At 40.3% G+C, this 57,414-nt stretch carries 64 protein-coding genes, 1 riboswitch and 1 other annotated feature (2 of these 66 only partly in view); of the genes, 51 read left to right on the forward strand and 13 right to left on the reverse strand.

The window, feature by feature from the left end:
* The 34 genes from K8O68_RS21630 to K8O68_RS13955 all read left to right on the forward strand — a co-directional run.
* A protein-coding gene (locus K8O68_RS21630) for a sensor domain-containing diguanylate cyclase (protein ID WP_230897441.1) crosses the window boundary here: on the forward strand, positions 1-1,501 show its 3' portion. The gene continues 197 nt to the left of window position 1, outside the view; the window shows 1,501 of its 1,698 coding nt (coding positions 198-1,698); its start codon lies off the left edge, out of view; it ends in the stop codon at positions 1,499-1,501.
* Positions 1,502-1,641: 140 nt separating this feature from the next.
* Complete coding sequence (locus K8O68_RS13795) at positions 1,642-1,905, forward strand: hypothetical protein (protein WP_230897442.1); 264 nt, start codon at positions 1,642-1,644, stop codon at positions 1,903-1,905.
* 31 nt (positions 1,906-1,936) lie between these two features.
* Entirely contained in the window at positions 1,937-3,634 is a 1,698-nt protein-coding gene (locus K8O68_RS13800; RefSeq protein WP_230897443.1) for a VanW family protein, read from the forward strand.
* 305 nt (positions 3,635-3,939) lie between these two features.
* Positions 3,940-4,719, forward strand: a complete 780-nt coding sequence (locus K8O68_RS13805) for a prepilin peptidase (RefSeq protein ID WP_230897444.1) — start codon at positions 3,940-3,942, stop codon at positions 4,717-4,719.
* Positions 4,707-5,708 carry a type IV pilus biogenesis protein PilM gene (pilM, locus tag K8O68_RS13810; protein WP_230897445.1) on the forward strand — a complete coding sequence of 334 codons (1,002 nt, stop codon included), beginning with the start codon at positions 4,707-4,709 and terminating at the stop codon, positions 5,706-5,708. Before K8O68_RS13805 ends, pilM begins: the two co-directional genes overlap by 13 nt.
* Before the next feature lie 3 nt (positions 5,709-5,711).
* Positions 5,712-6,614: a PilN domain-containing protein gene (locus tag K8O68_RS13815; protein WP_230897446.1), complete on the forward strand. Its 903-nt coding sequence runs from the start codon at positions 5,712-5,714 to the stop codon at positions 6,612-6,614.
* Positions 6,614-7,498 carry a hypothetical protein gene (locus tag K8O68_RS13820; protein ID WP_230897447.1) on the forward strand — a complete coding sequence of 295 codons (885 nt, stop codon included), beginning with the start codon at positions 6,614-6,616 and terminating at the stop codon, positions 7,496-7,498. The genes K8O68_RS13815 and K8O68_RS13820 overlap by 1 nt, the downstream gene beginning before the upstream one ends.
* 435 nt (positions 7,499-7,933) lie before the next feature.
* Positions 7,934-9,037, forward strand: a complete 1,104-nt coding sequence (locus K8O68_RS13825; RefSeq protein WP_230897448.1) for a hypothetical protein — start codon at positions 7,934-7,936, stop codon at positions 9,035-9,037.
* A gap of 28 nt (positions 9,038-9,065) precedes the next feature.
* Complete coding sequence (gene aspA, locus K8O68_RS13830; protein ID WP_230897449.1) at positions 9,066-10,499, forward strand: aspartate ammonia-lyase; 1,434 nt, start codon at positions 9,066-9,068, stop codon at positions 10,497-10,499.
* 101 nt (positions 10,500-10,600) lie between these two features.
* Positions 10,601-11,158 (forward strand): Maf family protein, encoded by a 558-nt coding sequence (locus tag K8O68_RS13835; protein WP_230897450.1) that lies wholly within the window; start codon positions 10,601-10,603, stop codon positions 11,156-11,158.
* Between the two features lie 13 nt (positions 11,159-11,171).
* A complete protein-coding gene (gene radC, locus K8O68_RS13840; RefSeq protein WP_230897451.1) occupies positions 11,172-11,858 on the forward strand; it encodes a RadC family protein in 687 nt (228 codons plus the stop codon).
* 253 nt (positions 11,859-12,111) lie between these two features.
* Positions 12,112-13,152, forward strand: coding sequence for a rod shape-determining protein (locus K8O68_RS13845; protein ID WP_093049816.1), 1,041 nt, complete (start codon positions 12,112-12,114; stop codon positions 13,150-13,152).
* Positions 13,153-13,166: 14 nt separating this feature from the next.
* The gene (gene mreC / locus K8O68_RS13850; protein ID WP_230897452.1) at positions 13,167-14,054 is read left to right on the forward strand and encodes a rod shape-determining protein MreC; all 888 of its coding nucleotides are present in this window, start codon (positions 13,167-13,169) and stop codon (positions 14,052-14,054) included.
* Entirely contained in the window at positions 14,051-14,575 is a 525-nt protein-coding gene (gene mreD / locus K8O68_RS13855) for a rod shape-determining protein MreD (RefSeq protein WP_230897453.1), read from the forward strand. The genes mreC and mreD overlap by 4 nt, the downstream gene beginning before the upstream one ends.
* 36 nt (positions 14,576-14,611) lie before the next feature.
* Positions 14,612-15,301, forward strand: coding sequence for a septum site-determining protein MinC (gene minC / locus K8O68_RS13860; RefSeq protein ID WP_230897454.1), 690 nt, complete (start codon positions 14,612-14,614; stop codon positions 15,299-15,301).
* Positions 15,302-15,355: 54 nt separating this feature from the next.
* Positions 15,356-16,156, forward strand: a complete 801-nt coding sequence (gene minD, locus K8O68_RS13865) for a septum site-determining protein MinD (protein WP_093049824.1) — start codon at positions 15,356-15,358, stop codon at positions 16,154-16,156.
* A 339-nt stretch (positions 16,157-16,495) separates the two neighbouring features.
* Positions 16,496-17,863: an ABC transporter substrate-binding protein gene (locus K8O68_RS13870; protein ID WP_230897455.1), complete on the forward strand. Its 1,368-nt coding sequence runs from the start codon at positions 16,496-16,498 to the stop codon at positions 17,861-17,863.
* 145 nt (positions 17,864-18,008) lie between these two features.
* The gene (locus tag K8O68_RS13875; protein ID WP_230897456.1) at positions 18,009-18,998 is read left to right on the forward strand and encodes a LacI family DNA-binding transcriptional regulator; all 990 of its coding nucleotides are present in this window, start codon (positions 18,009-18,011) and stop codon (positions 18,996-18,998) included.
* 91 nt (positions 18,999-19,089) lie between these two features.
* Positions 19,090-20,418, forward strand: a complete 1,329-nt coding sequence (locus tag K8O68_RS13880; RefSeq protein ID WP_230897457.1) for a carbohydrate ABC transporter permease — start codon at positions 19,090-19,092, stop codon at positions 20,416-20,418.
* Positions 20,419-20,436: 18 nt separating this feature from the next.
* A complete protein-coding gene (locus tag K8O68_RS13885) occupies positions 20,437-21,258 on the forward strand; it encodes a carbohydrate ABC transporter permease (protein ID WP_230897458.1) in 822 nt (273 codons plus the stop codon).
* A 334-nt stretch (positions 21,259-21,592) separates the two neighbouring features.
* On the forward strand, positions 21,593-22,423 hold the full coding sequence (locus K8O68_RS13890) for a M23 family metallopeptidase (protein WP_230897459.1): 831 nt from the start codon (positions 21,593-21,595) through the stop codon (positions 22,421-22,423).
* Between the two features lie 58 nt (positions 22,424-22,481).
* The gene (locus K8O68_RS13895) at positions 22,482-23,258 is read left to right on the forward strand and encodes a M50 family metallopeptidase (RefSeq protein WP_230897460.1); all 777 of its coding nucleotides are present in this window, start codon (positions 22,482-22,484) and stop codon (positions 23,256-23,258) included.
* Between the two features lie 65 nt (positions 23,259-23,323).
* Entirely contained in the window at positions 23,324-24,787 is a 1,464-nt protein-coding gene (locus K8O68_RS13900; RefSeq protein ID WP_230897461.1) for an Rne/Rng family ribonuclease, read from the forward strand.
* 78 nt (positions 24,788-24,865) lie between these two features.
* Positions 24,866-24,938: a sequence feature (ribosomal protein L21 leader region), on the forward strand.
* Positions 24,939-24,951: 13 nt separating this feature from the next.
* Positions 24,952-25,260, forward strand: coding sequence for a 50S ribosomal protein L21 (gene rplU, locus K8O68_RS13905; RefSeq protein WP_093049841.1), 309 nt, complete (start codon positions 24,952-24,954; stop codon positions 25,258-25,260).
* A 14-nt stretch (positions 25,261-25,274) separates the two neighbouring features.
* Positions 25,275-25,604: a ribosomal-processing cysteine protease Prp gene (locus K8O68_RS13910; protein ID WP_230897462.1), complete on the forward strand. Its 330-nt coding sequence runs from the start codon at positions 25,275-25,277 to the stop codon at positions 25,602-25,604.
* A gap of 20 nt (positions 25,605-25,624) precedes the next feature.
* On the forward strand, positions 25,625-25,918 hold the full coding sequence (gene rpmA / locus K8O68_RS13915; RefSeq protein ID WP_093049847.1) for a 50S ribosomal protein L27: 294 nt from the start codon (positions 25,625-25,627) through the stop codon (positions 25,916-25,918).
* 171 nt (positions 25,919-26,089) lie between these two features.
* On the forward strand, positions 26,090-26,830 hold the full coding sequence (locus tag K8O68_RS13920; RefSeq protein WP_230897463.1) for an MBL fold metallo-hydrolase: 741 nt from the start codon (positions 26,090-26,092) through the stop codon (positions 26,828-26,830).
* A gap of 354 nt (positions 26,831-27,184) precedes the next feature.
* A complete protein-coding gene (locus K8O68_RS13925; protein WP_230897464.1) occupies positions 27,185-28,195 on the forward strand; it encodes a PstS family phosphate ABC transporter substrate-binding protein in 1,011 nt (336 codons plus the stop codon).
* 75 nt (positions 28,196-28,270) lie between these two features.
* A complete protein-coding gene (pstC, locus tag K8O68_RS13930) occupies positions 28,271-29,203 on the forward strand; it encodes a phosphate ABC transporter permease subunit PstC (RefSeq protein ID WP_230897465.1) in 933 nt (310 codons plus the stop codon).
* A gap of 9 nt (positions 29,204-29,212) precedes the next feature.
* Positions 29,213-30,088 carry a phosphate ABC transporter permease PstA gene (pstA, locus tag K8O68_RS13935; protein WP_370640531.1) on the forward strand — a complete coding sequence of 292 codons (876 nt, stop codon included), beginning with the start codon at positions 29,213-29,215 and terminating at the stop codon, positions 30,086-30,088.
* A gap of 68 nt (positions 30,089-30,156) precedes the next feature.
* Positions 30,157-30,936 (forward strand): phosphate ABC transporter ATP-binding protein PstB, encoded by a 780-nt coding sequence (gene pstB / locus K8O68_RS13940; protein ID WP_230897508.1) that lies wholly within the window; start codon positions 30,157-30,159, stop codon positions 30,934-30,936.
* Between the two features lie 12 nt (positions 30,937-30,948).
* Positions 30,949-31,602 carry a phosphate signaling complex protein PhoU gene (gene phoU / locus K8O68_RS13945; protein ID WP_230897467.1) on the forward strand — a complete coding sequence of 218 codons (654 nt, stop codon included), beginning with the start codon at positions 30,949-30,951 and terminating at the stop codon, positions 31,600-31,602.
* 22 nt (positions 31,603-31,624) lie between these two features.
* Positions 31,625-32,377, forward strand: coding sequence for a response regulator transcription factor (locus K8O68_RS13950; RefSeq protein WP_230897468.1), 753 nt, complete (start codon positions 31,625-31,627; stop codon positions 32,375-32,377).
* Positions 32,378-32,663: 286 nt separating this feature from the next.
* Entirely contained in the window at positions 32,664-33,023 is a 360-nt protein-coding gene (locus tag K8O68_RS13955) for a YisL family protein (protein WP_230897469.1), read from the forward strand.
* Positions 33,024-33,144: 121 nt separating this feature from the next.
* Here K8O68_RS13955 and ald read toward each other — a convergent pair whose 3' ends face one another.
* The 3 genes from ald to K8O68_RS13970 all read right to left on the reverse strand — a co-directional run bounded on the left by ald (position 33,145) and on the right by K8O68_RS13970 (position 34,899).
* Positions 33,145-34,263 (reverse strand): alanine dehydrogenase, encoded by a 1,119-nt coding sequence (gene ald, locus K8O68_RS13960; protein WP_230897470.1) that lies wholly within the window; start codon positions 34,261-34,263, stop codon positions 33,145-33,147.
* A gap of 128 nt (positions 34,264-34,391) precedes the next feature.
* Positions 34,392-34,607 (reverse strand): KTSC domain-containing protein, encoded by a 216-nt coding sequence (locus tag K8O68_RS13965; RefSeq protein WP_177174236.1) that lies wholly within the window; start codon positions 34,605-34,607, stop codon positions 34,392-34,394.
* A 64-nt stretch (positions 34,608-34,671) separates the two neighbouring features.
* Complete coding sequence (locus K8O68_RS13970) at positions 34,672-34,899, reverse strand: thioredoxin family protein (RefSeq protein ID WP_177174237.1); 228 nt, start codon at positions 34,897-34,899, stop codon at positions 34,672-34,674.
* 196 nt (positions 34,900-35,095) lie between these two features.
* Positions 35,096-35,180: riboswitch (cyclic di-GMP riboswitch) on the forward strand.
* Positions 35,181-35,243: 63 nt separating this feature from the next.
* Between K8O68_RS13970 and K8O68_RS13975 the strand changes: the two genes are divergently transcribed.
* The 11 genes from K8O68_RS13975 to K8O68_RS14025 all read left to right on the forward strand — a co-directional run bounded on the left by K8O68_RS13975 (position 35,244) and on the right by K8O68_RS14025 (position 46,579).
* Complete coding sequence (locus K8O68_RS13975) at positions 35,244-37,040, forward strand: putative bifunctional diguanylate cyclase/phosphodiesterase (protein WP_230897471.1); 1,797 nt, start codon at positions 35,244-35,246, stop codon at positions 37,038-37,040.
* Between the two features lie 132 nt (positions 37,041-37,172).
* Positions 37,173-37,601 carry a disulfide oxidoreductase gene (locus tag K8O68_RS13980; protein WP_255717226.1) on the forward strand — a complete coding sequence of 143 codons (429 nt, stop codon included), beginning with the start codon at positions 37,173-37,175 and terminating at the stop codon, positions 37,599-37,601.
* Positions 37,602-37,609: 8 nt separating this feature from the next.
* Positions 37,610-38,080, forward strand: coding sequence for a thioredoxin family protein (locus K8O68_RS13985; RefSeq protein ID WP_230897472.1), 471 nt, complete (start codon positions 37,610-37,612; stop codon positions 38,078-38,080).
* 35 nt (positions 38,081-38,115) lie between these two features.
* Positions 38,116-38,379 (forward strand): hypothetical protein, encoded by a 264-nt coding sequence (locus tag K8O68_RS13990; RefSeq protein WP_230897473.1) that lies wholly within the window; start codon positions 38,116-38,118, stop codon positions 38,377-38,379.
* 107 nt (positions 38,380-38,486) lie between these two features.
* A complete protein-coding gene (iadA, locus tag K8O68_RS13995) occupies positions 38,487-39,656 on the forward strand; it encodes a beta-aspartyl-peptidase (RefSeq protein ID WP_230897474.1) in 1,170 nt (389 codons plus the stop codon).
* Between the two features lie 302 nt (positions 39,657-39,958).
* The gene (locus tag K8O68_RS14000; protein WP_230897475.1) at positions 39,959-40,408 is read left to right on the forward strand and encodes a MarR family winged helix-turn-helix transcriptional regulator; all 450 of its coding nucleotides are present in this window, start codon (positions 39,959-39,961) and stop codon (positions 40,406-40,408) included.
* Positions 40,405-43,845: an efflux RND transporter permease subunit gene (locus K8O68_RS14005; protein WP_230897476.1), complete on the forward strand. Its 3,441-nt coding sequence runs from the start codon at positions 40,405-40,407 to the stop codon at positions 43,843-43,845. Before K8O68_RS14000 ends, K8O68_RS14005 begins: the two co-directional genes overlap by 4 nt.
* Before the next feature lie 104 nt (positions 43,846-43,949).
* Positions 43,950-44,210, forward strand: a complete 261-nt coding sequence (locus K8O68_RS14010; RefSeq protein ID WP_230897477.1) for an LSm family protein — start codon at positions 43,950-43,952, stop codon at positions 44,208-44,210.
* Positions 44,211-44,390: 180 nt separating this feature from the next.
* Positions 44,391-45,041, forward strand: a complete 651-nt coding sequence (locus tag K8O68_RS14015) for a hypothetical protein (protein ID WP_230897478.1) — start codon at positions 44,391-44,393, stop codon at positions 45,039-45,041.
* Positions 45,042-45,077: 36 nt separating this feature from the next.
* On the forward strand, positions 45,078-45,716 hold the full coding sequence (gene trhA, locus K8O68_RS14020; RefSeq protein ID WP_230897479.1) for a PAQR family membrane homeostasis protein TrhA: 639 nt from the start codon (positions 45,078-45,080) through the stop codon (positions 45,714-45,716).
* Between the two features lie 257 nt (positions 45,717-45,973).
* On the forward strand, positions 45,974-46,579 hold the full coding sequence (locus K8O68_RS14025; RefSeq protein ID WP_230897480.1) for a TetR/AcrR family transcriptional regulator: 606 nt from the start codon (positions 45,974-45,976) through the stop codon (positions 46,577-46,579).
* A 43-nt stretch (positions 46,580-46,622) separates the two neighbouring features.
* On the opposite strand, the gene K8O68_RS14030 is transcribed toward K8O68_RS14025, so the two are convergent.
* The 4 genes from K8O68_RS14030 to K8O68_RS14045 all read right to left on the reverse strand — a co-directional run bounded on the left by K8O68_RS14030 (position 46,623) and on the right by K8O68_RS14045 (position 48,319).
* Complete coding sequence (locus tag K8O68_RS14030; RefSeq protein ID WP_230897481.1) at positions 46,623-47,339, reverse strand: Crp/Fnr family transcriptional regulator; 717 nt, start codon at positions 47,337-47,339, stop codon at positions 46,623-46,625.
* Between the two features lie 192 nt (positions 47,340-47,531).
* On the reverse strand, positions 47,532-47,756 hold the full coding sequence (locus K8O68_RS14035) for a YvrJ family protein (RefSeq protein ID WP_230897482.1): 225 nt from the start codon (positions 47,754-47,756) through the stop codon (positions 47,532-47,534).
* A gap of 89 nt (positions 47,757-47,845) precedes the next feature.
* On the reverse strand, positions 47,846-48,067 hold the full coding sequence (locus K8O68_RS14040) for a DUF2922 domain-containing protein (RefSeq protein WP_230897483.1): 222 nt from the start codon (positions 48,065-48,067) through the stop codon (positions 47,846-47,848).
* Between the two features lie 39 nt (positions 48,068-48,106).
* Positions 48,107-48,319 carry a DUF1659 domain-containing protein gene (locus tag K8O68_RS14045; protein ID WP_093049916.1) on the reverse strand — a complete coding sequence of 71 codons (213 nt, stop codon included), beginning with the start codon at positions 48,317-48,319 and terminating at the stop codon, positions 48,107-48,109.
* Between the two features lie 152 nt (positions 48,320-48,471).
* Here K8O68_RS14045 and K8O68_RS14050 point away from each other — a divergent pair, with 152 nt between their 5' ends.
* On the forward strand, positions 48,472-49,095 hold the full coding sequence (locus K8O68_RS14050; RefSeq protein ID WP_230897484.1) for a pyroglutamyl-peptidase I: 624 nt from the start codon (positions 48,472-48,474) through the stop codon (positions 49,093-49,095).
* 90 nt (positions 49,096-49,185) lie between these two features.
* Here the strand turns inward: K8O68_RS14050 and K8O68_RS14055 are convergent, their stop codons facing one another.
* Both K8O68_RS14055 and K8O68_RS14060 read right to left on the reverse strand, forming a co-directional pair.
* A complete protein-coding gene (locus K8O68_RS14055) occupies positions 49,186-49,692 on the reverse strand; it encodes a hypothetical protein (protein WP_230897485.1) in 507 nt (168 codons plus the stop codon).
* A gap of 235 nt (positions 49,693-49,927) precedes the next feature.
* Positions 49,928-50,218 carry a 4a-hydroxytetrahydrobiopterin dehydratase gene (locus tag K8O68_RS14060; protein ID WP_230897486.1) on the reverse strand — a complete coding sequence of 97 codons (291 nt, stop codon included), beginning with the start codon at positions 50,216-50,218 and terminating at the stop codon, positions 49,928-49,930.
* A gap of 138 nt (positions 50,219-50,356) precedes the next feature.
* Between K8O68_RS14060 and K8O68_RS14065 the strand changes: the two genes are divergently transcribed.
* From K8O68_RS14065 to K8O68_RS14075, 3 genes are all read left to right on the forward strand, one after another.
* Positions 50,357-50,830 carry a glycine/sarcosine/betaine reductase selenoprotein B family protein gene (locus tag K8O68_RS14065; RefSeq protein WP_230897487.1) on the forward strand — a complete coding sequence of 158 codons (474 nt, stop codon included), beginning with the start codon at positions 50,357-50,359 and terminating at the stop codon, positions 50,828-50,830.
* A 24-nt stretch (positions 50,831-50,854) separates the two neighbouring features.
* Positions 50,855-51,097 carry a hypothetical protein gene (locus K8O68_RS14070; protein WP_230897488.1) on the forward strand — a complete coding sequence of 81 codons (243 nt, stop codon included), beginning with the start codon at positions 50,855-50,857 and terminating at the stop codon, positions 51,095-51,097.
* Between the two features lie 183 nt (positions 51,098-51,280).
* On the forward strand, positions 51,281-52,327 hold the full coding sequence (locus K8O68_RS14075; RefSeq protein ID WP_230897489.1) for an EAL domain-containing protein: 1,047 nt from the start codon (positions 51,281-51,283) through the stop codon (positions 52,325-52,327).
* A 213-nt stretch (positions 52,328-52,540) separates the two neighbouring features.
* Here the strand turns inward: K8O68_RS14075 and K8O68_RS14080 are convergent, their stop codons facing one another.
* The 3 genes from K8O68_RS14080 to K8O68_RS14090 form a co-directional block, all read right to left on the reverse strand.
* The gene (locus K8O68_RS14080; RefSeq protein WP_304619502.1) at positions 52,541-52,984 is read right to left on the reverse strand and encodes a PCYCGC motif-containing (lipo)protein; all 444 of its coding nucleotides are present in this window, start codon (positions 52,982-52,984) and stop codon (positions 52,541-52,543) included.
* Between the two features lie 104 nt (positions 52,985-53,088).
* A complete protein-coding gene (locus K8O68_RS14085) occupies positions 53,089-53,778 on the reverse strand; it encodes a cytochrome c biogenesis CcdA family protein (RefSeq protein ID WP_230897490.1) in 690 nt (229 codons plus the stop codon).
* Positions 53,778-54,299: a TlpA family protein disulfide reductase gene (locus K8O68_RS14090; RefSeq protein WP_230897491.1), complete on the reverse strand. Its 522-nt coding sequence runs from the start codon at positions 54,297-54,299 to the stop codon at positions 53,778-53,780. The genes K8O68_RS14085 and K8O68_RS14090 overlap by 1 nt, the downstream gene beginning before the upstream one ends.
* Positions 54,300-54,393: 94 nt before the next feature.
* Here K8O68_RS14090 and K8O68_RS14095 point away from each other — a divergent pair, with 94 nt between their 5' ends.
* Both K8O68_RS14095 and K8O68_RS14100 read left to right on the forward strand, forming a co-directional pair.
* A complete protein-coding gene (locus K8O68_RS14095; protein WP_230897492.1) occupies positions 54,394-54,831 on the forward strand; it encodes a FixH family protein in 438 nt (145 codons plus the stop codon).
* A 14-nt stretch (positions 54,832-54,845) separates the two neighbouring features.
* Positions 54,846-55,436: an NAD(P)H-dependent oxidoreductase gene (locus K8O68_RS14100; protein ID WP_230897493.1), complete on the forward strand. Its 591-nt coding sequence runs from the start codon at positions 54,846-54,848 to the stop codon at positions 55,434-55,436.
* A 263-nt stretch (positions 55,437-55,699) separates the two neighbouring features.
* On the opposite strand, the gene K8O68_RS14105 is transcribed toward K8O68_RS14100, so the two are convergent.
* Positions 55,700-57,414: the 3' portion of a B12-binding domain-containing radical SAM protein gene (locus tag K8O68_RS14105; protein ID WP_230897494.1), read on the reverse strand. Its footprint extends 31 nt past the window's final position; 1,715 of the gene's 1,746 nt are visible here — the last part of the coding sequence; the start codon falls outside the window, past its right edge — the gene reads right to left on this strand; its stop codon occupies positions 55,700-55,702.

The following is a 57,414-nucleotide window of genomic DNA, read 5'->3' on the forward strand; positions in this document are numbered from 1 at the left end:
AATTTCTTTAGCTATTTTTTTACATTTTGGGCTTATTATTGAAATCCTTGTCACTCAGATAGCTTTATTCACCACCCTGACCAGATTGAAAATTTCCAGAAATGATTTGTACCGCTATCCTTTAAATTCATTACTCCTTCTGGCTACTTCACTTGGCGCCGGAGGCATGTTTTACCTTTTTGGGGGAGTCACAGGCGGAGTAATTAGCGGAAACTTTACTCAGCTTCTCCTGCCGGTATTAATATATGTGGTAGCTTTCTTCTTCCTTAACAATGGGTTAATATATTTAATCCGATATTACATTCTTGGTATATCGACTATTAAATTTTTTGACGAACCCATGAAATGGCAAGCTCTCACTGGCATCCTGATCGTGCCAGTCGGGCTGACACTTGCCGTGTTATATGAGGAGATGAGTTATGCCGCTGTGTTAATGATTGGTATCCCTATCATCTCTGTGTCTCTTATCTTAAGGATAATTAACGAAAGTAAGAGAACCACGGCCCTCCTGAAAAAAGTCAGTGCTTTTGGGCATGAAGTCAATCACAGTTTAGATGTAGAGACAATCATTAACAAATTTATAAATACATGCAACACGATCTTTCCTTCGAATGGCATCTACCTTTTTGAAAGACGCCCGTCCGGAGATTTAAAACCTATTTACACGCATAACCCGCACGCCCGCTCAAATATTAAAATTCTTTATGGAGACAATATCAGCCAGTATGTTTTCACTAAAGGGGTGTCGTGCCGGTTTAATTCTAAAAAAGACTGGCAAGAGTTAGAAAATGAAAATATATATCTGGGGGTTCAGTCGGTTCTGTCCGCTCCGGCTATAGTTAATCATACGACCGTAGGTGTAATTACACTGACCTCTGACAGGAAAAATGCATTTGAAAAAAGCCATCAGATGGTTTTAGAAATTATAGCCAACTATCTTTCAGTGGCGGTACAGAATGCCAGATATATTGAAGAGACTAAAAAAGAAAGTGAACGCTGTTCATTAACAGACTTGTACAATTACAAGTATTTCGAAAACCTGTTAATTAAGGAATACGGGGAGGGAGCAGAAGAAAGCTCTTACGCGATCGTTTTGCTGGATTTGGATCATTTTAAGTTAATCAATGATACTTACGGCCACCAGAGCGGTAACGAAGTCCTCGCTCAAGTAGCAGCAGTTCTTTCAGAGACAGTAGGGGACCTTGGGGTAACAGCAAGGTACGGAGGGGAAGAATTCGTGGTGTTACTTAAAAATATCCGCTTGCCTGAAGCTTCAAAAACAGGGGAGAAACTGCGGCGGGCGATCGAATCACACTTATTTGTTGTCAATGCCGACCTGGATGGGGGAGAAAGGAAGACTGTCCGGCTCACAGCAAGCATAGGGGTGGCAGCAAAAAGTGAGCAGAACGAAGAACCTTTATCCGTGCTGAGAAATGCAGACAGGGCAATGTATACAGGTGCAAAGCAAAAAGGAAGAAATAAAGTAGCGCAATTTTCATAGTTAAAACAAATAAAGGAAGACGGCGATCAGACATTAAATCGCCGTTTTTTAATTAGTTATTTATATTGCTTAGAAACAGCATGAATGGTTTAATTGACATAATGAGAGATTACTAGATAATGTTGGAAGGAAGTAATCTAATGGTTGAAATTTTTATCGTAGTAGCAGGAGCAATAATTTTAATTCCGATTCTTCTTTTCTTGCCCTCTGTCTTTCCAAAGACAGTCACTTTCCTGCATATTTTTTTAGCAGTTGTGTATTTTCTTGTCGGGCTGTTTCTTAATCATTATTTTCATTGGCTTGTCGCGGCCAGCAGTATCATCCTGCTGGCAGTGTTTACTTCTTACCTTTTTTCCAGACGTGCTGAACGCTTAAATAGCCGAATGGCTGAAGAGGAGCACTGACAAAAGATATTTGACGAAAGAGGTAATATTTATGAAAAAATGGCAATGGTTTGTGTCTTCCTTAATTATTTTGACAGGAAGCTTAATTTTTCTAAGTTTATTTACTTATTCCGGAACGATGGTTTATTCGACATGGCTTGAAGAAGAAAAGTTTGAGCCCCAAACTCAGTTAGCTGATATGGATATCAGCGGACTGACCCAGGAGCAGGCTGCTGAAAAGATTGATGCCCGTACAGCTGGCTGGCAAGCTGAAAGGGCCGTTGAATTACGCTGGTTTGATCAATCACAATCTTATAATACTGAAGATCTGACTTTTGACAGCTATGCAACTGTAGAAAGACTTATTAATGCAGAGTCAAATAGCGGGGAAATCAAAGTATCGGGAGATGAGCAGGATCTGCTTGAAGTGTTGGAATCTTTTAAGTTGTATTCAGAAACAGAAACTGTCGTAAATACCGAAGCTTTACTTAACGACTTGGAAAAGGAAGCGGCGGCTCTTCCGCCACATGATATTGTTGTGAACGTTCATGAATATGTTAATGATGACCAGGTAAATACGAACTCTTCTATACACGTTGCAAACAGAACGCCCGGGTCGCCTGAACTGGAAGTTTTGGCGTCAGAACTTTCCCCAGTGGCGATCGAAGGAGACAGCACCTTTTCTCTTTTGGAAGTTCTTCAGGACGTAAATACTGAATTAACAGATGAAAAAACAAAATCCGTCATTGGCTCTGCTATTTATGAGCTGCTTCTTCACAGTAACTTTGACTTAATCGAAAGAACGCAAAGTGAGTCACTGGATCAAAGTATGCCTTTAGGGTATGACGTTAAAATCAGTCAAAGTGACCAGCTTGATTTAGTATTTGAAAACCCGAATCCTTCAACTTACGTGATGGAATTTGAGGTGGTTAATAATTCATTGCAGGCTGAATTGACTGGAGAAGAATTTCCTTATCTCATCGAGGTGGATATTGAAAATCAGGAAGAGATAATGCCTAAAACGGTTGTTCATTATACTGAAAGACTGGGAAAAGGAGCAACTGAGACTGTAGAGCCAGGCTCTGACGGGGTTACCTACAGTTTGAGCCGTACAATTGTGAACCCTCTAAACGATAACAATGAGGCTGAATATGTGGCTTCAGATTACTTCCCTCCTGTTCATCGGGTTGAAATGAGAAGTAAAGAAGATTTTATTGAAGAAGAGGAAGAACCGACGGAACCAGGAAATGATGAATTTTTTGACGGCTCTGGGGGCGGAGAAGAATCTCCTTCTTCAGAAGGACAGCCTGGCGGTCAAGAGTGGGGGGAAGACCCTTGGAACGACGGTTCTGACGGCAGTTTTAACGGTGAAGGTGATCCTGGGCCAGGAGGTTCCCCGGACGGCTGGCAGGACAGTTACGGAGACGATAGCCAGTACAGAGAAGGTGGAAATGATTCATTTGGTGAAAGCGGCGGGTTTGATTTTGAAAGTGATGGATTTAACGGTGAAGGGCAACAGGAAGGTTCAGGCAGAAGAGGCGATGGAGGGCAATGGGATGACGAAGGATTCAACTTTGACAGTGGTGAAGGTGATAGCGGATGGGCACCTGGCACTCCTGGTTCAAGGGATGAGAGCGGTTATCCGGAGACTCCAGAAGATAATAGACAACAGAACGGAGGTATTGAAGAGAGTCCGGGAATAGATTTACCTGATGATGAAGAAGAAAGTCATCCGGTAAAAGGATATTAGAGCGTCAGAAATAAAGAAGGCAGTATGCCGGACTGCCTTCTTTTCTGCCGTTTAATGAGAGAGTGACTCCTGAACTTTCACCCCTAATTATAGGAACGATGGTATATCCTGTCTCTTTTAAGTGTTTAAAATGAACCTTTCTTAATAGTAAAATAACTTCTTATCCCTCTTTACTTCAATACTGCTTCTTATCCCGCTTCCTCGATAAATTGTCTTTCTCTTCCTCTTGTCTGTCTCTTAGGACTTTTCAATCTCCGCTTTACCGCTGTATAAAAATTGCAAAATTTCGGAAAGGGCGTCTATTCATGGAAGTGCTGCTTCATGTATACTTGTTTGTAACAGGAGCTGTTCTCGGCTCGTTTTATAATGTGGCAGGGTTGCGAGTGCCAAAGAATTTGTCTGTTATTAAGCCGCCATCGTTTTGTCCGGCGTGCCAGCATCGATTAACATGGATTGAACTTATTCCGGTTTTTTCATACCTTTTTCAGAAAGGCCGGTGTCGAAATTGCTCCTCTCGCATTTCCAGCAAATATCCTCTATTTGAATTGTCTACTGCCATCCTATTTACATCAGCTCCGCTTATAGTCGGCTGGACAGTTGAACTGATCGTTGCTTTAGTGTTTATTTCTTTAGTAGTAATAATAAGTGTGTCGGATTTAGAGACTATGCTGATCCCCGATAAGTTTCTCATTTTTTTCCTCTGTCTGATTGTCCCTCTTCGTATAATTGAACCTTTAACACCTTGGTGGGACAGCGTGGCGGGAGCTGCCTTTGGTTTTCTTCTTTTCCTTTTGCTGGCTGTTCTCTCTAAAGGAGGTATGGGAGGAGGCGATATCAAACTGATAGGGGTAGCGGGGGTGGTCTTGGGCTTTCAAGGCGTCCTTTTAACTGTTTTCCTTTCTTCCTTTATTGGGGCTATGTTTGGACTTGGAGCTATTGCTTTAAAAAAAGCGAAGCGGAAAACAGCAGTGCCATTTGGCCCCTTTATCGCAGCCGGGGCTCTGCTCAGTTATTTTTTTCATGACACACTGTTTCAATGGTATATAAACGTATTTATGCATGGAGGGCTATTATGGGTGTTTTAGCATTTAGGAAAAAATTTCGCGTCAGTCTGCAAATAAAGGATTACATATTGCGTAGTGTAGTAACACGAGAAGCTTCTTCAAATTCATTAGTTAATTATTATGAAAAAGTTCTTCCTGAAGGTCTGGTAGAGAACGGAAATATAATTGATAAAGAAAATTTTGAACTGTTCTTATCCGGCTGTGCAGCAGAATGGAAGATCAGACATAAACCTCTGTGTTTTTTAGTGCCGGATTCTTCTTTTTTCTTTGGTGCTGCAAAGATTTCAAAAGGGTTGAAAGAGCAGGATATACGAGACTACATACAAAGCGAAGCTGGGGCAACTATTCATGTGCCTTTTGATAGGGCTGTCTTTGATTATCATTTGCTGGAAAATAAAGAGGAAGAAGATGAAGAGAATAATTTAAGAAATATTCTGCTGTTCGCAGCTCCTGAACAAGCAGTTAACAGCTATACTGCTCTTTTCAAAAAGGCAAAAATTACCCCTGCCGCTGCGGATATTGCACCGCTTTCCCTGCATCGTCTTTACATGCAGAAAGAGGAGCACGAGCCTGGAGAAGAACTTATCCAACTGGAATGGGACATGAATTCTATTAATATAGGCATATTTAAAGATAATATACCTGTGTTCTTGCGTAATCATTCACAACCTTTCAGGAGAGAAGACTGGGAAGCCACAGCAGAGGAGAACCTCGTTCAGTGGGTTTGCAAGCAGGATGAAAAAGTGGAGCGGGACATACTGAAGGCACTAAAGGAAGTGAAACAAGTTATTGACTATTGGAGAATAGCGGATTACAAGAGTGAAAATAAAAAAGCAGATTTATTTCTAACAGGCGATCATCCAAAATTATGGTTTATTCAAAAGTCGCTTGAAGATACTCTTAAAATGGACGTACAAACTGAAAAATCTATTGATTTATTATCAAAGGTTAATATGGATCTTCCTGGGCAATTTATTCTCCCTGTAAGCCTTTGTCTTAAAGAGGTGTAGCTAATGTCTGTTGAAATTAATTTACTTCCCGAAAAAAGAGCCGGAAAACGTTTATTTTATATTTATGGGCCAGTTGCGCTTCTTCTGCTTGTAGTCTTTTTATTTATTTTAGCCATATCTTATCAGCAAAATTTATTAAAAGAACAGCAAAGACTAACTGCTCAGGCCGATGAAGTGAGGGAGCATCAGGAAGCCGAAAGAAGCAAAGTGGCCGGTACAGACGCTGAGGCAGAACAATTAGAGAGTGTGGTAGAAAAACTAGAGGCACAAAGAAACCCGACAACAAGTTTGCTTAACATCCTAGTCGGCAAATTGCCGGAGCGTGGTTTTTTTCTTGAGTTTCAGTTTGAAAACCCCGGCCATATAAATTTGAAGGCCCAATTTGAAACGCAAAGAGGAGCCTCAAGCTATCTTCATGAAATAAATCAGCTCCCGGCAGTAGAAGAAGCAACCATTGAGGAAATAAAGGGTGAAGAGTTACTTCCTGACGACGGGACTTTCACTGGTGATGAAATGCCAAGATACCATGTTTCTTTCTCAATCCGTTTATATGAGCATATATTTAACGATTATGAAAACTGGAATGAAGCTATGGGGTCTTATGAAGAACAATTGGAAAGTGAAAGGTCTCTTCAGGATCAGGGAGAATTTGGCGAGTATGAGCAGGAAGCTGATCCAGAAACTGAGTTTGATACGGAAAGCGGCTCAGATGTGGACACTGATACTGGTAATGAAGATGACGGCGATCCCGGGACAGAATTTAATAGTGGAACTGAGTTTAATTCAGATAATGGATTTGATTTAGAAAATGAGCTGAATGATTCAGACGATTTAAACGAAGAGGAAGAAAGCCTCTTTAATGACGATGATGTATTTAATGATGACGAAACTGGGGAGGATGACTAATGAAAATAACCTTCAGACACATCCAGACAGTTTTAATAACTGCATCAGTCCTTGTGCTGGCTGGACTCATTGCTTATTATTTTCTGGTCATCCAGCCGCTGGAACAGGGAATAGAAGAAAAAGAAACAGAGCTTAGTTACGAGATGGAAGTTTTAGAGACTTTGAAACAGTCAGACGGGCCGGAAAAGCAGTATACCGATCTTAAAATTCAATCCATGCTCCATCAGGTTCCTGTTAAACCATGGATTGACCACTGGTTAATGGATTTTGAAAAAGCTGAACTAATGTCTGATACACAAATAAACCATTACGTTTTCTCAAAAGACGTTTTGTCTGCTTCGGCCATAGATGAGCTGGAAGAAGCAGAAGAGCCTGCTATCGAAACTGAAGTGGAATTTAATATAACTAATGAAACTGGAAATCCGGAAAATGCAGGAGTTACCGGTGGATTTGAAGAAGATACAGATGTCGATGTAAAAGTAGACGTGAAATTTCATATGGAAGATGAGAAGGATCGTCCCTCCCTGTCAACAGGGGATCCCTCAGATAAAAGTGCGGTAGAGGTGGCTGACGGTGTAAAGGTTAACCGGATGACTTCAGGCCTTTCTGTAGAAGCAGAAACATATGAGCAGCTGTTCCAATTTCTCTATGAAATCGAACAACTGCCCCGCTTAACTGAAATATATGCCCTGTCGTTTAATGCTCCTTCAGAAAGTGACCTTTTATTTGAAGAGGAATATGACGAAACGGCCTTATTAAATATGGATGTATATTTGAGCGCTTATTATCTGAAAGAACTGGAACATGTATTTGCAGATTATGAACCCTCAGGTCCTTTTGAAGATCCCGGATTTAAGGAAACACCAATATACCAGGATCCTTAAAAGGCTCGAACAGGATTGAGATTGGTTTATAAAATACGAACAATTTATACTTAAATGATTTAAGTGTCGTCATAACACGCAGACTTCTCTGGTTAAAAGTGCGCCCTGAAGACCCCTGAGATCAGTGGTTTGGGATGGCCAAGAAGGCTGAGTTTTTACCTAAGGAAAGCGAGGTGTTTTGACGACACAAATTTAACCGACTTTCAAAATAAAAACTTCCTGCCTGGGTTTAGGTTTTTTAAGGTTTATTTTTTCTTTTGTCTTATCCTCTTCCAGCCAGTATTCTTATTTATCTCATCCGGCAATTAATCTCTTTTTTAGATCGCTGTTTATAAATACTCCGTGGTGCAAAATCCTGAATCTTGTTCTATCATTTTTGTCCAGTTAATAGAATGGTATAAAAGCTGGTCGAAAAGAAAGGAGCGGCGTTTTATTGTGACTAATAAGAGAGAGGTACTCGTTCGTCTGGACGGAAAGTATAAGAAAGTTGAAAAACGAAATAATTTTAACGAAACAGCTGCAGCTAAGGATTCGGGAAAAGTACAGCAAAAGTATGAACCTTTACTAAGTGCAAGGCAGTCTGACGAGAAAGAGACAAAAAAAATAGTAAATTTACAAAAGAAACGTCAATTTTTGGAAGATACCCAGCAACCTTTCTGGGATGATGGCAAAAGTCACCAGAGTCCTAAGCTTCCTCCTACACACAGGAAAAAGAAAAACCCGTCATGGGACCAGTTTTCTTTCAGTTTTTTAAAAAATATTGTTTTTTTGTCTGTCACAGCCGCTGTTCTTGTTGGCAGCGCGTTCGGGTTAATGCTGCTTTCTTTATTGTCTGGTAATGATACGAGTGCAGAAAGTGAGCAGGAAGTTTCACAGTCAATTAATCAACCGGCTGAAATTGCAGGCAGTTCAGAGAATGATTTCAGGACATTTCCTTCATTTGACCTCCAGTTAGTTCAGGGCGGCGCGTTTTCTACCGAAGAAAAAGGGCAGGAGATGGCTGGTGTAATAAAAGCAAAAGGGTTTCCTTCGGTATTAATGGAAGATAACGGGACATATTTTTTATTTTTAGGGATCGCCTCCGGCAAGGAATCGGCTGAAGTTATTGGCTCTCATTTGGAAGCGCATAATCAGGATACTTATATTAAGCCTTATGCTTTTAAAACGTCTGAAGCCGAAATAGAGGACTCCGTTTATTCTGTGTTATCAGCTGGTGTGCATTGGATGGAGCTGGCTGCCAGGATGTCGGTTAAAAATATGGAAGGACAAGTCCCTGCTGATCAGGACGTCACGGCTTTTTTCCAAAGCGGAGCAGCCTGGAAACAATCACATGAAGCCCTTTCGACTAACAACAGTGACGTAGAGGAACTGCTTTCACAATGGCTGGATCTGACAGAACCTGTTATGGAAGTCTATTCAGCCGGGACCTTTTCAGATGCTTTTGCATGGGAAATTCAAGATTCACTCCTTAGAGGTATGATTATTTATGATAAGCTAATTAAAGAAATAGAAAATAACAATGACATAGACCACACATAATAAAGATGCAGATAAGGAAGGGGTAATTATGAGTTCGTCCTCACCGCAAGTAAGAATAGAAAAAGATTTAATGGGAGAAAAAAAGATCCCTGCAGAGGCCTATTACGGCATACAGACTATTAGAGCGAAAGAAAATTTTCCAATCACCGGGTATCCTCCCCATGAAGAGCTTATAAAAGCTTTCGGCTACGTGAAAAAAGCGGCAGCTAAAGCGAATGCTAAAGTTGGTGTACTGAATAAAGGCATAGCTGAGGCAATTATTCAAGCAGCTGACGAAGTTATTGCTGGCGAGTTTAACGAAGAATTTATCGTAGACAGTATCCAGGGCGGCGCGGGCACGTCTTTTAATATGAACGCGAACGAAGTCATTGCTAACCGGGCGATAGAAATTCTGGGCGGTAAAAAAGGCGAGTATTTAAAAGTCAGTCCTACAACCCACGTGAATATGGCCCAGTCTACAAACGACACGTTCCCTACCGCAATTAATATCGCCTGTCTTAATTTGTCACAAGGGTTGATTAAAGCATTAAATGAATTAGTTGAGACGATGAAGAAAAAAGAAGACGAGTTTGACCATGTCATAAAAATGGGCAGAACACATCTTCAAGATGCTGTGCCTATAAGGCTGGGACAGGAGTTTGGTTCATATGGGAGGCTCCTCGCCAGGGATTTAAAACGCGTCAAGCAATCAGTTGACCAGCTTTATGAAGTGAACATGGGAGCGACAGCAGTAGGAACCGGATTAAATGCCATGCCTGCCTATATCGATCAGGTGACTAAAAATCTTGCGGAAATAACAGGATTGCCTTTTCATCGTGCGGATAATTTAGTGGATGCCACACAAAATACGGATGCATACACTCAGCTTTCAGGAGCCATGAAAATTCTGGCTATCAACCTATCCAAGATTTCCAATGATCTCAGGCTGATGAGTTCCGGCCCGAGAACCGGCTTTAATGAGATTAATCTTCCACCGAGACAGGCAGGGTCCTCTATTATGCCTGGGAAAGTTAATCCTGTCATGTGTGAAGTTGTTAATCAGATTTCGTTCCAGGTTATAGGAAATGATCACACAATCAGCCTTGCCTCCGAAGCAGGCCAGCTTGAGTTGAATGTTATGGAGCCGGTGCTGGTATTTAATCTTCTGCAATCTTTTACTATATTGAGAAACGGTATTAATGTATTTAAAGAGTTTGCAGTAGAAGGTATTGAAGCAAATATTTATCATTGCAAACAGCTGGTGGAAAATAGTGTAGGGATTATAACAGCTATAAACCCTCACGTTGGATATGAAACAGCAGCAAGGATTGCAAAAGAAGCAATTTCCTCTGGCAGGCCGGTCAGGGAAATTTGCATTGAAAGAGGAATCCTGTCGGAAGAGGAACTTGACCGGATTCTTGACCCATTAGAAATGACTAATCCGGGTATCGCAGCAAAAGAATTAATTTTTGGCGAAGAATAACACCCCCACAGAATGCAGCTTGAACAAAGAGGAAGAGTTTAGTAAAATATTAAGTGTCTCTTCCTCTTTTCATAATCTCTCAAAAAAAGGATGGGACATGCATGAAACCTTTCATATTAGCCTCACAATCCCCGAGAAGAAAGCAGCTTCTGGAACAAGCCCGCCTTTCTTTTTCTATTATTCCAAGCAGTATTGAAGAAACAGTACCTGATCATTACTCCCCCGAAGAAACAGTCGCTTTATTAGCTTACCAAAAAGCCGCAGATGTTTTAAAAAATCACAGAGATTCTGTTATTTTAGGTGCCGACACTATTGTGTCACTTGACGGAACAATTCTGGGTAAACCTGCGAATGATGAAGATGCCAGAGCCAAACTTCACCTCCTTTCCGGCAGAACACACCAGGTTCTTACTGGCGTAGCTATATTATCCTCAGAAAAAGAAATAACTTTTACAGCCCAGGCTCAAGTCTCGTTTTATACGCTGTCAGATGAAGAAATTGACAATTATATACGAAGCGGAGAACCGTCTGATAAAGCAGGAGCGTATGGCATCCAAGGCCTCGGGGCCACATTCGTTGAAAAAGTGGAAGGGGATTACTTTGCGATTGTGGGTCTTCCTATTGCAAAGGTTAGTCGTGCTTTAAAGTCATTTAATTAAAAGGAGGACTTGTATGGCTATGTCGATAATGATTAAAGATGTCCCAAAAAGTGAGAGGCCAAGGGAAAGGATGCTGAGGGAAGGCCCTCAGTCCCTGTCCAACCAGGATTTAATTGCGCTTTTACTTGGTTCCGGAACCAGATCAGAATCAGTTATTCAGCTTTCAGCAAGAGTAATTCAGCATTTTAATGGGCTTAAAATGCTGAAAGACGCCAGCATAAAAGAATTAATGGATATTCACGGGATAGGTGAAGCGAAAGCCGTGCAGCTCAGGGCTGCACTCGAATTAGGAAAGCGGATTAAGCAGTTTCCAGCTGAAGATCGTTATGTGATCCGTTCCCCGGAAGATGTTTCCCTTTATATGATGGATGAGATGCGCCACTTACAGCAGGAACATTTTGTGTGCCTCTATCTAAATACCAAGAACCAGGTGGTTCATAAACAGACCGTTTTTATCGGAAGCCTGAATGCATCGATTGTTCATCCGCGGGAAGTATTTAAAGAAGCTTTCCGGTATTCAGCTGCCTCTATCGTATGTCTGCACAATCACCCTTCTGGTGACCCTGGACCAAGCCGGGAAGATATTGATGTTACTAAACGGCTCAGTGAATGCGGAAAAATGCTGGGAATTGAGCTGCTAGACCATGTTATTATCGGTGATAAAAGATTCTGTTCTTTAAAAGAAAAAGGTTATCTTTAATTCTTCTATGTATTCTCCCCCAGTGTTAAACTCCCTTTATAAAAATTGGAAATAACGCTCTTTCCATTATGTACACACTCCCCCTGTTATGTTAGGATAAAATGAGGATTTTACTGAGTATGATGGAAAATACTACTCAATTCTTAAAAGATTGAGTATAATTAATCTTATGGACTTTTAATTCCATTTAGAGCATACTTGAGTGTTTTTTATTAATTATAAATTTTTTAGACCTTGAGAGGAGATTACATAGATGTTCGCAGGATTTTCTAGGGATTTAGGAATTGATTTAGGTACGGCAAACACATTAGTGTACGTAAAAGGTAAAGGAGTCATTCTCCGAGAACCTTCAGTAGTAGCGATGCGGTCGGATACAGGGGGAATTGAAGCAGTTGGAAACGATGCAAAGAATATGATAGGGCGTACACCGGGGAATATAGTGGCGATCAGACCAATGAAAGATGGTGTGATCGCTGATTTTGATACGACAGCTACCATGATGAAATATTTTATTCAGCAGGCTCTGCGGACCCGCTCAGTATTCACGAGAAAACCCAATGTGATGGTATGTGTACCTTCCGGCATTACTGCTGTAGAGAAACGAGCTGTTGAAGACGCTACGAAGCAGGCTGGAGCCCGTGAGGCTTATACAATTGAAGAACCTTTTGCGGCCGCTATCGGTGCAAATCTTCCAGTATGGGAGCCGACAGGGAGCATGGTTGTTGATATAGGCGGAGGAACGACAGAGGTGGCAATTATTTCACTGGGCGGTATTGTAACAAGTCAGTCCGTCCGCGTAGCAGGAGATGAAATGGATGATGCAATCGTCCATTATATTAAAAAGACATACAGCCTTATGATTGGTGAACGCACAGCTGAGGCAATTAAATTTGAAGTGGGTTCAGCCGGCACAGCAGAGCCGGGTGCCGAGATGGATATTCGCGGTAGAGATCTCGTTTCAGGTCTTCCAAAAACAATTACAATAAACTCAGAAGAAATAACAGCAGCATTAGCTGACACAGTAGCACAAATAGTCCAGGCAGTAAAAGATACACTTGAGGAATCGCCTCCGGAACTTGCTGCAGACATTATGGATCGAGGGATCGTATTAACTGGCGGGGGCGCACTGTTAAGAAACATTGATAAAGTGTTGGCTGATGAAACAAATATGCCTGTGCTTGTTTCCGAAGATCCTTTGGATTGTGTAGCTGTAGGTACGGGGAAAGCACTGGAAAACCTTCATTTATTCCGGTCAAAAGCAGGAATATCCGTACGCTCAAATCGAAAAGGATAAAGTAGGTGTCGCAGATGTCTCCATTTTTTTCTAACAAGCGGCTGATTATTTTATTAGTTTGCATGATTATTCTTGTCGCACTAATCGGTTACTCCATGAGTGACAGAAAAACACTTTCATGGCCTGAACAGTTTGTGGCAGATACTGTAGGTACGGTTCAGTCAGCATTTTCAATTCCCGCTCATTTGGCAGCGGGTTTCTTTGAGAACGTGCGCGATATGAGAAATTTATACACTGAGAATCAAGTGTTAAAATCGCATTTGGATGAATTTGCTTCGCTTCAGGTTGAGTTGAACCAATTGCGCAGAAAAAATGAAGAACTTGAGGGAGCTCTTGACCTTCAGGATGATTTAGATTTGATGGACTATACTGTCCGGTCAGCAATGGTGATTCACCGTTCGCCCGACAGATGGAATGAACTTGTAGGGATTAATAAAGGGGCACAGGATGGCATCGAAGAAGATATGGCAGTGATGACATCCCAGGGGCTGATTGGAAAAGTGAAACAGGTTTCGCAATTTTCATCATCAATACAATTATTAAGTGACCAGGATATTACAAACCGTATTTCAGCAATGGCAGACGGGGACGAAAGTATTTATGGCTTCATAGAAGGCATTGATAATGAGAGTGGCTATTTGCAGTTTACTAAACTTGATATTGATGCTGAACTTGAAACAGGCCAAACTGTGTCTACTTCCGGTTTGGGAGGCGTTTTTCCTGAAGGCTTAATGATTGGAGAAATTGTAGATTATGAAAATGATGAATACGGGCTTACCCAAACGGCCTATATAGAACCTTCAGCTAATTTTTATCATTTGGATTATGTAATGGTTGTTGAGCGGGGGGCTCCGACTCTTGAGGATGATATAAACCCGGATGCTGAGGCGGATAACTCATGATAGCTCGTTATTCTTTAATTATTGTAGTGTTTATTCTGTTTATAGTTGAAGGAACGGTTTATCAAATATTTGCACCAGATCTGCATGGTTTTCCTTACCAGTTAATTCCCCGGTGGATGTTTATGCTGATTTTACTGACCGGGATCTTCCGGGGAAGAGGGTACGGGTTGTTTTATGGAATTGTGTTTGGGGTTTTTTATGATATTGTGTATTCTCAAATTCTTGGTATATACACGTTTGGAATGGGATTAATTGCTTATATTTTATCTATTTCAATCCCCTTTATAAAAGATAATGTGGCAATGACTATTCTCACAGTGACGTTTGGTGTTGTGTTGCTGGAATATTACGTGTTTGGAATGATGACGTTACTAGGGGTGACTGATATGCCCCATGAAACTTTTTTTAACGACCGTTTTCTTCCAACTATGATTATGAATTTTACGCTTCTGGTTATTTTTACTTACCCATTAAGGTTATGGTTTCAGTACCTTGAGAAGAAGTTTAATGAATTAGTTTAATAGCCGTATTTTCCGGAAAGTGAGGGGGGAGGCATTGTGAAAAGTAACCAGAGAAAGTCCCAGCATGTCATTATAAAAGGAACAAAAGATGGTTTAACTTTTCTGCTGGATGATCAGTGTTCAATAGAAACGCTTAAAGAGGAATTGCAGAAAACCCTTTCCGACAGGCCCGAGTCAGCAAATGAATCTGTTCAGCATGTAAACGCCAAACTGGTAGTTGGCAAACGCTATTTAGACCGTTTTCAAATTGAAGAACTGGAAAGTCTATTTTCAGAAGAGATGAATGTAACCATAAATGAAATTGAATCAGAAGTTATTTCAAAAGAAGAAGCAGAAGAAATGAAACAGAATATGCAGGTAACGAGAGTGGTTAAAGTTATAAGATCAGGGCAAGTACTGGACTTCAAAGGAGATCTGCTTCTGATCGGAGATGTGAACCCAGGGGGAACAGTTAAAGCGACGGGAAATATCTACATAATGGGAAGTCTCAAGGGAATTGCCCACGCAGGCAGCCAGGGTAATGAAGAAGCTATTATCTGTGCGGCGGAGATGAAACCTTCCCAGTTACGTATAGCTTCAATGATCCGCAGACCACCTGAACAGAATGGAGAAAATTCCGGTTTTGAAGAAGGCGAATGTGCCTATCTGAATGAAGACAAGGAAATGGTTCTGGATAAACTTCAGATACTGTCTAAAATACGGCCCGGCCTTTCAATGGAAATTTAATAACAAATGGGAAGTATTGAGTAATCAGAAGGTTGCTAGAAAGGGGAGAAGAATATGGGAGAAGCCATTGTTGTGACCTCAGGAAAAGGCGGCGTAGGAAAGACTACTACCACAGCTAATATTGGTACAGCCCTTGCGTTGGCCGGAAAAAAAGTCTGTCTGGTAGATACAGATATCGGTCTAAGAAATTTAGATGTGGTGATGGGGCTTGAAAACAGGATTATTTACGATCTGGTAGATGTGGTGGAAGGAGATTGCCGGCTTCATCAGGCGTTAATTAAAGACAAACGATTTGATTGCCTTTATCTTCTTCCTGCTGCCCAGACAAAAGATAAGTCTGCTGTAGAGCCGTCGCAAATGAAAAAGTTAGTTGATGAGTTAAAACAGGATTATGATTATATTCTTATCGATTGCCCGGCGGGCATCGAACAGGGATTCAAAAATGCGGTTGCAGGAGCGGACAAGGCGGTCGTAGTTACTACTCCCGAAATTTCTTCAGTGAGAGATGCTGACAGAATAATTGGTCTGATTGAAAAAGAAGAGCATATTTCTTCCCCGAAACTTATTATTAACCGGATTCGACCTCATATGATGAAAAACGGAGATGCGATGGATGTCGAAGAGATTGTGTCTATTCTCGCTATCGATCTGCTTGGAATTGTAATAGATGATGATGATGTGATTAAATCATCTAATAAGGGTGAGCCGATTGCAACTGATCCAAAGAGTAAAGCTTCTATTGCTTACCGGAACATCGGTCGGCGCATTACCGGTGAAACAGTTCCCCTTATGTCACTCGATGAAAAGAAGGGTGTATTCAAAAAAGTAAAGGACTTTCTGGGAATACGAGGATAAACTAAAACAGCTTAAATGAGCTGTCAGGCTGATGAGAAAACTTTCTCATCAGCTTTTTTTTATATAAAGGATTGGGGTCAGACCCCCCATTTTATTCCATTTATATCGGTAATTAGGAAGGATTATTTAGTAATTGTGAAATCTCTCAGAAATCTTAAAAATTTTCAAAAATATTACTTGAAAACGTTATCATAAAGAATTATAATACAAATATGAAAACGATTACATGGTTTGAATCAATAGGAAATATCATTTTATATTATAATTATAATTTCCTATTTTTTTAAAAACTGTGTGAAATCGTTATCAGAAAAACCTTTAAAGGGGGCAATACAGAAAATGAAAATTTGGAAAAAGGTACTTTCGGGAGCGGTCGCTATATCCATGGTGAGTGTTATGGCTGCATGTGGTGGAGATGATGATGCAAATGAAACACCTGTCAACGACGATCCTGCCAATGAAACGGAAAACAACAACGCAGGCAACGTAAACAATAATGATGAAGACGGAGCAAAAGCTTCTGAAGACCAGGAGGAAGTCACTCTTACTTATGCCCGGGGACATGATGCTACTGGTGCAACTGACAAACTGGTTGAAGCTTTCATGGAAGAAAATCCGCATATTACAGTCGAATTCCGTGAAATGCCGGCTGATACAGGTCAATCTCATGACCAGTATGTAACTGAGTTTAGTGCCGGAGATGCCACAATTGACGTGTTTGATGCAGATGTCATCTGGCCTGCTGAATTTGCGCAAGGCGGATATGTACTCGAATTAGACCGTTTTATTGAAAGAGACGGTATTGACATGGATGACTACTTTGAAGGAACGGTGGATTCGGGTAACTTTGACGGCCGCCAATGGGCGATGCCTAAGTTTACAGATGCCGGATTATTGTATTACCGCTCCGACATTGTAGATGAAGCGCCTGAAACGTGGGATGACCTTATTGAAATGGCTGGTGAATACCAGGGTGAAGAAGGAACGGACTTTGGATACTTAATGCAGGCTAACCAGTATGAAGGTCTTGTAGTAAACGCAATTGAATTCATCGCTTCTTATGGTGGAGAAGTTATTAATGAAAATCAGGAAGTGACTGTTAACTCTCCTGAAACAATTTCTGCTATTGAAAAAATGGTTGAAATTGTTGAGTCAGATTTTGTACCGGGTAATATCTTAAACTTTGATGAGCCATCAACACATACAGCTTTCCTTGAAGGTCAATCTGTATTTGCGCGTAACTGGCCATACATGCAGGCGATGACTGAGGATGAAGACCAGTCACAAGTGCAGGGCAATGTTGAATTCGCTCTGTTACCTGCCGGCGATGCAGGCAGTGCAGCGGGGCTTGGCGGCTGGATGACTATGATCAACCGTAACAGTGAAAACCCTGAAGAGGCCTGGGAATTCGTGAAATTCATGACAGGTCCTGAAGGCCAAAAAATCACTGCGATTGATGGAGGATCTGCCCCTACTTTACGTGACCTTTATGAAGACGAAGAAGTACGTGATGCTGCTCCATTATTTGCAGATGAAGAGTTTGTTGCAACACTGGAAAATGCGGTACCGAGACCAGTTTCACCAATCTACCCGCAAATTTCAGACATTATGCAAATTGAACTTTCACGAGCACTTGCAGGAGAGATTTCTGCAGAAGAAGCAGCTGAAAATATGGAATCTGAAATCGAGTCGGCTTTAGCGGAATAACATGTGTGAGGGAAGTGGATCACAGTCCGCTTCCCTCTTGCTATATGTTCATTGAGTTTTCAGCGGAATTTTTATGGGTTCTCCATTAATATGAAACGCATTATAAATCGCGAGTAGTTAGTTTAAAGCAGGTGAGGGGATACAGATGGCAACCATTAAAGAAGTAGCAGCAAAATCCGGATTGTCACCAACCACAGTTTCGAGAGTAATAAATAATCATCCCTACGTAGATGATGCGAAACGAAAAAAAGTCATGCAGGCAATGGAGGACTTGGGATATGTCCCTAACTCTTCTGCCAGAAGGCTGCGTGGCCAAAGAACCAATACGATTGCAGTGATCATCTCGCGAATTGTGAATCCATTTTTCAGCCATTTAGTAGATGCGATGGAATTGATTGCCGGGGAAAAAGGCTATCAGCTAATTTTGTGTGATTCCCGTTTAGATAAAGGCCGGGAATTACGGCATTTAGAATTGTTGAAAGCTAAACAAGTTGACGGGATTATTTTAGCTTCCTTACAAAATGAGTGGAAGGCTATTGAACCTTTTACAAAATACGGACCGGTCATCAGCTGCAATGAATATGATACAAATGCACAGATGCCGGTAATCCGCTGTGATCAGGTGTATGGCGGTTATATTGGAACAAAGCACCTTATTGAAAAAGGCCATACTAAAATTGCTTATGCGGGTGGTGCTGACCGTATTCAATTAACAAGAGACAGAAAAACAGGAGTCTTTAAAGCTCTTAAGGAACACGGGCTCTCTATTCCCGAAGAGTGGATGTTTCCAAGCTTTTACGGCATTGAAGACGGTAAAAATATATTCCAGCGGATCTATGCGATGGAAAATCGGCCGACAGCTATATTTGCCGGCGGGGATGAAGTAGCTGCAGGAATTATTCAGGAAGCAAAACGGTTTAACTACCGCATTCCAGAAGATTTAGCAGTGATAGGGTATGACAATCAGCCCATTGCCGATTTAATTAATCCCGGAATTACCACGATTGAACAGCCTATGAAACTGATGGGGACAAGGGCAATGGAAATGATGGTAGATATGATTGCCTATAATAGAAAAGTCACTTATAAAAAAGAGATTTTGCCGCTTCAGTTAGTGGTTCGCCAGTCAACGTGAATAGCGGACCTCTAGCCTTTCTGCTGAAATCGATTTCAGATTTTACCAGTTTAATAGACGATTGATAAGAATCCTGTAAAGGAGGATGAACATGGGAGATAAGAAAAAAGGCTTTCAATTAAGTGAAACACAGCTCGGATATTTAATGGTTCTTCCTGCTCTTATACTTATTGCTGCTGTCACTCTTTGGCCGGTAGCCCAGTCGTTCTGGAACAGTATGTTTGATTACCGGTTAAATGATCCGACGAGGAACCAGACAACTCTCAGCTATCAGATTGACCTTGAAACGTACGCTAATAATTACTTTTATATTGACCGGGATTTAGAAGCCATTGAAAACGAAGCGGCGGACACTGAGTTAGAGGAAACAGTGGCTCAGCTTCGCCAGGAGATTGAGACTTACCACGACCAGCTCGTGACGCTTCCTGAAATTGAAGAGCAGTACGAGATTGTTGACGAAATGGTTATGAACTTTGAGCCGGTTAATGACCGGGACTTGCGGTATGGCAGCCTGGACAATGATTTTGCAGAAGGCTATATTTCTTTACTGGAGGATGGCCAGGATGAGCTTTTGGACGCCATAGGCGACCATGACGAGGAAATGGAAAGCGCCTTGAGTGCCGGGGCTGCTTCACTGACATCCCTCGATCGCAGCTTAATAAGACCTAACTTTATTGGTCTTCAAAATTACGGTAAATATTTAACGGACGCCCGTATGTGGTCTGCGATGTGGAATACAGTGTTCTTTACCGTCGTTTCTGTCTTTTTTGAATTGACAATTGGACTTGCGGTAGCTCTCATTATTAACAGAGCGTTCATTGGACGCGGAGCTGTCCGGGCGGCTGTTCTGATTCCCTGGGCGATTCCGACTGCGGTCAGTGCGATGATGTGGAATTACCTTTATGATGGACAGTCTGGGGTTGTTGCTCATTATTTCGAACAGCTGGGATTAATTTCTGATGCCTCGGTGCTTTTAAGTACAGGCTCAGGAGCTATGTTCTCCATCATTTTGGCAGACGTCTGGAAAACGATGCCTTATATGGCTTTATTGCTCCTTGCCGGTTTGCAGACGATTCCTGAATCCTTGTATGAAGCCGCGGAAGTTGACGGGGCCAACAGGATACAGCGCTTTATTAACATCACCCTGCCGATGCTTAAATCAGCCATTCTTGTAGCTTTACTGTTCAGAACGCTGGATGCCTTCCGGGTATTTGACTTGATTTATGTACTGACAGGCGGAGGACCTGCCAACAGTACGGAATCAATATCTGTTTATGCCTATCAGGTGCTTTTTGCGCAATCTAACTTTGGTGAAGGGTCTGTGCTCTCAGTCATAGTGTTCTTATCTGTGGCTCTTATCAGTATCATTTTCATCAAATTGATCGGTTCTGACTTGTTTGAAGGCAAAACAGGCAAATAACAAAGGAGGTTATCAAACATGCGAAAACGAGCAGGTGTCTCATTTTATATCTTTCTAAGCTTGTTTATCTTTGTGATTATGTTCCCGTTTCTATGGGTCTTTCTCACGTCAATTAAACCGCCTATTGAAATTTTCGCAGGCTTTAACTGGTTTACAACGAATCCGACTTTACAGTCTTATATTAATGCCATAGATACAAGGCCTTTGTTTCTGTATATGTGGAATAGTATTGCGGTCTCAACTCTAACCACAGTGATAGCTATCTCTGTTGCATCACTTGCGGCTTACGCTGTCACCCGGCTGCCAATTAAATTTAAAGGGACCATACTCGGGATCGTGCTTGCGGCAGCTATGTTTCCGCAAATCGCGATTATTTCACCTATTTTCAACCTGATTCAGAGCCTGGGGCTTCGTAACAGTTATATGGGGCTCGTTATCCCTTACATCACGATCAGTTTACCGCTTGCTATCTGGATTTTGGCGACTTTCTTTAAGAAAATACCTTTTGAGCTGGAAGAGTCAGCCAAACTGGACGGTGCCACACCCTTTCAAACGTTCAGAAAGATTATTTTTCCGCTTGCGGCACCCGGCGTGTTTACTACAGCCATTCTCGTGTTCATTGCGGCATGGAACGAATATTTATTTGCGTTAACTATAAACTCTGATGATAACTGGCGCACGGTGCCTGTAGGACTGTCCATGTACCAGTCCCAGTATACGATCCCTTGGGGAGATATTACCGCCGCAACTGTTCTTGTGACGATTCCGATCGTTGTCGTCGTTCTCCTGTTCCAGAGACGTATAGTGGCCGGGCTCACTTCAGGGTCTGTAAAAGAATAAACGGTGTCACACTTTAAACATACTGGAATATAATACGATTACCCCCTTATATTAATATATATTTTGGTACCTCCTTCATTTACGAAGGAGGTTTTTTTTATGATAAGACGGAATAGATCTGGCGGATCACCTCACTTCTTTGATTGAAGGGCAGAAACTCTTGCTTCCTGAGGCATTAAGCGAAGTTTGTAAATCCACCTTACCTAAGCGATTTTTCAGGAAATTCACTTGAAGACAAACACTCGGGTTATGTTCGGGAGCTTGGCGGTTCTAACCTTTTTAGCCAGGGCATAAAATCAGTTAAGACGAAATTATGGACAAGGATGGGAAGCTGATGAATCACAAAGTGACAAAGCTAAAAAGGAAAATGGAAGCGAAACGCCGTCAGAGAAATATCCGGAAAGTTACGGAACAAACAGGTGAAAGGCTGAGAGGGGACGGGCCTTCCTATTGGGGGATGAAGCACGATGAAGAGCGTGAAGATACGTTTTATCCTATTGAAACCGGTAAAGGACTTCCCCAGGACAAGTCTTCCCCTGAGCCCTTTTTTAGAAAAGATACGTTTATGATGCAGATTTTGGCCAGTATATGCCTGTTTTTAATTGTAGCTATTATACTGCAGTCAAACTCTCCTGCATTGGAAGGGCCAAGAAATTATATTTATACGTCTTTTCAAGAAGAGTTTCAATTTGATCGGGCGGCAGCCTGGTATGAAGATTTATTCGGGCGCCCTCTTGCACTTCTTCCTGATCAGATGGAAACAGTTGCCCCTGGAAATATGAATGATAATTTAGAGGATAATTACGCCCTCCCGGCGACAGGGACCGTAAAGGAGACTTTTGATCAAAACGGCAGGGGAATTTTTGTAGAAACAGAGGCAGGTGAATCAGTTGAAGCTGTCAGAAGCGGCGTCGTCCGTTACATTGGCGAAGATGAAGAGAATGACTGGGGGAAAATTGTTATCGTCCGCCATTATGACGGCGGGGAATCATGGTACGGGATGCTGGATGAGATTCATGTAAGCCTGTATGACCACGTGGACAGCGGAGAAAAGTTAGCCCAGGTCTCTTCGATTAAAGACGACTCAGAAGTAGGGGTGTATTACTTTGCTATTAAAGAAGGGGAGGTCTTTATTGACCCTGTAGAAGTGATCTCCCTTGACTGATTTATTGAGAAAAATCAAAATTCATCCTCTTTTATGGATCGTTCTTAGTATAGGAGGAATGACAGGGTTTTTTAAAGAAATATTGATGCTTTTGTTAATTGTTTCAGTTCACGAATTAGGCCATATATTAATGGCTCGGCGTTTTAACTGGAGAATCCGGAAAATAATGCTTATGCCTTTTGGGGGTATAGCGGAAATGGACGAGTATGGGAACAGGCCTGCAAAAGAAGAAATCCTTGTAGCTGTCAGCGGTCCACTGCAGCACTTATGGATGATTGGTCTCAGCTTCCTTCTATTAGGCTCTGCCTTTTGGACGGAAGCTGATCACCAATTGTTCCTTTTTCATAACATTGCTATTTTACTGTTTAATTTGCTTCCGGTTTTGCCGCTGGATGGCGGGAAATTGCTGTTTTCACTTCAAAGCTATGTTCTTCCCTTCCATAAAGCTTATCAATCCACTTTTATATTATCTTTTGTCTGCTTAACAGCTCTTTCCTTTCTAAGTTTATTTATGCTTCCTTTCCATTTGAATTTAATAATGGTAACCACCTTTTTATGGGTGCACCAGTACCTCGAATGGAAACAGCGGCACTATCATTTCTTGAGGTTCTTACTTGAGAGAAAACACATAAAAAGGGAAAGAAAGGATTATCAGGTGGATGTTTCGCCTGCTCTCACAGTCGCCGAAGCTGTTAAAAATGTCCACCGGGAGAAAGAGTTAACCTTATTAATAAATAAAAAACAGGTAATTCATGAAAAAGTACTTTTAGATGCATTTTTTGACAGATATAAGCAAACCCAGCCTTTATCCCGTCTTCTGCAAGGTGACTGGTAATTGGCCTGTAAACCATTTATAATATGGGCAGACTAAAGGATTCCTTAAGGAGATGGGAGCGAACAGTGAGGAAAATTATCTTGCACCGCCTGCTGAATGAAACGCGCGGGGCGGTTTTAGAAAACGGAAAAGTAACAGAATGGTTATTCGATATTCCTTCAGATCTTCCCGGACCGGGGAGTGTGATTAAGGGAAAGGTAGAAGACATTCTGCCAGGAATGGACGCGGCATTTATAAATATCGGCTCTGAAAAAAACGGATTTCTATATAAAAAAGAAATAGCAGCTTTTCAGCAGGATCCTCCGCAGGATATACCAGTGACATCTCTTGTGGCTAAAGGACAGTCAATTATAGTACAGGTTAAAAAAGAAGAATCCGGTTCGAAAGGAGCCAAGCTTACAGAACATTTAGCATTCCCCGGGAAATATGTTGTATATTTGCCTTATGGCGGTTACGTAGCTGTGTCTAAAAAAATCACCCCTGAAGAGACGAGGAATGTTTGGAGGGAATGGGGGAAAAACCAGTTGGAAGGCCGGGAAGGACTAATTATCCGGACGCTTGCTGATGAAGTTCCAGTTGAAGAAGTTAAAGAGGATCTGGAGCGCCTCAAAAGCAGGTATTCTGCTGTCCTTAAGAAAGCAAAGGAAATAAAAGGGACAGGCACTTTATATGATGAATCATCAATTTATGCAAGAGTATCAAGGGATTTTTTAAACGATGAAAATAGTGAAATAATTGTCGATTCACTGGAAGATTACCAACAATTTACCGGTGGAGAGGAACGACCTAACATTGAACTTTATCAGGGGAAAGAAAACATATTTTCCCGCTTCAATATCTGGAAACAGCTGGAACGGGCTTTGAAACCATTTCTTTGGCTCAAAAATGGAGGCTCTCTTCATATTGACCATACTGAAGCGATGACTGTAATTGATGTAAATTCTGCAAAATTTACCGGCAAACAGGGGCTTAGAGATACTGCGGTGAAGATTAACTTAGAAGCAGCAAAAACAATTGCCGAACAGCTCAGGCAGAGAGATATAGGCGGCATTATTCTCATCGATTTTATTGATATGGCTGATGAAAGGGACAGGCAGGAAGTGTTAACGACGTTAAATGAAGCTCTTAAACATGACCGGACAATTACCAACGTTTTAGGCTTTACCCAGTTGGGCCTGCTGGAAATGACTCGCAAAAAAACAAGGAATCCGCTGAGAGATATCATGTTTAATGACTGTCCTGCTTGCCAAGGGACAGGCAAGGTCAAGAAAGAAGAAGAGGTAGCCAGGGAATTGGAAGAAGCCGTCTTTACGAGAAGATATAATGATGAGGAAGCCATAATCGTGGAAATTGGAGAGCCGATTATCCCGCTTTTCTTAGGCAATAATAAAAAGCGTATGAAGCAGCTTGAAAAAATAACTAATAAAAAAATATTTCTTATCCCGTCATCTTTGCCAGGGTTTGAGATCCGCTACATGGGAAGTATTGAGGAAGCCCGAACAAAATGGAAAAAACACGTTAACCCTTGAAGTAAAGCCTTTTTAATCCATTGACATGCTCTTTTACATTATGGTATGATGTCTTTTGTTAGTTGTTTGGATGCACCCAAAGAGCTACAACCGCACAGAACAGGTTTTAAGCATTTTTAATGCACCTGGGATGGCGAGTCTGAGTATTTAAAGGAGGTGCGCACATGTACGCAATTATTGAAACTGGCGGAAAGCAAGTGAAAGTGACTGAAGGACAGGAAGTTTACGTTGAGAAGCTTGACGTAACTGAAGGTGATACAGTTACATTTGACCGTGTTCTTCTGGTTGGAGGAGACGAAACAAAAGTAGGTTCTCCATTACTTGACGGCGCAACTGTAACAGCAAAGGTTGAAAAACAAGGCCGTGCTAAAAAGTTGACTGTATTCAAGTATAAAGCTAAGAAAAATTACCGTCGTAAGCAAGGTCACCGTCAACCTTACACAAAAGTGACGATCGATAAGATCAACGCTTAAAAGGTGGACTGACGATGATCCATATCACGTTTGACCGGAACGAAGACGGTACAATCAATTCATTTACCATGACAGGCCATGCCGATTCAGGACCGCACGGACAGGACCTTGTATGTGCGGGAGCTTCAGCCGTTTCTTTCGGGACGGTTAATGCAGTGGCTGAAATCTGTGGAACTGAAATGGAAGTTGAAATGAATGATAATGGAGGCTTTCTCCGCTGTCGTGTTCCTGACAAATTAGATCGTGACACTTATGAGAAAGTACAATTACTATTAGAAGGCATGCTTGTCTCTATGAAAACAATGGAAGACCAGTACAGCCGGTTTATACGTATTGAATCGTAAATATGCAGGAGGTGAAGACCATGTTCTTAAATTTGGACCTTCAGTTTTTCGCCCAGAAGAAGGGTGTAGGTAGTACTAAAAACGGTCGTGACTCAATTTCCAAGCGTTTAGGCACTAAGCGGGGAGACGGACAAGAAGTGACAGGCGGATCAATCCTGGTTCGTCAGCGAGGCACTCGTATTTATCCTGGTGTTAACGTAGGGAAAGGCGGAGACGACACGTTGTTTGCGAAAGTGGACGGCGTTGTGAAATTTGAACGCGTAGGACGTGACCGCAAGCGGGTAAGCGTGTATCCTGAAGTTCAGGAAGCGTAATATTCTGAAAAACTCTGATGATTAGTCTCTAATCGTTAGAGTTTTTTTTATTTTTGAATACAATTACTGTTTATTAATAATTCTGCCTGCAAGCTATAAAAAAACAAAAGAGAATTTAAATCATGCGTCACTTGTTTTATTATTAAGTAAATAAAAGGAGGAGGAAGGAAAATGAAACTAACTGTCATTGGCTACTGGGGAGCATATCCTGAGGCAGATGAAGCAACGAGCTGTTTTCTCCTGGAAGAGGGAAACACAAATATATTGCTGGACTGCGGAAGCGGCGCTGTTTCCAAGCTTCAGAATTACAAGTCGCTAAAAGACATAAATGGCGTTATTCTTAGCCATTACCACCACGATCATGCAGCTGATTTAGGGGGCCTTACATACAGCCGGGTGGTAGATATTAACCTTAAGAAGACAGATCAGCCGCTTAACATATTTGCTCATGAGAAAGACAGAAACGAATTTAACAAACTTGGAAAGCCGCCTTATACGAACGTACAGCCCTATAACGGCGGGAGTAAGGTTGAAATCGGACCGTTTACTTTCCAGTTTCAACAGACGAAGCATTCTGCTCCCTGCTATGCCATGAGAATACGGTCAGAGAAAAGCGCTGGAACACTCGTTTATACTGCGGATACTTCTTACGATGAAAATCTTATTCCTTTCTGCCGTGACGCTGATTTATTAATTGCTGAAACAAGCTTTTATGCTGATCAGGACGCGGCCTCCTTTGGTCATATGACTAGCAGTGAAGTGGCCAGGCTTGCAGCCAGTTCCGGTTCCAAGTCTGTTCTTCTCAGTCACCTGCCCCACTTTGGAAATCACCGTCAGCTGCTTGAGGAGGCAGAAGCCGGATTTAATGGGGACATTCAAATAGCAAAAACAGGCGCCAATTTTAATTTGTAAGCATGTTTTCCGGACAGAAACCATAACGGTTTCTGTCTTTTTTATTTTAATGCTCTAAAAAGTACATAGTGATTTAAAATCCCCGGTAAAGTTTTAAACGAATCTGTTTTTAAGCAGCTATCATTTATATAAAAAATAAAAACTATCATCAGCTGAAGCAGCATTCAATCAGTGAAAATAGTATTTATCGGGGAAGTTAAATCTATCAGCGAAAATACCGTTACAGAAGAAATTTACAAACTATTTACATATCATTTACCTTTGATTCATTTTAGCTTAATAATTAAAAAGTATACTACAAATTGTGGTCGAACGATCATTACATAATTAGAGGAAAAAGAGGAGGAAGTTGAATTGAGAAAATTCAGATTATCAATTATGTTGACAGGACTTTTAGCAGTTGCATCAGCTTGCGGGGGAAACGAAAGCAGTGAAGCAGGAAGCAGTAATAACAATGGCGGGTCTAACGGCGGCAATAATAATGCCGGTAACTCGGAAACAGAAGAGCTTTCAGGCTCAGTACAAATTGATGGATCAGGAACTGTTTATCCGCTTGTATCACGTATTGCAGAAGAATACATGGTTAACGAGCAGCAAGGTGTGAGTGTAGAAGTGAGCCGTGCCGGGACCAGTGCCGGTATGCAAAGATTTGTTAATGGCGAGACAGATCTGGCGAATGCTTCACGTGAGATTAGAGACGAAGAATTGGATGATCTCGAAGAAAATGGAATTGAAACGAGAGAATATAAAGTAGCTTTGGATGGTATGACAATAGTTATCCATCCTGACAATGATTGGGCAACTGAAATGACAGAGGAGGAAGTGACTGATCTGTTTATTTCAGGAAAGTATGCAGACGATGACAACGTTCTCTGGTCTGACGTTCGTGATGACTGGCCGGATGAGGAAATTAATTTCTATGGTCCAAATGAAAACCATGGTACTTATGAGTTTTTTGTTGAGGTATTACTAGACGAGCAGGACCTTGTAGACGGAATTAATTTACAGCAGGATTATTCCACTTTAGTAGAATTAGTTTCTGATGATGAAAATTCCATTGGTTTCTTTGGATTCGGTTACTATATAAACAACGATGACAAATTAGGCGCAATTTCCGTTGATTTCGGTGATGGTCCTGTTGCCCCCTCTCTTGACACCATTGCTGAAGATGGAGATTACGCTCCGTTTACACGGCCGGTTTTTACTAATTTAAGCATTAATGCTGCGAAAGAAAAGCCGGAAGTCAAAGATTTTGCTAAATACATTTTTGAAGTGGCTGACGACTTAGCAGGAGAAACTGGATTTGCACCATTACCGGAAGACGAATTAAACAGTTATATTGAAGATATAGACGAAATTGAATAGTAATTCAAAATATCATCAGAGAGAGCCTGCCGGCTTTCTCTGGTGAATGTATGTATGTGAGGAAGGAGCAAAATAATGTCTTACTCAGCGAATGTTAAGGACATGATTAAAACTAATAGAAAGAATAGTAAACTTGCAAAATTTGAAAAGATAATTCCTTTTTTACTGTTTTTAGCAGCATCCATCTCAGTTCTTACGACATTAGGAATTCTTGTTACGTTATCGTTTGAAACAATTTTGTTCTTTCAAAATGTCTCTTTTAGAGAATTCTTTCTTCAGCCCGAGTTGCGTCCTCTCAACCCTACAAATCCTCAGTTTAGTATATTACCGTTATTGGGAGCGACCTTGCTTTCTACCGGAATTGCTATGTTGGTAGCTGTACCGATCGGTCTTACGACTGCTGTTTATTTAAGTGAATACGCTACGGACAAGGTGAGGCGTATTTTAAAACCTTTAGTAGAAGTTTTAGCAGGAATCCCAACAATTGTTTATGGTTTTTTTGCCTTTACGTTTGTCACTCCCGTCCTTCGCGAATTTATTCCTGCGCTTGAGAGGACCAATATTTTAAGCCCAGGGATCGTTATGGGTATTATGATTATTCCAATTGTCGCTTCATTATCAGAAGACGCCATGAGTTCTGTGCCTAATTCGATTCGTGAAGGGGCTATGGCCCTGGGCGCTACAAAGTTTGAAGTCGCCTTTCGTGTTGTGATTCCTGCTGCAATTTCAGGTATTATTGCTTCCTTTGTTTTGGGCATTTCCAGGGCAATTGGTGAAACAATGATCGTAGCAATTGCAAGCGGCAGCACTAAAAACCTCACATTTGATGTCACACAAAGTATGCAGACGATGACTGCTTATATTGTAGAAGTGACAAGCGGAGATGCCGGGGCCGGAACGACAGCTTATTACAGTTTATATGCCGTAGCAATGACATTATTTGTTTTTACACTTGCCATGAATATGTTTGCAAGGTATATGACGAAAAGATTCAGGGAGGTGTATTAATTGCAATATATGGATCTAAATGCGGTTCAGTCGAGAATGACTAAACGTATATTCTTTAACCGTCTGATAAAGATGTTATTCTTAGCCTCAGCCAGTTTTGGTTTAGTTGTTTTAGCTGTCCTTCTATATGATGTGGTTTCAGACAGTATTGGATGGTTAAGTATAGATTTTTTAACAAATCTTCTTTCTACAAATCCGGATATAGCAGGAATTAGAGGAGCAATTCTCGGAACCGTCTGGCTTATGGTTATTGTAGGACCGGTTACTATGATTCTTGGCGTATGTACGGCCATATACCTTGAAGAGTATGCCCGCCCTTCAAAGTTTACATCATTCATTCAGACAAATATTTCTAACCTTGCCGGAGTTCCGTCCATTGTTTTTGGGCTTCTTGGTTTAACCGTTTTTGTTAGAGTTTTTGGACTAGGTTCAATCGTACTAGCAGGTGGATTAACAATGTCCTTGCTGGTCCTCCCGATTGTAGTAGTCGCCTCCCAGGAATCCATACGTGCTGTGCCTGCACATTTAAGGGAAGCGTCTTTTGGAATGGGAGCTACCAAATGGCAGACTATTAAAAATGTTGTATTGCCCGTTGCTTTGCCTGGTATGCTTACAGGAATGATTCTTGCCATTTCCCGTGCAATTGGTGAAACAGCTCCACTCGTTGCGATTGGAATACCAGCCTTAATTATACCTGCACCGTCAGGAATTTTTGACAGGTTCACTGCGCTGCCTATGCAGATTTACTACTGGACGATTGATTCAGTAATGGTTCAGGAGTATGCTTATCTGGCCGCAGCCACCATTGTCGTATTACTTCTCATATTATTTACTTTAAATTCGATTGCTATATTAATTAGAAATAAGTTTGACCGCCGTTATTAAAACCTATTGACGTAATGAAAGGAGACTCACAGATGGCTCAATCACTTTTAAAAAAGAAAAAACCAGTGATGACTGAGAATAAAACCGAAGCTAAACCGATCGTGTATGATACAAAAAAATTAAATTTATGGTATGGAAAAACGCATGCTCTTAAAGATATCGATCTGGAAATTCAGGAGCGGTCCGTAACAGCGATTATAGGACCTTCCGGCTGCGGGAAATCAACTTATATCAAAACGTTAAACCGTATGGTAGAAATGAATCCGGAGGTTCGGACGACGGGTGAAGTTCAATACAGAGGACGGAATATCTTTGATCGCGGCTATTATGTAGAAGAATTGCGCACAAGGGTAGGAATGGTCTTTCAAAAACCAAACCCATTTCCAAAGTCAATTTTTGATAATGTGGCATACGGCCCTAAAATTCACGGCATCAGGGATAAAAAAGTTCTTAAGCAGATCGTAGAGGAAAGCTTAAGAGGGGCTGCTATCTGGGATGAAGTAAAGGACAGGTTAAATGAGAATGCTTATGGATTATCGGGCGGCCAGCAGCAGCGTCTGTGTATTGCCCGCTGTTTAGCTGTAGAACCTGACGTTATTTTAATGGATGAACCAACCTCAGCACTGGATCCTAAGTCAACTTTAAAGGTGGAAGAGCTGGTTCAGGATCTGAAAAAAAATTATTCAATTATTATCGTGACTCATAATATGCAGCAAGCGGCACGTATTTCAGGTAAAACAGCTTTCTTCCTAAATGGAGAAGTAGTTGAATATGAAGATACAAATTTAATTTTCTCTAACCCAAACGATAAACGAACCGAAGACTATATTACCGGCAGGTTCGGATAAGGAGGCAGAGACGTGGGTGTCCGTACAAATTATGAAACTGAGCTTCAAAATTTAAAAGGTGATATCGGTCTTTTAAGTTCAATGGTTGAAGAGGGCTTTAATAAGGCTGTAAAAGCAATAATTAAAGGGAACAATGCTGCCCTGGAAGAGATTATCGAGCGGGATGAGGAAATAAACCGCCTTGAATTGGAGATTAATGAGAATGCTACAATAATGATTGCTAAACAGCAGCCTGTGGCCTCAGACTTACGAAAAGTGATGGCAGCTTTAAAGGTGGCAAGCGATCTCGAGCGAATGGGAGATTTGACTGTGGATATGGCTAAATCTGCTCTTAGAATGGATGCTGGTCTGGAAAGGAATCAATTTAAAAACCAATTAATGAAGCTGGCAGAAATGACTTCAATAATGATGAAAGAAGTGCTTCATGCTTATAAAAGAGCAGATATGTTAAGAGCTCAAAAAATTGCAGCTATGGATGACGAAGTTGACGACTATTACGGTGATTTTCTTAAAGAGGTTATTCAAACGGCCTCAGGAAATGAAGCTGAAGATATGATGCAATTAGCATTTATTGGACGTTTTATTGAAAGAATAGCAGATTATTGTACAAACGTAGCAGAATGGATTATTTATGAAGTGAACGGCCGGCGTTTCGATTTAAATTAAGCACATTAAACAGGGTGATTAAATGAGTCAGGATAAAACAGCCCCTACGATTCTTATAGTCGATAGTGATATAACCCTTCGTCTGGAAATGCAGGAAACTTTTCATTCTTACGGCTTTGATGTATGGGTGGCCAATAACGGGAAAGATGCTGTTAAGATAATTACTTCTCTTAAACCTGATGCTGTATTAACGGCTATGAGCCTCCCCCGGTTAAGCGGCTTTGATTTATGCAGGGAGTTAAGACAATCACTGAATATATGGACCCCTGTTCTCCTTATAGCTGAAAAAGCAGATGAGCTGGAGGCGGTATTAGGCTTTGAATTGGGAGCAGATGATTATTTAGTGAAGCCTCTGAGGATGAAAGAAGTAGTAGCAAGGGTCAAATCTGTCATTAGAAGAGGAAGCCTGTGCTGTGATACTCCAGATGTTTCAGGGATTCATGAGTCAGAAGGATTGCTTGAGAATGGAGCTTTAAGTTTAGATCCGGTACATTTTACTTTGTATAAAAACGGGGACACAGTGGAATTAACCCGTAAAGAGTATGAACTGGTGTATTATCTGTTAAAAAACAAAGGAAAAGCTTTTACAAGAGAGCATTTAAAAACAATAATTTCAGGAGACGATCATCAAATTGATGAACGGATTATTGATGTGTTTATCAGCCGTATTCGCAGAAGAATCGAACCTCACAGCCGAAATCCGGTTTATATTAAGACTGTAAGGAATGTAGGTTATATGATGAAAGAGATAAAAGAAAAAAAGTTAAGTTATTAAAAAATACTGCAGAAACTCTCAGTATTTCAGCAGAAAATTACTCCCGAGAAAGGCTAAGAATGCCCGTGCTCCCCAGGTGACATGGCAAGTCTTTCCGCTGAGTAGGATAACTGGAGGGGAGCCTCTTTATTAAGTAAACAGCCTTCTTTCTTTAAAAAAAGTTTGTTCCGAAGAGGTTTTTCAGGAACAGGCTTTTTATTATCCAAATGAAGTGTTTTGCCTCCATTGATATTTTCATATATACTACTAAACAGTTATATTCCTGCATATTTAAGGAGGGAAAAAATTGTTTCAGTATGATGTGTTTTTACACTCTCATGATTTATTCTGGTTTATCACACTCATTCTTTTTGCTTTAGTACTGGTTTTTTTAAAGAGCGGATTAATAAAACCTGCAAAAGCTCTGCAAATGATTTTAAGGTTTTTATATATCCTTGTTTTTGGTACAGGTCTCGTCTTAATTGCAATGAATTTATGGTGGGGATCAATTGTTAAGGGCGTCTTAGCCTTTTGGCTGATTTACGTAATGGAAATGATCTCAACACGCATGTCGAAAAAAGAGCTTACCCCCTGGACGTCTTTTATTCTATGGATTCAATTTTTCGTATCGTTTGCTGCAGTTATATATTTCGGGTATTTTATTTAACGCTTATTTTTTACATAAAGAACACAGAGCGTACATAATACAAAAAACCTGTTGTGATGAGCACAACAGGTTTTTTTATCGGTAATTTAAAGCCTCTCTGACACTAAAATCAGCTTGGGGGCTATAGCTGTAAAGCTTTCTCTACAGATGCATACTCATAGCCAAGGTCGCGTGCTACTGCTTCATAAGTCACTTTACCGTTGGCTGTATTGACACCTTTGACAAGAGCCGGGTTGTATTTAAGCGCTTCGTGTAATCCGCGGTTCGCAATTTGTAAAGCATAAGGGATCGTGACGTTTGTTAAACCAATGGTTGAAGTGCGCGGCACAGCACCGGGCATATTTGCGACAGCATAATGGACGACGCCGTGCTTTGTGTATGTCGGGTTATCATGAGTTGTTATTTTATCTACCGTTTCAACGATCCCTCCCTGGTCAATAGCAACATCTACAATAACTGATCCAGGACGCATTTCTTTTATCATCTCTTCTGTTACAAGTTTTGGCGCCTTAGCCCCCGGAATGAGAACAGCTCCGATAAGGAGGTCTGATTCTTTCACTGCCTGGGCAATATTCAGAGGGTTGCTCATAAGTGTATTTATTTCTGTACCGAAAATATCATCAAGCTGACGCATACGTTCAGGGCTCAAATCCATAATGGTTACATCAGCCCCGAGCCCCATAGCAATTTTGGCAGCGTTGGTTCCTACCACTCCGCCCCCGATAACAGTCACTTTCCCGCGTTTAACTCCCGGAATGCCAGAGAGAAGAACGCCGCTTCCGCCTTTAGGTTTCTCTAGAAACTGCGCTCCAATTTGAGAAGCCATCCTTCCAGCGACTTCACTCATAGGAGTCAACAAAGGAAGAGTGTTGTTAACTTCGACTGTTTCATATGCGACAGCGGTGACGCCTTTTTCGGTTAGAGCTTTCGCCAGCTTTGGAACGGCGGCCAGGTGCAGGTATGTAAATAGAATAAGTCCTTCTCTAAAATATGGGTATTCATCCTCTAAAGGCTCTTTTACCTTCATAATCATTTCAGAGCTGTGCCAGACATCGCTCGCTTCGTCGAAAATTTTGGCGCCGGCAGTTTCATAATCTTCGTCATTGAAACCGCTTTCAATACCCGCCGATTTCTCAACTATAATGTCGTGCCCTGCCTGCTTCAGAGTTAAAACCCCCGCTGGAGTTAAAGCGACCCGGTTTTCGTTGTTTTTTATTTCTCTGGGTACTCCGATTTTCATAAATACACCCTCCTCTTAGTATACATTGATTGAAATCCACATCTATTGTAACGAACTTCCTAAACTTGTTCCAGCTTTTTTAAACAGAAATAAAAGACAAAGCCGTTGGAAAAGGCTTTGTCTTAAAATCAATCATTCATTTTTTTACATGGAAACCTTGGTTTAATTCTGTCTTCGAAGAACTTCTTCATATTATTACTCGACATGAGTCCAACGTAATCTAATTTAAACACTTCATAATAGATGATATAACTCCCGTCTTCAAAACGGACATGAAGCTGTTTTTGTGTTTCATCATAGCCGAGTGAGCGGAAATACCCTTCTTTAAATTCTGTTTTTTCCACGTTAATCACCCTTTTATCTCCGACTTTTAAATAATGTACCCTTTCAGCCGCGAAAAAAAACAAATTACATGAAAAACTGTGTAATTTCTTCTTTAGAAAGCACCTTTCCACTGGATAGCATACGGTCGTTGATGAATAAAGCAGGAGTATAGAATACTTTTTCCGGCGAACGAGGGAGATCATGAACGGTTAAAATGTCAGCTTTTATTCCTAATTCTGAAATTACTTCTGTTACCCTTTTCTCAAATACTTTGCCGTTAATATTGGAGGTAATACAGATTTTTATTTCCACTGAACTCACCTCTTATTATTTCAAATATTCCCCTTTCCTATATTATAAAATGGAATAGACGCTTTCTGCTTTTTCATGTGTGGACAATCAATGGCAATATTGTTAACAAATTGGAAACGTTTTAGGGGAACAGCGTATAAAAAAACTTGCCGCTAAAGTCCTGATGAGATTAAAATAAGAGTAGAGTTTATAACACGAGAATAGAGGACTGCTGAGAACACAATCCTGTATATGGGCACTTAAGATTGTGGGAGCGATTAGTGCAACCGGCCTTTAGTTTTTTAAGGCCGGTTATTTTTGTGTTTTAAAATCTGTTTCTCACTTAATACTGAAGGAGGGGGACAATGAAAGCGCAGTGCAGGAATCCCTTAAAAGTGAAGGCTGTGACTAAAGAATTAACAGCAGCAGAATGGATAGAGTCGCTGGGAGAGAAAGGGTGGACTGATCCCCGTTTCACAGCTTCTCTTATTGATGTATTATTAAAAGCTGTTGAAAGAACAGCCATAGTAGTGGTTGCGGACCTTACAGGAGAAGTTGTTTTTGTAAGTCCTGATTATTCAAATAAAATGGATTTTGATCAGCATGAATTAATAGGGATCCCTTTCAGGGATTTATTAAAAATGACACACGTGAAGCAAGAAGACATTTATGCTCTGGAGAAAGTTATCTCATCAAAAAAAGAATTTAAGGGCACATACAGGCATCTAACCAAGAGTGGAAAAGAAATTGTTTTAGAGACGGTGTTTTTACCAGTTTTACAAAATTCATCAAATGCATGCCTAATTTTAATTCTCCATCAGGATCTCACGCCCTTGACTGAGGCTGAAGCAGTTATTCAGGAGTTTCGGACAGTCGATGTTATGACAGGAATGAAGAATCGCAAACAGTTTGAAGCAGATCTCTTTAAAACGCTTCAACTATGCAAAGAAACCAGAGAAGAAGCTGCAGTATTACTTTTAGATATGGACCGTTTTAAATTCTACAACGACACTCTGGGACATTCCACTGGGGATAAACTGATTGAAGAAATATCAAAAGAATTAAAGAAGTTTGAAACTCAGGATACTGCCGTTTACCGTTATGGAAGTGATGAGTTTGCGATTATTAGGAGTGGACGAATAGACGTAAAGAGTCTGGCGGTTATGGCTGAAAAGCTCTTAACGAGATTTGCTCTGCCGTTCAGTGTTAAAGGTAATGAACTGTTTATTACAGCTTCAGCTGGGATCTCCCAAATCCCGCAGAGTGGTTTTACACCTCCTGAGTTAATAAAGCAGGCGGAAACTGCCATGCATTATGCTAAGGAAACAGTAAAGGGACACTGGTGTTTTTACAAGCATTCTTTAAAAACAAAGCATGAGGAAAGGGTTCTTTTGGAAGACAGACTAAGAAAAGCAGTAAGAAAGAAATCGTTTGAGCTTTATTACCAGCCACAGTTAAATTTAAGAAAAAAAACAGTAACAGGTCTTGAGGCTCTCTTACGCTGGAAAGATGACATGCTGGGAGAGGTGCCTCCTTCAGTATTTATTCCAGTCGCTGAAGAAACAGGATTAATTATTCCAATTGGAGACTGGGTATTGGAGGAAGCTTGCAGACAGACGAAAAAATGGACAGAAGATGGATTCTCTTTAAAAATAGGGATTAATGTTTCACCTTTCCAGTTTCATACAGAGAATCTCGTAGGCAAAATAACCTCTATAATAGAAAAAACAGGGATAAGCCCTCGTTATTTGGATTTGGAAATTACTGAGACCGGATTATTAATTAACCAGGAAAAAAATTTAAAAATAATAGAACAGTTAAAAATGCTCGGGATAAGGATTACTATCGACGATTTTGGTACAGGTTACAGTTCACTTAGTTACTTAAGGCATTTTCCTGTTGATGCTTTAAAAATTGACCAGTTGTTTATCAGGGAAATTAGTGAAAACTGTAATGATCAGGCAATTGTTACATCTATTATTCAAATGGCTCACAACATGAATATAAGTGTGACAGCTGAAGGAGTAGAAACACAGGCTATGGTTACTTTCCTTAATGAGCGAGAATGTGATGAAATACAAGGGTACCTTTACAGCGAACCTCTGCAGGCAGAAGAAGTTGTTCATTTTATTAAAACAGCTTACCGGAAATTACTTTTATAAATTTTAAAACTTTAACTCTACATTCAGCTCAGCCGTAGTTTGTATTACATAGGTTTCTCTTTACAAACTCTTTCTATTTTGGATACATTATATAAAGAGCCGGGAAGGTATATACAGAAAAGGGGGATCCACTTGAAAACCTTGGAACAGAAGATAGAATATGCGATGCTGATAGCGTGGGGAATTGCCTTTATCTCAACGCTGGGCTCATTATATTTTTCAGAAGTACAGAATTTCATACCGTGTGAATTGTGCTGGGTGCAGAGGATCTTTATGTATCCGCTTGTCATTACACTGGGCATTGCTGTTGTTAAAAAGGATGCCAGACAGGCTTTTTATACGCTGCCTCTGTCTGTTATAGGAATGGGAACAGCCATTTATCACTACTTGCTCCAAAAAGTTCCGTTCCTCTCTGGAGCAGCTGAAGCGTGCGGCATTATACCATGTAATTATCAGTATATTAATTATTTTGGATTTATTACTATTCCTTTTTTAGCCTTTGCAGCATTTTTATTAATTTCATTAATTATGGTATGGATAGTGAAGAATACTAGGGAGTGACAGATCTCATGAAAAAATTAATTATATTTGGCGGGATTGTTATTTTATTATTTGGAGCAATTACTTTTATCACCTCTTTTCAAAATGAGCAGAGGTCAGAGGGGAATCCTTTTGGTAAAGACAGGCTCCACAGTGAAACGATAGACCAGCTGGATGACCCGCTTTATCAGAATATCATTTTGCCTGAGGAACTTGACGAAAAACTTCAAGCAGGTGAAGATGCAACAGTCTATTTTTACAGCGGTCGATGCGAAGCATGTAATCAGGCTTCTCCAGTTTTAATTCCGAAAGCGGAAGAGCTTGATGTTGATTTGCACTTGTATAATGTATTAGAATTTGAGCAAGGATGGAATGACTACGATATCGAAGGGACTCCTACAGTTATTCACTTTGACAATGGAGAGGAAGCTGCAAGAATTACAGGGCTTCATGAGGAAGAAACTTACGAACAATTTTACAGACAGGTGGTTTTAAATTAACAGGCTGGGCTGATTTAATAATGGAGGTATGTTAAATGGAAAGGCTATTAAAATGGATAGGTTTAAGTATATTTATCGGATGGACAGCAGCCATTTTAGTTAATTATTCTATTTATCAGCATGCAACGACCCAATTAACGTTTGTACATCCAATGGTTGACGGGATCATATTTATGCTGATTATGTTAGGGGTTTACATTTTTATCTGGAAGTCCTATAAGAAAAAAAGGACAACAGCTACAGTACAACTAGGCGTTTTTGGAGCATTATCCATCGTACTGGCTATCGTTTTTCTATAAAACATCCCGTAAATAATATAGTGATCAGGGCCGCCGGGTTTTCCATAGCGGCCTTTTTTTATGCTATATTTTAGAAGTAATTTAAAAATCCGGAAAGGCGGGATCAGGTGCTTACAGTTATAAAAAATGCTGATGTATTTACACCAGCTCCTCTAGGAGTAAAGGATGTATTAATAGGAGGAAGTAAGTTCATAGCTCTGGCAGAAAGTATAGACCTCGAAAACTTAAGTGAATTTACAGAAATTATGGATGCAGATGGGAAGTATCTAGTTCCTGGTTTTATAGATGGCCATGTACATATTACCGGAGGGGGAGGGGAAGGAAGCTTTAAAACGAGGACACCCGAATTAATGCTTTCTGACTGTATCCAAGCTGGCATAACGAGTGTGGTAGGTGTCATAGGAACTGATGGGACAACACGGACGATGGCCAACCTGATCGCAAAAGCGAAAGGGTTAAAAGAAGAAGGGATCAGCTGCTATTGTCAGAGCGGTAATTATCATGTTCCAATTAAAACGTTGACCGGCTCGCTCGAAAATGACATTATGCTGATCGATGAAATTATTGGAGCTGGTGAAATAGCTATTGCTGATCACCGTTCCTCCCAGCCTACTGTCGAAGAGCTTGCCCGCCTTGCCAGTGAAGCCAGGATTGGAGGCATTCTGTCAGGAAAAGGAGGAATTGTTAATATACATGTAGGTGATGGCCCTGGGCAGCTTGATCTTATAGAAAAAGTAATTGAAATGACTGATATTCCTATCTCCCAGTTTTGGCCAACTCATATAAACCGGTGCTTGCCATTACTGGAACGGGGGATCGAGTATGCAAAAAAAGGCGGGTATGTTGATTTTACAACGAGCAGCCTTGATGATGAGAAAGACAGCGATTTGAAGTGCAGCAAAGGTCTTAAAAGGATGCTGGAGGCCGGTGTACCAATTGAACAGATCACGTTTACTTCGGATGGACAGGGAAGCCTCCCGAAATTTGATAAATATGGAAATTTTACTGGTTTAGGCATTGGGAAAGTCTCAAGTCTGTTTACCGAAGTTAAAGATGCTTTTATGAGAGAAGGGCTTCCTTTGGAACAGGTGTTAAAAACTGTAACGGATAATCCGGCACGTATCTTGAAGCTCAATGATAAGGGGACTGTCAGTGAAGGGAAAGACGCTGATGCTGTCTTAATTGATAAAAAGACATTTACAATTGACAGTGTTCTGGCTCGCGGCGAGTGGTTAATGAAAGATTCTGTTCAGAGAGTTAAAGGTACATTTGAATAATATACATTTCCTGAAATTTCTTATAGTGTTAAGCGGCATAAAACTGAGACAAAAAGAATAGTAACCATAAAGAACTCCGGACATATGTGACGATATTTGTTCGGAGTTTTGTTTTTACATATACAGGAGATTCACTCTGACAAAGAACAAAAGCAGTGATTTTCAGTCCGTCCGGCGGCCCCTTGTCCCGCTTCTTTTCCGTTTGTTTAGGGGGCAGTTCAAACTAATTGACAAGGTATTTTACGACCGCTATAGTTAAGAAAGTTAATAATTAAATTTCTTAATAGTTTAGGAGGTGTGCTATGTCTATTGAAAAAATAGTAGATGAAATTGAAAAGCATGTCGTAGATATCAGTTTAAAATTAAATCACGAGTTTGGAAGTGAATTAGAAAATAAATTATCATCTAACCAGCAATTGATGCTCTTTCTTGTGGGTAGGAAAGATATTAAACATGTAAAGGATCTGGCTTACTTTATGAATGTGTCGGCAAGCGCCATCAGCCAGATGGCTGCAAAGCTTGAACAGATGGATTTAATTATCAGAGAAGTGGATAAAAATAACCGGAGAAATACGGTTTTGACACTTGGCCCTGAAGGAAAACTCCTCTTAAACCAGATGGAAGAAAATCGCAGTGCAATAACTAATAAATATTTATCACAATTGACAGAATCAGATCTTCTCAGCATAAGAGATGTGTTAAATAAACTTAATCATATTATAGGCAAGACGCAGAAAGGGGAGGCACCATGAGAGGTTTGACCCAATTTTCCATCAGACGACCCGTTTTTACACTAGTAACCATGGCATTATTTCTATTGTTAGGAGCAGTGTCACTGACAAATATACCATTAAAGCTTATTCCTGATATTGAGGCTCCTATTGCAGCTGTTGTTACAAGCTATGATGATGCCAGCCCCCAGGAAGTTGTTGACCAGGTTTCGAGACCTATGGAAAACAGTCTCTCAACTGTTTCAGGCTTAAATAATATCAGTTCGATTTCAATGGAAGGTTCTTCTTTAACGATTCTTGAATTTTCCTGGACGACTTCCATTGATGATGTGGAAAACGATATTATAAGCAGGATGAATCAGGCTCCTTTACCATCTGGAGCGAATCAGCCTCAATTTTTTAAATTTGATCCTTCACAGTTTCCAATTATTCAGTTATCCCTTTCTTCTGCGGATGAAGATGTGGATTTAGATGGTTTAGTGCAGGAAATGGAAACAGATCTTTTGCGGGTTGACGGAGTTGCAACTATTGATTTACTAGGTGACGCTGTAGATGAAATTGAGGTGTCCCTTGACCAGGATTTACTTGAGGAAAACGGCCTGGATCAGTCAGATGTAGTTCAGGCCTTACAGGCGCATAATATAACTGCCCCGGGAGGCATCGTCAGTGACGGTGATATGGACCTCACTACCCGTGTGTTGTTTGAAATGGGGGACGTTGAAGATATTGAAAATATCGTCGTGACTGTAGACCCCGAAACCGGAGACGATGTGGCAGTAGCAGATGTAGCTGATGTTGAATTAGGACCGGAACCTTCAGATGTTATTACCCGGACTAATCAGGATGAAAGTATTTTAATGAGTGTCCAGCAACAGTCAGATGCTAATACAGCTCAGGTTTCCAGAGCATTCATAAATGAACTTGACGATTTACTGGCTGAGGATCAATACAGCGACATAGACTCGGCTGTGCTTTTCAATCAGGGGGAATATATTGATGATGCGGTGGCTAATGTCGCCTTGGCGCTTGTCGCTGGTGGAATCATCGCTATGCTCGTTCTTTTCGCCTTTTTGAGAAGTTTTAAAACACCTTTATTAATAGGAATCGCCATACCTTTTTCCGTTATTGTCACGTTCGTACTTTTATTTTTTACCAACTTTTCATTAAACATTATGACTTTAGGCGGACTGGCCCTTGGGATAGGGATGCTGGTCGATAACTCGATTGTAGTGATTGAGAATATTTACAGGCATCTTTCAATGAAAAAAGAGCCTAAACAGGCGGCTCTGGACGGTACTAAAGAAGTAGCAACTGCCATAACGGCTTCTACTTTAACTACTATCTCAGTGTTTTTGCCAGTCGTGTTTATTTCAGGTATTGTAGGAAATCTTTTCAGGGAGTTTGCGTTGACTGTGTCGTTCAGTTTACTTGCTTCATTGGCAGTCGCGTTAACTGTCGTTCCAATGCTCGCCAGCCGGTGGCTGAAAGCACCTCAAGAAAATATTGAACAGAAACGTCAGAACTCAAAGTTTGTTTCATTCTTTGACAGGTCGGCAAGGTGGTCTCTGAAAAACCGGTTTGTAGTCTTTTTTGTTACTCTACTGCTTCTTTTAGCAGGCGGTTTTGGGGTCACAACAGTGGGTACAGAGTTTTTACCTGCGACTGATGAAAGCTTTTTCCAAATTGATGTAGAAAATGAACCGGGCACGCCGTTAGATGTGACCTATGAAGATGTCCAGGAAATAGAAGACGTACTCGATGACTATAATAATATTCAACATTATACTTCCGTAACAGGCTCCAGCGGTGATCAGGGACCGACAGGCGGAAACGGCACGAGCCATGAAGCTGTTATTTATGTAACTATGGTTCCTGTATCGGAACGGGATGTTTCAACGATGGACTTCTCTGAAGATATTCGGCAGGATATTGAAAGAGCGGCACCTGACGCTGATATTTCCATTTCAATGGATGCCTCTTTCGGCAGCGACCCAAATACGTTCAGCTTTGATTTGAATGATTCAAACCCTGTGCGTCTGGAAGAAGCAGCTCAAGACTTACAGGAAGAATTCGAAGATATGAATGAGTTCACTGAAGTGACAAATACACTGGAAGAAACAATTCCAGAGCTTCAAATTTTAATCGATGATGAGGCAGCACGCGAAGAAGGATTTACTCCTGCCCAAATTGCAGAATCAGTGGATAATAAAACAAGAGGCGTATTTGCCACTCAAATTGTAACTGATGAAAATGATGTATTTGAAGTTCATGTTCGTTACGATGAAGAATTTATTGGAGAGCTCGAAGCCCTTGAAGAATTATTACTGCAAAATCCAGAAGGAGACTTTGTTCAGTTAGCTGACCTGGCGGATATAGAGGAAGGAGAAAGTCCAGAAACAATTAACAGGGTTAACCAGGAAGAGTCTGTACAATTTTCCCTCTCTTTCGGGTCTGATTATAATTTAAGTGAGATAAACGAGCTTGTTCAGGACACGATTGACGATTACGGTCTGCCAAGTGAAACAAGTATTTCCTACACAGGTGACCAGCAGCTTCTGGAAGACGCCATCAGTGATCTGACACTGGCCCTGATTCTGGCAATAGTCTTCGTTTATCTCGTTTTAGCCGCCCAGTTTGAGTCGCTTAAATACCCGTTTGTGATTATGTTTACAGTACCGCTCGTAGTTATCGGAGTGGCTATTGGATTAACGGTTACCCAGACACCGGTCAGCGTCACCGGCTTTATAGGGATTATTGTTTTAGTAGGTATTGTGGTCAATAACTCGATTGTGCTTGTTGATTACATTAATCAGCGTAAAGAAGCAGGGTACAGAAGCTATGAAGCCATTGTAGAGGGGGTAAAAGACAGGGCAAGACCGATTTTAATGACGGCTTCCACTACAATTTTGGCGCTTATACCTTTAGCTCTGGGCTTTGGTGAAGGGACGGAAATACAGCAGCCTTTAGCCATTACAGTAATCAGCGGGATGATCAGCGCGACATTTCTTACGCTTGTGTTAATCCCGGTTATTTACAGCTTTTTTGATAAAGACACCAGGCATTTAAATAAGAAATATATGATGCCGGACGGCAAATTGATTCCAGCTTATTTACTTGATGACAAATACACCGATGACCAAGGTAAAGAGAGACGTCATTACCAGCTTGAAAATCAGTCATCTGTTGAACAGGAACCGGATTTTTCCGATTTTTACAAAGAAGCTGATGATGAGCCTTTCAGCCAGTATGATGAAGAGGTAGAGGACAAAGAAACGTTAAAGGATGAAACGAACAGTACTTTTTATAGAGACCTGTCTGAATCCGAAGACGGAGACCCTCTGAACCTTCCATCGAGAAAAGACCGGCATCGTTCATCTCAAATGACAAGAGATGATTTACTCGATATACTGGAAAAAATAGTGGATAAAAACAGAAATAATAAGGATAACAATTTTTAAGAGGAGGGGCTTCCCTTCTCTTTTTTTGTTATGAAGGGCTTGTGTCCAACCAAAAAACGTGTTGAAGCAATACACTAATCATGTACAGTAGAGGAGGTGATGCTGTGAGTCAGGGAAGCTATTATTATGATATGTGCTGTCGGTATAAAGGAAGAAAAGTCCGTATAACGGATGTAGCAGGAAGAGAATATCGGGGAAGAATTGTCAATGTAGACAGTAAATATGTCTATTTAGAGCAGGATAGAGGATTTGGCGGTTTCGGGTACGGCTATTACAGACCTTATCCAGGGTATTATTATCCGGTAGTGCCGGTTGCTTTAGCGGCGATTGGAGGATTTTTTTTAGGAGCAGCATTCGTCTGGTAAAGAAAAGGGATTAAAATAAGAGACTTGCGGCAGAGACCAGCTCCATGTCGAATGGAGTTGGTTTTCTGGTTTTAAAAGATCTTTTCATTCAATGGAAGATAATGATAAACTAAAAGAGTTACCAACTATAGTCACATAAAGACTTTAGTAATAAAATTCAGAAAATCGAGGGGAAAGAAAATGAAAAGCAAAGTGCTGTTAATAATCAGTTTTCTCCTTATCATTTCTGCCTGCACAAACAATGATAATGAGTCATCAAATGATCAGGGAGGTTTCCAGGAGACAGAGGATATGGAGACCCTGATAGCTACAAACAAAAAGCTTGTGGAACAGCTTGAAAAAGAGCTGGATGAAAAAGATCAGTACAATAAGAGAATTAAGGATTTAGAAGAAGAAAACAAACAGTTGAAAGATGACGTACTTACCTATAAACAACAGACTATTGAATCAGATGAAGAGCATCAGCAGGAATTGGAATTAAGGAATGAACTTGACCAGAGCGCCCGGGAACTGTTTCAATATATGCATGAGAGAAATCATACTGAATTAGAACGGTTAACAGCTTCTAATATAACTGTACAGGAAGAAAACGAGGTTTTGGAAGTAACCGATGAAGAGGACAATATAAGGACGTTCCATTATATGCAGCTTAATAATATGGCATATATCCGTCAGCGTTCTTTTTCTCTGGATATGTCACAAGAAACTTTCGTGAGCGAATATGAATTTTACACTCATGCTGATGACAGTTTTCTTTTTGAGGGAGCTATAGAACTTGTCTATACCGATGAAGATGGGTGGAAACTTTCATCAATCAGGTATATTCAGTAGAGACCGTTCAATCTCTTCAAATAAAAGGAGTTAAAAATGGGCAGTACGCACACTTTTACAAAAAAAGAAGAGCTGGCAAATGCGATCACCCATGGGGTTGGTGTCCTGCTGAGTATCGCGGCTTTAGTATTACTTATTGTATACTCAAGTATATACGGGGGGCCTGCCCATGTTATCAGTTTTACGATTTATGGCGTAACTTTATTGCTGATGTACACTTGTTCAACACTTGTACACAGTTTTCCGAAAGGCAAAGCTAAAAATATATTTGAAATTCTGGATCATTCAGCGATCTATCTGTTTATAGCAGGCACCTATACACCCATAATGGTCATTGTTGTAGAAGGGCCAAAAGGCTGGGTTCTGCTCTCACTCGTATGGGGCCTGGCTGTAGGAGGTATTATTTTTAAAGCTTTCTTTGTGAAGCGGTTTATAATAATTTCCACTCTGGTTTATATTCTAATGGGCTGGATGGTTGTTTTTGCACTTGAACCAATAGCAGCTGCTATTCCTGTTGGCGGACTGGTGCTTCTTATTACTGGAGGAGTTTTATATACGGTAGGGACCATTTTTTATATTTGGCGGAAATTTTACTACCATCACGCTGTTTGGCATCTGTTTGTCCTTCTCGCCAGTGCAGCCCACTTTTTCTCAATACTCGTCTATTTGCTTTAGCCAGGTCAAGTAATTTAATTTCTGTATAAACGCTCCTTAATGAATTGCTGACATCAATTCATTAAGGAGCTTTTTTGCGGGCATACTTAACTTACTAATAATACAACTGTCACTAAGTTGTCAACTTGCTGATAAAATATTGTAAATTAATTCACAGATTCTTTTCAATGTGAGGCTTTATAATGAAAGTAAGTTGTTAGTTACTACTAACACATTGTGATCTTTTGAACAATCATTAAGGACAGGTGGTGAAAGATATGATTGAGATTAAAGATAAGCAAGGAATGTCCACTGAAGAAATTATTTTGGAAACCGCTATAGATCTTATGGAGAAAAAAGGGTTTAAGGCAGTGACTACTAAAGAAATTGCTGCTCAATCAGGCTTCAGTGAAATGACCCTGTTCAGGCATTTTGGAACCAAACAAAATATATTAGAAAAAGCCGTTGAAGTTTACTCTTATTTAATAGATATGAAAACCATTTTATATGACCATGTGGAATATGACTTGAAAAAAGATTTAAAAAGGGTAAGCGAAACCTACCATAAATATAATCAGCATAATTACAAAATGGTACTGTTGTCCTTTCAGGAAAGGCATACCCATCCGTTTATTGGGGAAAAAATTTCGGAAAATCCTAAGCGTCTGAAAAATTATTTAGTCGATTATTTTGAAGAAATGCAAAAAAGAGGAAAAATGATTGAAACAGATGCTGAAGTCCAGGCGATGAATTTTTTATGGATGAACCTCGGTTATTTTATGTCCTTCCAGTTAGGCGGGAGAAAAGTAGCGCAAATCCCATTACAGACTTTTATTGAAGATAGTGTTGATCTGTTTGTCAGAGGGCTTACACCTTGTAAATGAAAAAACTTTCTCATGCGTTTAAGCTGAGAAAGTTTTTTTCTGGTTAAACTGTACACTCCTCAAAGGGACAATTATGGCAGCGTAAGTGGTTTTTTAAAAAATCTATATTATGGATAGTGATATATTTAGTATTTACTGAAAGAACATTTTGCTTGATCAGCCTTTTCAAGATCCGGTTAATACTTTCCCTCGTAGCGCCAACGTAATTGGCAAGTTCCTGGTTTGTTACCTTCCTGTTAATCAGAACACCCTGCTTTACTTCTATTCCGTACTCATTAGATAACTTGATTAAAATGGAGAAAACGGCACCCTGTTTTCCGCAAAAGACGAGGTCTCTGAATTGCGCCATCATTATATGATTCTGAGAAGAAAGCCATTGCATATAAGCAACAGATAATTCCTGTTTATTAATCATCAGTTTCTCTAATTCATCCCGTTTAAAACGTAATAACTCGGCGTCCTGTGTCACCTCTGCGTTAAATTGGGAGTTAAGATGGTTAAATAAACTTAATTCGCCAATTAAATCATTTTGTTTTTTATTCTGCAGGAAGAAGACCTTACCTTCTGAAGAGGTTTTGGTTAATCTGACTTGCCCTTTATTAATAAAGTAAATATAATCAGGCAATTCGCCTTCCCTAAGTAATAAGCTGCCCTTTGTAACAGAAATTTCAGACCCTGTTTCATATAATAACTGTCTTGTTTCTTTGGATACCAGTTCATAAAAAGTTGGAAGCGTCTGGACTTTCGCTTCTTGACTCATTAACTATCCACTCCCTCAAAAAACTCATTTTGCTCCCCGGTTTAAATACTGGCTAACAAGCATTTGTACCAATCGTAGCATATAGAAACAAGGACTGATGAGTTTAATAAAGAACATTTTATTACATTTTTACTTTAAATATATATTAAAGCTGTCTGACAGTTGACATAGACAGACAGCTTTTAATAGGATTCAGGAATGTTCTTCTACCACGATATCTAAAGTTTGCCGACTGTTAGAAGGTTTTCCTTTTACTTGGCTTTTTTTCTTTACAGAGCGGACAGGACAAACCTGTTGCAGCTGAAGAACAGACTGGTTCAGGTTATCCAGTTTCTTTTCGATCCGGTAAAGTAAATAAAAGGTGATAACGATAGGAAAACCGTATTCACCGGCAGCACTTAACCATATTTCCATCATTTTCTCTCCTTCCCGGTATGAATAAAAAAGGCAACTTGTAGAATAATCTGCAAGTTGCCATGAAAATCTATGAAAATTACGGATACGGATTAAACCTCAATATCAATTACGTCTACAGTTCGTTCAACAAGTCTGGCACCTCTTTTTTTGATTAGGTCCCCTTTTGAAGATACGAATACGTTCTGGGCAATTATGACGTCCATAACCTCTGCCACTGCAGACGGATTTACAGGTTCGGCAGGCTCATCAATTCCAATCGTCACACTGGCGCCATCTTCGTTGCTGAAAAGTAATTCTAATCGCTTAGACATTTCTTCACCCCCGTATATTAACATTTAATTTAAACTTACTTACTCATAAAGCTCATAGGTGTTGTTTCGCTCCACTTTATCAAGGTCATATGGCTGTAGTGAAGCGAGCGATTGTGCTGTTGTAAAAAGAGCTTCATTACTTGCACCGGGTTTAACATTCCGGAAGTGCCTGGACTGATAAACTTCATTTCCTTTTTCATCCACACCTGTGAGGAACGTTAATGAGAGTCTTGTGAAAACCGCTTCATTCATGTCTGATCACCTCCTTTCGTCTAATAAGTACAAGATATGTGCCAAAAAGGAGGAGGGGCAGCAAATTAATTTTTGACAGAAATCCTATTAATTCTGATAAGATGAAAAAGATGAATGAAAGAAGTATGAGGGTAAAAGGAGGAAAAGAGGGAATGCGCATTTTAATCAGCGGCTTTGAGCCTTTCGGCGGCTTAACCACTAATCCTACGATGGAACTTTTGCAGAGGGCAGAGACATACAATTTCGAAGGTATTGACATACAAACAATTACTCTTCCTGTCGTCTATCAAAAGTGTATGCCGCCGCTGTTGAAACAAATGGAAGAATTCAACCCGGATGTTGTTTTGTGCCTTGGGGTGGCAGTGGGACGGTCAAGTATTGATCTCGAAAGAACAGGAATAAATATACAGGACTCGGCAGGTGAAGGGGACAGAGGAGATAATTCGGGCGACAAGCCTGTAGACAGGCCTATTATACCGGACGGGCCTGACGGATTGTTTGCTACTCTGCCAATAAGAGACTTATTAAGTGCTCTGAGGGAAAAAGGGATACCAGCAAAAATATCTAACAGTGCCGGGACCTATATATGTAATACTACATTATACTCTCTAATGTATGAAATCGATAAAACAGGCAGCACTGTTAAAGGCGGTTTTATACATGTCCCCGCGACTCCTGATATGACTGCTTCTCAGCCTCATCTTCCAAGTATGGATATCGCCACCCAGGAAAAAGCCTTAAAAATAGTAATCAGCAAACTGAAAGAAATTAATTAATTTTTTTAAAATATAGAGAAAAATGAATTACATTAATTTCCATAAAAAAGGGCTGTGCTCAAAAGTTTTACTTTTAAGCCAGCCCCTTTATTATTTTTCAAAATAAACGTAATTCGATAGAATATTTTCTAACTCATCTGCTTCGTCATTACGGATATAAGTTTTTATCTTCTGGCCTTTGCCAAGTTCCATAATAAGCTGCGATTTGTTTTTTTTCCTTTTTCCCCATTGAACTGATCTGATTTTTCCCCATCTGGCATGGTAACCGGCGAATATCAGTGCTTCTCCCTGGATTTCAAAAATTCGATCGAGAGTAACTAATACATAGGTTCCTAAAATGAAAATGATCAAAAAGAGAATAGTAGCGTTGAAAAAATTATTGAAGACTTCAACAAATAGAAAAATGCTCAAAAAAAGTACGGCATAAGCTGCGATGAGCGACCTTTTATACGCTTTAGAACCTGTCGGAATCTTTTTCCGGTCATTCAGCCGGTAGATGACATAGTCCTGTGTCGACTTGCGGTGTTTATGAGTAAAAAGGTGGTAAACGGAAATAACACCCATTATTGTACCTGTTAATAAATAGATCCATTGCATAACGTTTCCTCCGAAGATTAAGTGATATTTCCATTTTACCACAGCCTAAACGAGAAACAAAAAAGGCACGACCCAAGGTAAAGAGGTCGTGTCTTATTTATACTTTAGCTCCACATACTTTACTGCTTGGCAATGCTTCATCTTCGGAGAATACAGTTATCATAAATTTAATGGATTTTGCCGTTCACTTTGGGCGAAGGCTTACAGCCATTGTTTGCCCGATAAACTTTTTTAATTAAGTATATCTTTGGTAAGTCTTATCATAAGCATGAGCGGATTCGAAGTCTTTCTGAGTTAAACCGTCTTCATCCAGAGTGCTTAATTTCACTGTAATCTGTTTATGGTCAATTATAATATAGGGGTGATGCTGTCGGGTTTCGGCAAGGTCAGCCAGTTCGTTTACAAACTGGATGGCTTTCGGAAAAGTAGGCAGGATAAACTGTTTGCGGATCCACTTGTTTCCTTCCAGCTCCCAGCCTTGTGAATCTTTCAAATTGGCTTGTACTTCCTCATTTGTTAAGATCATTTAACGCATTCCCTCCTATTAATTGAATATTCTTGCGATTCATTTGGGGATATCATATCAAATCCTGTCAGAAAATAAAAGAATTAATCTATTGTTTTCAAATGCTATAATGGGAAGAAAACTAAGAGAGGTGAGTGTATGATTAATTCAATAAAGGAATGGTATTTCAAAAAAATGGCTGCCAGGTCAATTGAAAAGCATGGAAAAGAAAAAATTGAAAAGCTTGCTGTTTTGAATAAACCTGCTAAAGAGTGGAGAGTCTCCTTTTTGACGACGGCAGGTGTCCATTTAAAAGATCAGACTCCTTTTGACGTGGATGGGGGTGATTGGGGAGTCAGAATGATTCCTTCTGACAGCAGGGAAGAAGAATTAATGGTCACCCATACACACTATGACACAGCTTCGGCCGATCAGGACATTAACTGTGTATATCCTTCAGCTGCGTTACACGCCTTAACCGAAGAGGGACATATAGGCGGACTTACTCCAACCTTTTTTGGAATGATGGGCTACATTCCCCGCGTAGACAAATTAATGAATGAAAGTGTTCCGCTTATTTTAAAGAAACTGAAAGAAGAAAAAGCAGACGTAGTTCTTCTTTCACCTGGCTGATATATTTGCCATCAATCGGTCGGATTGATTCAAAAAGAAATAGAAAAGCAAGGGATCGCTTCCATATCGCTCACCCATTTTCCGGAGTTATCAGAGAAAGTCAACATTCCAAGAGCTTTGCATATTCGTTTTCCTCTCGGGCGGACGTTTGGCGAGGCTGGCCGAAATGATATGCAGAAAGATATTGTAAAGGAAATGATTAATGAACTTGAAAATCCTGGTGAGGAAAGAATAAAAAAATTGCCTTACAGGTGGAAAAGAGATTGAAAATTTTTTCACATAAGCTATTATTAGGTATAAATATCTAATTTTTACAATTTTATAAGCGTGAATAGTAAAAAGGCAGTTATTATTGTGACTGTCTTTTTATTTATGGTAAAATAATCTATGATAAATGACCTAAAATTAACAGGGGATGAGAATGACAGCAGGAAACAAGGAGGGGAACAAATGGCTACTGTAAATTCATGTGTCCAATGCAAAGGTAAAATACTTTTAATCAACTCAGGAAAACTGCTGTTACATATAGATCATAGTGGTGTCGCTGATCGTGTAAAGGATCATTTGGATGTTAAGGGGATTAAAAGCGTTTTAGCACACCCTTGGCTGCAAATTTGTTTTGAGTCAAGGGTCGATCTCCAAAGATATATTTCTTTAGTTGAGTCCCAATTAACGGATAAACAAATGCAACAGTTTTCAGGAAGGTTATTATCGAATAAAACAGTAGAAGGCTACTCGTTTAATGACTATCCTCTTAGTCAGTTATCGTTAATTATTGAGAATCCGGATTTTGTTAAAATTATTCAGGAAAAACTTTATCAGTCATTTATTCAACCTGTTATTAATACTAAAACAAGGGAAGTAGCGGGATATGAGTTTCTTCTCCGTCCGGCCAGCAGACTGTATCCTTTTTCGCCAGGTGATCTGTTTATGTTCGCCAGGCATTCAGGATTACAATCACTATTAGACAGCCAGACACGTATTAATGCAATAAGAACCGCTTCCCACATGGTCCCTGAAGGTAAGAAGTTATTTATTAATTTTCTTCCATCCTCCATTTATAACCCTGAACATTGTCTTAAAAGTACCTTTAAAGCATTGAAAGATTATGATGTTAAGCCGCAGGATATCGTGTTTGAAGTCGTTGAAAGTGAAAAAATCCGTGACCTGTCTCATTTGAAATCTATATTTGCCTACTATAAAAAAGCCGGGGTAAAAGTAGCGCTAGATGATATTGGAGCAGGATACTCAACAATTGAAGTATTAAAAGAATTAAAACCGGATTATGCAAAGATTGACCGCCGGGTGATCCAAAATTGTCATAAAGATCCTGTAAAGATGTTCAAAATAAAAAAACTTAGAGAAATTACAAAAGAAATGAAGATTACGCTGCTTGCTGAAGGAATTGAATCTGAGGAAGAGTTTAAAGCTGTTGAGCCGGTAACCGATCTTGTCCAAGGTTATTATTTCGGCCGGCCTTTAAAAAAACCCTGTTAATAAACTCCCTTTCCTAAGCTATCCTTCAGGAAAGAGAGTTGACAAGCCCCTGGGCAAGCGGCCGCCTGGCGGACTGAAATTACTGCCATTACTATTAAGCAGAGTTAATTCTTTATTAAGTACAAAAGCGAAAAAACCGAACAAAAATTATAAGATTTGTTCGGCTTTCTTTATGATTACTATTCTTTTGTCCCAGCCTTTTCAGCCCTGTTTTTACATATCTTCAGGAGGGTAAGGAGTATCAGTTGGATCAGCGTATATGGAATAGTTTTCATCCACGTATTCCCGAATATCTGTTAAGCTATATCCATCTTCCAGCATATGTTGCACATCCAGTGCAATCTCTATACAGATCCCTCAGCCGGCACCATGAGGATCATACACAATCTGTTCCTCAGTGCTTTCCCGGTTATTAATAAAACAGTCTTTAACATTTTCATGATAAAAAGGATCGATTTGACAGTTGCAGTAGCAAGGGATGTATTCTAAATAGTCGCCATGGCTTACGGCATACTCATAAGCTTCCACAGCCCCGGGATGCGCTGCATCTGTAACATAATCAGGCAGTGCAGAAACAGAATTCTCTTCGCTGCATCCTGCAAGGAAGAGGGAAAAAATTATGGCTGAAACAGCCAACAGAAATATATTACCTCTCATCGAACCCCACCTCTATTCTATGTTTCTATAAAACAATTATAATAATTGCCAAAAAATCCGGAAGTGATTTTTTTCACTTTTTTATTGGCAAATTTGTGAAAGCATTAAACAGAGGGGGTAATATATGCCATATTTCCGGTAACTAACAAGACTCCTAATAAAACAAGTAATAGTCCGCTAATGATCGATATCGGCCTCAAATGTTTCTTGAGAAATTTCAGCAAAGTAAGACTGGAACTTCCTGCTGCCCCAATAAGAATAAAAGGAAATCCGAGGCCTGTACCGTAAACAAGCAGCAGGCTCCCACCCCGCCAGACTGTCTCTGAGTCTGCAGCCATAATAAGAATAGAACTGAGCATAGGGCCAATACATGGAGTCCAGCCAAAACCGAATGCCATTCCCATTAGCAGGACACTGACAAGACCTCCTCTTTCCCTGAAGAAACGGTTGAAACGGACTTCACGATGGAACAAGGTGATATTCAGAAGACCGAGCAGGTGAAGACCGAACAGGATCACAATAAAACCGAGGAGACGTGATAGGAATTCCGAAACGGCAGGAGTAAATATATTTCCTACTGCTGTCGCCCCCATCCCTATCAAAATCAACGGGATAATCAAACCAATCACAAAGGCAGCGGTTCTTGGCATAATTTTAAACCTTGCTGCACTGCCGGTTTCAGCCTCAGTTAAAGAAATCCCTGTAATAACTGCAATGTAACTGGGGATTAAAGGTAATATACAAGCGGAGGCGAAAGAGAGAAACCCTGCCGCAAAAGCAAACCATATATCCATTATAAATCCCCAGCTTCCCCATGGTAAGAGTCATAGGCTTCCTCATAACGTGTCCCCAGTTCGTCACTAGTTGCAATAATATAAGGATGCGTTCCCATTTCATTTCCTTCTTCATCAAAGAAGACATAAGTGGGTGAAACTGAAACATCGTAATGATTTGCCAGGATACGGTCAAGGTCGACTCCCCATTCATGGGTGGCCTTATATTCATTTTCGAATTTATCGAGAATTTCTCTTTCGCGGCCGTAGAAAACGACGGTAATGACTTCAATTTCATCCTGTTCCTCGATAAACTGTTGAATAAAAGGCATCGAATAGCTGCAGCACTCACATGGTACAGCTACAAATTGCAAAATTGTTTTCTTTTTTCCGATATAATTATCCAGCTTAATAGGCTCATCGTCATGAATACGCTGGACGATGGAAATATCACCTTCAGCGTTTCCGGCAACAAACGAATAGGTAGTATAAGCCATCCCAGCCAAAATAAATACAATAAGAGCAATGCCCACTTTATTCATAATTGACCCCTCCCCTGCCAATGACTATTTTTTCGGCAGATATTTTATTATAATGGAACTAGTTTTATCTTATCTAAACTGAAAGGAGAGAAGAATGAAAAATATAGTCAATTTCATGACATTTTCCAGTATATTTATAGTATTAATAGTAGGTTGTTCGGCCCAGGAACTGGAAAAAGTCACTGTAGAATTTAAAGAGGAAAATCAGACATTGGCGACTGGGGAATTTCATACATATCAAGTTAATCTGGCAGACGAGTCCGGAGACCCGTTTAGTGCGGATGATGTTTCTATTTATATGAATATGGAAAGAATGAACCATCCTATGCAGGGGACAATGCAGGCAGTTGAGGAAGGTAAATACACCGTGGATCTTCCATTAGCGATGGAGGGTGAGTGGTATGCCGAGGTGACAGTAACTTATGATAATGAAGAGACAACTGAACGGTTTAGTTTGTACGCTGAGGGAGATATGGCAGAGGAATACATGAAGGGCTATGACGCAGATACAGGAGAGGTTCCACAGAATTAGGAGGTGATTGGCAAATGAGTTACCTAATAGTGTATATGCATCCTTCTAAAGACAGTTTTAACGGGGCGGTCTTACAAGCTGCCCGGGAAGAATTAGATAAATTAAATTATCCGGTTGAAATAAAAGAGCTGGCCAATGAAAAATTTTCCCCTCACCTTTCCAAGGAAGAATATAAAGAAAGTTTATCAGGGGAATATCCTGAAGATATAAGTAAGGAACATGAGAAAATTAAAGAAGCGGAACACCTCATTTTTATTTTCCCGGTATGGTGGGGAGGGTTTCCCGCTTTAGGAAAAGGATATATTGACAGAGTTTTTTCTTATGGATTCGCTTATGAGTTAGAAGGTGAGACACCTTTACCGCAGTTAAACGGAAAAAAAGTATCGTTAATTTTCACTACGGGAGCTCCTGAAAAAGAGTTTCACGAGTCAGGCATGTACGGCCATATGGTTGAATTGTTAGATCAGTCTATTTTTAAATTTTGCGGTCTTGAATTGGATGGGGTTCTTCATTTTGGGGATGTGATCCAGAGCAGTGATAAAGATAGACAGGAAATGCTCAAGACCGTCCGCCAATTCATTTCAAACCTCGCCGAAAAAACTTAAGAACGTTATTTAGAGGCTGGGACAAAACTAAAAACAAGTTTGTAAAAGACGAACAATCATATTATCAGACATTTTGAAACGTGGGTCACTTCTAGTTTTGCCAATTATTAAGGCAGATTAAAAGGACAAGCCCTTGGGCAAGCGTCCGCCTGGCGGACTGAAATCACTCCTTTTCTCAAAAAGAACAGCCTAACAAAATTTTCAAATTTTGTTAGGCTTTCTTTATGATTACTATTCTTTTGTCCCAGCCCCTTTGCCGATTTTTATATCTTTTGTTCCTGTGGGACGCGGATATAATGTAAAAACGGTTTCTCTTTACTTGGTTCGTATACTGCAAAAAGAAGCCCGTCTTCTTTTTTTATCTCCCCTGTAGCGGCGTAATGCTGGTAATTAAAAGGCAGCTTTTCTCCAATAACATGCTTAGACATCGCTCGTACATCATTAAAATAAGGCTCGAGTTTATTATCTATATACATGTTATTTATTCTAATGAGGTTAAGCTCATCTTTTGTTAGGCCATGTGCCCACCACGTTTTTCTGGGTTTTTGTTTAAAGTGAAGGAAGTAATCAATTTTCATTAAACCTTCAATAACAGATAAGTCTTTTACTTGTCTTTTTTTAAGAAAGGAAGCTAAACGGACGAATAAATCTTCAAACTGGTGGCCAATTTTACCCCAGCCGTGTTCGTCCCAATAATCACCAAATTCCTGAAAAAAATCAAATGGCGAGTTAAAAGTCACGTTTGTTAAATAGTCAACCGTATGATCGAGACGGTGGGCATTCCAGTACTTTTCCAATATATCTTCCACTCGTTTAATACGGATCACTTCATCGAAACTTAAAATGTTGTTTGCTAATATTTCATAAGGAGCGTGATCCATAAATACGTAATTATACTGTTTGGCCATTGCCCGCATGCCAGTTCCGCGAAGCATTTTCAAAAAGCCCAGCTGAAGTTCTTCAGGCCTTAATGCAAATACGTCATTAAAGGTTTTTTTAAAAGAATTATAATCTTCTTCAGGAAGACCGGCAATTAAATCTAAGTGCTGGTCAATTTTACCTCCGTGCTTTATAAGGTTCACAGTCCGGGCAAGCTTTGAAAAGTTCTGTTTTCTTTTCACCAGTAAATTTGTTTCATCGTTAGTAGACTGTACACCTATTTCAAACCTGAAAATACCTTTTGGAGCGTTTTCATTTAAAAATTCAAGTACTTCGGGACGCATTATATCTGCGGTTATTTCAAATTGAAACTGGCAGCCGCCATGATTGTCAATGAGGAATTGAAATATCTCTAAGGCATAGTCCCGTTTAATGTTAAACGTACGGTCTATGAATTTTATCATTTTTGCCCCACTCGCAATCAGGTAAAGCAAATCTTCTTTCACTTTATTAATATCAAAGTACCGTACGCCTACTTCGATTGAGGAAAGACAGAACTGGCATTGGAATGGACAGCCGCGGCTTGTTTCGAAGTAAACAATACGTTTATTAAGCTCATTTCTGTCTGCTTCAAACCGGTAGGGAGTAGGAAGGGCATTAATATCAAGATTTGGCTTGGCCGGTGTTAACACGACTTGCCCATTATCACGGTAAGCGAGGCTTCCGATATTTTTAACTGATTTTTGATCTTTTACAGCTTCAAGAAGCTGCTTAAATGTTTCTTCCCCTTCCCCCCGCACAATGTAATCAGCTTCTGGAATACGTTCCATCCAATAATCTGTGTCATATGACACTTCAGGCCCGCCAAGTATAAAAGTTGTTTCAGGAAGAACCTTTTTAAGCATTTTAACAATTTGAATTGTTTTTTCAATATTCCATATATAACAGCTGAAACCTATAACATCCGGCTTTTTTGTATACAAGTCCTGTACAATATTCAAGTCAGGATCTTTCAGGGTATATTCCTTAATTTTTATTTGGAAATCACCTTCAGCGTAAGCTTTTAAAAGTCTTAATGCCAAACAAGTATGAATGTACT

The organism is Salipaludibacillus sp. CUR1, from assembly GCF_021028955.1.
GTDB lineage: Bacteria > Bacillota > Bacilli > Bacillales > Salisediminibacteriaceae > Salipaludibacillus.

Excerpts from the sequence above, each read along its gene's own strand:
- K8O68_RS13795 (WP_230897442.1), top strand. The coding sequence starts at position 1,642 with ATGGTTGAAATTTTTATCGTAGTAGCAGGAGCAATAATTTTAATTCCG.
- K8O68_RS13800 (WP_230897443.1), top strand. The coding sequence starts at position 1,937 with ATGAAAAAATGGCAATGGTTTGTGTCTTCCTTAATTATTTTGACAGGA.
- K8O68_RS13805 (WP_230897444.1), top strand. The coding sequence starts at position 3,940 with ATGGAAGTGCTGCTTCATGTATACTTGTTTGTAACAGGAGCTGTTCTC.
- pilM (WP_230897445.1), top strand. The coding sequence starts at position 4,707 with ATGGGTGTTTTAGCATTTAGGAAAAAATTTCGCGTCAGTCTGCAAATA.
- K8O68_RS13815 (WP_230897446.1), top strand. The coding sequence starts at position 5,712 with ATGTCTGTTGAAATTAATTTACTTCCCGAAAAAAGAGCCGGAAAACGT.
- K8O68_RS13820 (WP_230897447.1), top strand. The coding sequence starts at position 6,614 with ATGAAAATAACCTTCAGACACATCCAGACAGTTTTAATAACTGCATCA.
- aspA (WP_230897449.1), top strand. The coding sequence starts at position 9,066 with ATGAGTTCGTCCTCACCGCAAGTAAGAATAGAAAAAGATTTAATGGGA.
- K8O68_RS13835 (WP_230897450.1), top strand. The coding sequence starts at position 10,601 with ATGAAACCTTTCATATTAGCCTCACAATCCCCGAGAAGAAAGCAGCTT.
- radC (WP_230897451.1), top strand. The coding sequence starts at position 11,172 with ATGGCTATGTCGATAATGATTAAAGATGTCCCAAAAAGTGAGAGGCCA.
- K8O68_RS13845 (WP_093049816.1), top strand. The coding sequence starts at position 12,112 with ATGTTCGCAGGATTTTCTAGGGATTTAGGAATTGATTTAGGTACGGCA.
- mreC (WP_230897452.1), top strand. The coding sequence starts at position 13,167 with ATGTCTCCATTTTTTTCTAACAAGCGGCTGATTATTTTATTAGTTTGC.
- mreD (WP_230897453.1), top strand. The coding sequence starts at position 14,051 with ATGATAGCTCGTTATTCTTTAATTATTGTAGTGTTTATTCTGTTTATA.
- minD (WP_093049824.1), top strand. The coding sequence starts at position 15,356 with ATGGGAGAAGCCATTGTTGTGACCTCAGGAAAAGGCGGCGTAGGAAAG.
- K8O68_RS13870 (WP_230897455.1), top strand. The coding sequence starts at position 16,496 with ATGAAAATTTGGAAAAAGGTACTTTCGGGAGCGGTCGCTATATCCATG.
- K8O68_RS13875 (WP_230897456.1), top strand. The coding sequence starts at position 18,009 with ATGGCAACCATTAAAGAAGTAGCAGCAAAATCCGGATTGTCACCAACC.
- K8O68_RS13880 (WP_230897457.1), top strand. The coding sequence starts at position 19,090 with ATGGGAGATAAGAAAAAAGGCTTTCAATTAAGTGAAACACAGCTCGGA.
- K8O68_RS13885 (WP_230897458.1), top strand. The coding sequence starts at position 20,437 with ATGCGAAAACGAGCAGGTGTCTCATTTTATATCTTTCTAAGCTTGTTT.
- K8O68_RS13890 (WP_230897459.1), top strand. The coding sequence starts at position 21,593 with ATGAATCACAAAGTGACAAAGCTAAAAAGGAAAATGGAAGCGAAACGC.
- K8O68_RS13895 (WP_230897460.1), top strand. The coding sequence starts at position 22,482 with ATGACAGGGTTTTTTAAAGAAATATTGATGCTTTTGTTAATTGTTTCA.
- rplU (WP_093049841.1), top strand. The coding sequence starts at position 24,952 with ATGTACGCAATTATTGAAACTGGCGGAAAGCAAGTGAAAGTGACTGAA.
- K8O68_RS13910 (WP_230897462.1), top strand. The coding sequence starts at position 25,275 with ATGATCCATATCACGTTTGACCGGAACGAAGACGGTACAATCAATTCA.
- rpmA (WP_093049847.1), top strand. The coding sequence starts at position 25,625 with ATGTTCTTAAATTTGGACCTTCAGTTTTTCGCCCAGAAGAAGGGTGTA.
- K8O68_RS13920 (WP_230897463.1), top strand. The coding sequence starts at position 26,090 with ATGAAACTAACTGTCATTGGCTACTGGGGAGCATATCCTGAGGCAGAT.
- pstC (WP_230897465.1), top strand. The coding sequence starts at position 28,271 with ATGTCTTACTCAGCGAATGTTAAGGACATGATTAAAACTAATAGAAAG.
- pstA (WP_370640531.1), top strand. The coding sequence starts at position 29,213 with ATGGATCTAAATGCGGTTCAGTCGAGAATGACTAAACGTATATTCTTT.
- pstB (WP_230897508.1), top strand. The coding sequence starts at position 30,157 with ATGACTGAGAATAAAACCGAAGCTAAACCGATCGTGTATGATACAAAA.
- K8O68_RS13950 (WP_230897468.1), top strand. The coding sequence starts at position 31,625 with ATGAGTCAGGATAAAACAGCCCCTACGATTCTTATAGTCGATAGTGAT.
- ald (WP_230897470.1), bottom strand. The coding sequence starts at position 34,263 with ATGAAAATCGGAGTACCCAGAGAAATAAAAAACAACGAAAACCGGGTC.
- K8O68_RS13975 (WP_230897471.1), top strand. The coding sequence starts at position 35,244 with ATGAAAGCGCAGTGCAGGAATCCCTTAAAAGTGAAGGCTGTGACTAAA.
- K8O68_RS13985 (WP_230897472.1), top strand. The coding sequence starts at position 37,610 with ATGAAAAAATTAATTATATTTGGCGGGATTGTTATTTTATTATTTGGA.
- K8O68_RS13990 (WP_230897473.1), top strand. The coding sequence starts at position 38,116 with ATGGAAAGGCTATTAAAATGGATAGGTTTAAGTATATTTATCGGATGG.
- K8O68_RS14000 (WP_230897475.1), top strand. The coding sequence starts at position 39,959 with ATGTCTATTGAAAAAATAGTAGATGAAATTGAAAAGCATGTCGTAGAT.
- K8O68_RS14005 (WP_230897476.1), top strand. The coding sequence starts at position 40,405 with ATGAGAGGTTTGACCCAATTTTCCATCAGACGACCCGTTTTTACACTA.
- K8O68_RS14015 (WP_230897478.1), top strand. The coding sequence starts at position 44,391 with ATGAAAAGCAAAGTGCTGTTAATAATCAGTTTTCTCCTTATCATTTCT.
- trhA (WP_230897479.1), top strand. The coding sequence starts at position 45,078 with ATGGGCAGTACGCACACTTTTACAAAAAAAGAAGAGCTGGCAAATGCG.
- K8O68_RS14025 (WP_230897480.1), top strand. The coding sequence starts at position 45,974 with ATGATTGAGATTAAAGATAAGCAAGGAATGTCCACTGAAGAAATTATT.
- K8O68_RS14030 (WP_230897481.1), bottom strand. The coding sequence starts at position 47,339 with ATGAGTCAAGAAGCGAAAGTCCAGACGCTTCCAACTTTTTATGAACTG.
- K8O68_RS14035 (WP_230897482.1), bottom strand. The coding sequence starts at position 47,756 with ATGATGGAAATATGGTTAAGTGCTGCCGGTGAATACGGTTTTCCTATC.
- K8O68_RS14040 (WP_230897483.1), bottom strand. The coding sequence starts at position 48,067 with ATGTCTAAGCGATTAGAATTACTTTTCAGCAACGAAGATGGCGCCAGT.
- K8O68_RS14045 (WP_093049916.1), bottom strand. The coding sequence starts at position 48,319 with ATGAATGAAGCGGTTTTCACAAGACTCTCATTAACGTTCCTCACAGGT.
- K8O68_RS14050 (WP_230897484.1), top strand. The coding sequence starts at position 48,472 with ATGCGCATTTTAATCAGCGGCTTTGAGCCTTTCGGCGGCTTAACCACT.
- K8O68_RS14055 (WP_230897485.1), bottom strand. The coding sequence starts at position 49,692 with ATGCAATGGATCTATTTATTAACAGGTACAATAATGGGTGTTATTTCC.
- K8O68_RS14060 (WP_230897486.1), bottom strand. The coding sequence starts at position 50,218 with ATGATCTTAACAAATGAGGAAGTACAAGCCAATTTGAAAGATTCACAA.
- K8O68_RS14065 (WP_230897487.1), top strand. The coding sequence starts at position 50,357 with ATGATTAATTCAATAAAGGAATGGTATTTCAAAAAAATGGCTGCCAGG.
- K8O68_RS14075 (WP_230897489.1), top strand. The coding sequence starts at position 51,281 with ATGGCTACTGTAAATTCATGTGTCCAATGCAAAGGTAAAATACTTTTA.
- K8O68_RS14085 (WP_230897490.1), bottom strand. The coding sequence starts at position 53,778 with ATGGATATATGGTTTGCTTTTGCGGCAGGGTTTCTCTCTTTCGCCTCC.
- K8O68_RS14090 (WP_230897491.1), bottom strand. The coding sequence starts at position 54,299 with ATGAATAAAGTGGGCATTGCTCTTATTGTATTTATTTTGGCTGGGATG.
- K8O68_RS14095 (WP_230897492.1), top strand. The coding sequence starts at position 54,394 with ATGAAAAATATAGTCAATTTCATGACATTTTCCAGTATATTTATAGTA.
- K8O68_RS14100 (WP_230897493.1), top strand. The coding sequence starts at position 54,846 with ATGAGTTACCTAATAGTGTATATGCATCCTTCTAAAGACAGTTTTAAC.